Here is a 56453-nt window from a genome sequence, read left to right on the forward strand (position 1 = left end):
TGCGCACGAAGCCGCGCCTTTGGGCGCTGACCCGCGCGCTGGGCTTTCCGCTGCTGGGCTATGAAACCGCCGTCGAGATGACCCGCGCCCTTCAGGCGCGCAGCGCTGATGACGTGTTCGCGTGGGCGCAGGACTATCTGCGCCTGAATGTGCAGGTGCAGGGTCTGGACCACGTACCGTCCACCGGTCCGGTGATGATCGCCGCCAACCATCCCGGCGGCGTGCCCGACGGGGTGGCGGTGTGGCAGGCTTTGATCACGCGCCGGCCGGACATGGTCTTCTTCGCCAATCGCGATGCGCTGCGCGTGGCACCGGGCCTGGCCCCGCGCCTGATCCCGGTGGAGTGGCGTACGAAGGAGCGCGACCGGTCGAGCGCGCGCGACACGCTGCGCACCGCCATGGAGGCGCTCAATGCCGGGCGCTGCGTGGTGGTGTTTCCCGCCGGGCGCATGGCGCACTGGAACTGGGGCGCGCGCGCCCTGGCCGAGCCGGACTGGGCACCGGCCTTCGTGTCGCTGGCGCGCCGGTTTGATGCGCCGGTCGTGCCGCTGGGCGTGCGCCAGCGCATGCCGTTTCTGTACTACGCGTTGTCGCAGATCAGCATTGAATTGCGCGACATGACGGTGTTTCACGCCTTCCTGGCCCAGCGCGGCAAGCGCTATCGCCTGAATTTCGGGGCCCCGCTGGCGTCGCGCGCCCTGCCCGGAAGCGACAGCGCAGCGGCCGCCCATATGCGCACAATCACCGAGGCACTGGCCTGGGGGCACCCGCCCGCCGCACCTGTCCCTGACAGCCCGGCCTAGAACTCGCGCACAATGCTGAAATCGGCCCGGCTTTCGGACGGGCTGAAGCCCGGTTCGGGATCGAACAGATACCGGTAGCGGTAGCGCAGCTCCAAAGACCACACCGCCCCGAGCGCCGTAGCCAGGGACAGGGTCTGGTCGGCCTGCGCCCCATCGGTGAGCAACACATTGGTGTTCGCCGTCAGGCGCAGGCTGTCGGTAGGGCTGGCTTCCACATCAGAGGCGAGATCGAGCGCGCCGAACATGTTCGTGTCACCGCTGACCAGACGGCTGCGGCGCACGCCCGGTGCCGCGCGCAGGGTCCATGACAGCTCATCGCGCGCATAGACCCGGTAGCCAAAGCCCCCGCCCATAAAGGCCTTCCATTCGAAACCGGACAGCCGGTCACGCTCATAGCGGGCGTTCAGGAAATTGGTCCAGCGATCCCCGCGTTCGCGCTCGCCGCGCGCCCGGGTGATCAGCTCGTCGCGGCCTGTGCGGCCATTCACTTCAGACACATTGTAGTCGATCGCGCCCTCAAACCCCCAGCCGGCCAGGGCGCGCGTGACCTCGAGGCCCAGGCTGTAATCGTGACGCTCCACATTCCCGGAATCCTGGCGCAAGCCCACCCGCACCCGGCCGCTCCAGTTCTCCAACCGGCCATTGGCGAGAAATGCCAGCGCCTGTTCGGGCATGGAGGCCGGTCCGGCCTCCTCTTCGGACCGGGGCGCGTCTTCCGGCGCTGTGTCAGCCGGCGCCTCGGCTGCCATCAGCTCCAGCCCCAGCGCCGCACGCGCCCGGGCGCCGCTGCCGTCTGACAGGGTCTGCGCGGCGGCCGCGACAATCGCGCCATCATGAGTGAGGGAGATCAGGCGCACCGCCTGCTCAAACACCTCCGGATCGCCGGTCTCGTAGGCCGCAGCAAGCAGGGCCGACAGGCTGTCGGGCAGGCGGGTATCATCGGCCAGCGCCGCCGCCGACATGGCGCAGACGAGGGCGAAGGCGGCAAATGACGCAGGCATAACAGTCACCGTCGGTGGTTTTCAGTTTTTCAAGGCTGTTAAAACCTCCTAGCCTTTATGAGCCATGAACGTAACCGGGAGCCTGAACTTGACCGACCGCTACGCCGAAACCGAACCGCTCATCCCCGACTGGGCCGGACCGGCCTATCTGATCGTCTCGGTGATCACGTCGGTAATCTATTTCGGGCTCGACAATCTCACCGCCTCCTCCTCCGGCCTCCTGGTCATCGCCAAAACGCTCTCCATCGTGCTGCTGGCAGCCTATGCCGGGTTTTCGCGCGCACCGCTGCTGACCCTGGCCCTCCTGGCCTCGGCGGGTGGCGATTTTGCGCTGGCCTTGAGCCCGCCCGAGCGGGAGGCGGGCATCGCCTTCTTCGCTGCGGCCCACATCGTCTATGCAGCGATCTTCGCGCTCGCCATCTGGCGCAATGGCTGGCAGCGCGCAGGGCTGGCGGTCGCCGCGGGGCTGGCGGTGTTCGGTATAGCGATGCTGGTCTGGCTGCGCCCCGGCATGGGCGAGCTGGCCGGCCCGGCCAGCGCCTATATCGGGATCATCCTGGCCATGGCCATCCTGGCAGGCTTCGTGAAAGGCCCGCGCCTGATCGCCGTGGGTGCCATCGTCTTCATCGCTTCGGACGCCATCATCGCCGCGCGCTGGTTCGGCGGGACGCTGCAGCCCGGCGGCTTTGACTGGCCCGCCGCTCTGATCTGGATCCTGTATTACGGCGCACAGGTCGCGCTGGCAGTAGGGATTGTGCGGATGAAGCGGGCGCGGGCCAAGGCCTAAGCCGGCATCAGCCCGCGCTCTTCGGCCAGGCGCTTCATCTCGGTCTGGAGCTTTTCGAACGCGCGCACTTCGATCTGGCGGATGCGTTCGCGGCTGACCTTGTAGACATCCGCCAGCTCTTCCAGCGTCCTGGGCTCTTCGGTCAGGCGGCGCTCCTGGATGATGTGGCGCTCGCGCTCGTTCAGCCCGCCCATGGCTTCCTGCAGAAGCGTCATGCGGGTGTCGAACTCGTCGCTCTCGACCAGATCGTCTTCGGCGTTGTCGGCATTGTCGTCGGCCAGCCAGTCCTGCCACTGGCTCTCGCCATCGGCGCGCATGGGCGCGTTGAGCGAGGCGTCGGGGCCGGACAGGCGCCGGTTCATGGAGATCACCTCGGCATCGGTCACGCCCAGCTTGGTGGCGATGTGCTCGACCTGTTCGGGTTTCAGATCGCCCTCTTCCAGCGCCTGCATCTGGCTTTTCATGCGGCGCAGATTGAAGAACAGCTTCTTCTGGGCGGCGGTGGTGCCCATTTTCACCAGCGACCAGGAGCGCAGGATGTATTCCTGTATCGCCGCACGCACCCACCACATGGCGTAGGTGGACAGGCGGAAGCCCTTGTCCGGATCGAATTTCTTGACCGCCTGCATCAGGCCCACATTGCCCTCCGAGATCACCTCTGCGATCGGCAGGCCATAGCCGCGATAGCCCATGGCGATCTTGGCCACCAGGCGCAGATGGGAGGTGACCATGCGGTGGGCCGCTTCGGTGTCCTGATGCTCCTGCCAGCGCTTGGCCAGCATGAACTCCTCGTCCTTTTCCAGCATGGGAAACTTGCGTATCTCCGCGAGATAGCGCGACAGCCCGCCTTCGGGCGTAATGGCGATCATGGAAGCATTGGCCATGGCTGGTCTCCCCGGTCTCTAAAGGCGCGTCAGGCTGGCTGGACCGGCGCGCGAGCCTGCATGTAGGGAGCCCGCTTGTGCGATGCGAGAGCCTCACAGTGCATCTCAACCGTGTGCGGTCATGTGCGTTCCCAATGCAACACACAATCACGCCGGAATTAAGGGCAGGGATGGACATTCTCTCTTGCCTGTCTGGCATCCCCGGACTATCGCCGCGTGCATGAGCGTTTCCATTCGCAAATCTGTCCCCGGGGACGAAGCCGCGCTGGCGCTGGTCGGTGCCGCGACCTTTCTGGAGACCTATGCCGGCGTGGTGGACGGCGCGGCCATTGTGCGCCATTGCGCCCAGCGCCAGACCGAGGCCGTCTACGCCGCCGCGCTGGCCGATCCTGAACAGGCGCTGTGGCTCGCTGAAGCCGCGCCGGGCGCGGCCCCCGTCGGCTATCTCCACCTCGCCCTGCCCGGCCTGCCGGTGGAGACGGGACCCGGTGATATCGAGATGAAGCGCATCTATGTCCTGTCGAAACTGCACCGTTCAGGTCTCGGGCTGATGCTGCTGCAGGCCGGGCTCGCCCACGCCCGCGCCAAAGGGCGCAAGCGCATGCTGCTGGGTGTGTACAAGAACAATGCCCGCGCCATCGGTTTCTACGAGGCGCACGGCTTCCACAGCGTGGGCGAGCGCCAGTTCGATGTGGGCGGCGCGGTTTATTGCGACTGGGTGATGGCGCGCGATCTCTAGCGCGGCGGGGCACCAAAGCCCTCGGGCAGAACGATGTCCCGCTCCAGCGCCACCGGGCCGGCCAGGTGCACATGGCCGTCTTCAGTCCAGCGCACGGGCAGATCGCCGCCATCGGCCCGGATCACCGCCTCGCGCCCGCTCCGCCCCTGACGGCACGCAGCCACCAGCGCGGCCGCCGCGCCCGTGCCGCAGGCCTTGGTCAGCCCCGCCCCGCGCTCCCAGACCCGCAAGCGGATCAGGCCCGGTTCCAGCACCCGGGCAAAGCCCGCATTCACGCGCTCGGGAAACAGGGAATCGTGCTCCACGCCCGGCCCGATCACGTCGAGTGGCAGGGCGTCAGGATCATCCACGAAGAACACCACATGGGGATTGCCCATGGAGACCGCCCCCGGCCCGGTCAGACGCCCGGCGCCCGGCAGATCGACCGCATACTCCATCCGCACCGTATCCATGACGCGCGCCAGCGGAATCTCCCGCCAGTCCAGGCGCGCCGGACCCAAATCCACCTCTGCCCCGCCATCACCGAGGCGGCGCGCATTCAGGCGGCCCCCCGGCGAGCTCATCGTCAACGCATCGCGGGCACCATCCTCAAACATCAGCCAGGCGGCGGCGCGGGCGCCATTGCCGCAGGCACCGACCTCGCCGCCATCGCGGTTCCAGACCCGCAGCCGCGCATCGGCTTCCCGGTCCGCCTCGAGCGCCAGCAACTGGTCGAAGGGATGGGCGCGCGCCAGCGCCAGGATCGCGCCGGGTGCCAGCGCCAGCGGCGCATTGTGATTGCGCGCGTCGATCAGGATGAAGGCGTTGCCCGCCCCGTTCATTGCCCAGGCTTTCATGGGGCGAGGCTTTACGCCCTCGGGCCATCGCGCGCAATCGGGCGGGAGCCTTATGAGAATTTAATGCGGACGGCTTTGACGCGGGACGCCGGGCGCTGTTGAATGCGCCGCTTGCAACACGAGGGAGACTGCCTGATGCGCCGCTGGGGATATAGCCTGACCGCTGCTGCACTTGCCGCGCTGGCGGCGTGTTCGCCCAATTCAGACAATGGACAAGTGATGGATATCGCCACCCCCACCGACGAGGCCGAGCACAGCGTCTCCGCCCTCAACCAGGCGATCCAGGCGGGCGAGGAAAATCTGGAATGGCTCGAAGAGGTCGAGGGCGAGGACGCGCTGGGTTTTGCGCGCCTGCAGAACGAGCGCTCGCTGGGCCTGTTGCAGTCCGATCCGCGCTATCAGACGCTCTATGATCAGGCGATTGAAGTGCTCGAAAGCACCGACCGCATTCCTTATGTCGCCGTGCGCGGCGGGGAGCTGTGGAATTTCTGGCGCGATGCGCAGAACATTCACGGCCTGTGGCGCAAGACCAGCGTGGAGAGCTACGCCACCGGCGCGCCGGAATGGGATGTGGTGTTGAATGTCGACGAGCTCGCCAGTGCCGAAGACAAGAACTGGGTGTGGGGCGGGTCGAGCTGTCTGGGCCCTGACTATCGCCATTGCATGCTGACCCTGTCGGATGGCGGCTCCGATGCGGCGGTGCGGCGCGAGTTTGATGCGCAGACCCGCAGCTTTGTCGAAGACGGATTTGTCATCCCGCAGACCAAAGGTTCGACGGCCTGGATCGATGAGAACACGCTGCTGATCGCGACCGCGCTTGAAACGGACGAAACCACCAGTTCGGGCTATCCCTTCGTGGTCAAGCGCTGGACGCGCGGCACGCCCATCGAGGATGCGCAGGTCGTGTTCACCGGTGCCCGCAGTGATGTGGGTGTGTGGCCCGCGCGCTTCGAGCAGGCCGATGGCACGGCCTATTTCATGGCCATTCAGCGCGAGAGCTTCTTTGAAGGTGTCTACTGGCTGCTGCCCGAGGGCGCGGCTGGCGAGCCCATCGCCCTGCCCCTGCCGCGCAAATCGACCCCGCAGGCCCTGTTTGGCGGCCAGCTGATCTTCACCACGGAAGAAGACTGGACGCCCGCTGAAGGCGGGCCGACTTTCCCGGCCGGTGCCGCCCTGTCCATCGACATGGCCGCGCTGGCTGAATCGGGCGAGCTACCCGAGGTGAAGACCGTGTTCGTGCCCGATTCCCGCCAGTCAGTGGGATCGGTGGCAGCCACCGCCAATAACCTCCTGATGGTCATCAGCGACAATGTCGTGAGCCGCCTGGAGGCGTTTACCTATCAAGGCGGCGCGTGGACCAGCCAGCCCATCGAGGCACCGGAGAACGCCACCATCTCCATCGTTACCGCCGATGACCAGAGCGATCTGGCCTATGTGAACGTGTCCGGCTTCCTCAATCCTGAAGCGCTCTACCGGGTGACGCCGGACCTGGCACTGGAACCGGCCATGTCGGCACCGGCCTGGTTCGACACTGACGGCATGGTCGTCGAGCAGCGCCAGGCGCGCAGCTCCGACGGCACGATGATCCCGTATTTCATCGTCCGGCGCGACGATGTCACCGGGCCCCAGCCCACCCTGCTCTACGCCTATGGCGGGTTCCAGGTGTCGCTGTCGCCGTCCTATTCGGGCGTGCGCGGCCGGCTCTGGCTGGAAAATGGCGGCACTTATGTGCTGGCCAATATCCGTGGCGGCGGCGAGTTCGGCCCGGCCTGGCACCAGGCAGGCCTGCGCACCAACCGCCAGCGCATCTTTGATGATCTGATCGCGGTGGCCGAGGACCTGATTGCCACCGGCGAGACCACAGCGCCGCAGCTGGGTGTGATGGGCGGGTCCAATGGCGGGCTGCTGACCGGGGTGATGTATACCCAGCGGCCCGATCTTTGGGGCGCGGTAATCAGCCAGGTGCCGCTGCTGGACATGATGCGCTTCCATCTGCTGCTGGCCGGTGCCAGCTGGCAGGACGAGTATGGCTTCCCCGACGAGAACGAGGAGGAGCGCGCCTTCCTTCGGGGTATATCCCCGGTGCACAATGTGGACGAGGACGGCGATTATCCGCCGATCTTCATCCTCACCTCCACCAAGGATGACCGGGTCCATCCCGGCCATGCGCGCAAGCTGGCCTTCCTGCTCGATCAGCTGGGCCATGAAATGCTGTATTACGAGAACATTGAAGGCGGCCATTCGGCGGCGGCCAATCTGCGCGAAGCGGCCAACCGCCAGGCGCTGGAATACGTGTTCCTGATGCAGACCCTGATGGACGGCGCGTCCGCGCCGTAAGACGCCGGAGCCCTGCCCGTCCCGTATGCGCCGCTGGCGCTCAACGGACGGGCAGGGTCATTAACCCTGTTGCAAGCCGGCCCCCCGATAGTCCGCGACTGACCGCCGCCACCAAGGGCCGCCCGCATGTTTGACTCCGCCCCTCCGCCCACACCGGCCCCCGGTGCCGAATTCGCAGACGCGACGGCGCTGCGCGATTACCTGCGCGCCCATCCCGAGCTGATCACCCGCGATCCCGAATTGCTGGCGCGCGTCAACGAGGCCATCACCCAGTCCGGCGTCATCGACATCGCCGCCCACGCAAGGCGCAAGCTGGAAGCCGAGCTTGCCCGCGTGCGCGCCACCAACGCCGCGCTGATTGCGCTGGCGAAAGCCAATCTCGCCGCCCAGGCCCAGACCCACGCCGCCATTCTGGCGGTGATGGAGGCGGACAGCCTGGACGCGCTCGATCACAAGCTGGCCGGCCGGGCCGCCGGAGCGCTCAGCGTGGATGTGATCCGGATTTTCATTGAGGGCTGCACGCCGCTGCCCGGCGCCAAGGCGATCCGGCCGTGCTCACCCGATCTGGTCGCGGCGCTGCTGGGCGCACAGTCTGAAAAACTCGGTCCCGTGGACGCCCGCTTTGCCGATGCGCTGTATGACGGCCAGGCGCGGGGCCTGCGGTCCGAAGCGCTGGTGCGCCTGGAGCTGGCGCGCAAGCCGGCCGTGCTCTGTCTGGCCGCCCGGGACGGGAAAGCGTTTTCCCCCGATCAGGGTGCGGACCTGCTGCATGTATTTGCGCGTGTGCTGGAGCGGCGGATATCGCCATGGCTGGCGGGCTGACCCACCCCGAACTGCCTGCGCCCGCGGCGATCGCCGCCTGGCTCGATCATCTGTCCGGCGAGCGCCGGCTGGCACCGCGCACTCTGGACGCCTATGCCCGCGATGTCAGCGGCCTGTTCGAGTTCCTGGGCGGGCATCTGGGCGGTCCGGTTACGCTGGGGGCCCTGTCCCGGCTGGAGGCCGCCGACTGGCGCGCCTGGCTGGCGGGACGCCGGCGGGAGGGCTGCGGATCGCGCACGCTGCAGCGGGGCCTGTCCGCCGCGCGCAGCTTCTTCAGCTATGGCCGGCGGCGCTGGGGGCTGGATAATCCGGCGCTGACCCTGGTCGAAGCGCCCAAGGCGCCCCGGCGCATGCCGCGCCCGGTGAGCGAGACGGCCGCGCGCGCCCTGATTGATGCGCCGGGCGAGACCGGCGGGCCGGCCTGGATCGCAGCGCGCGACACCGCCATCCTGTCTCTTCTCTATGGCTGCGGCCTGCGTATTTCCGAGGCGCTGGCCCTGACCGGGGCCGATCACCCGCTGCCGCAAACCTTGCGCGTCACGGGCAAGGGCGGGCGCACACGTATCGTGCCCGTCCTGCCCCAGGTGCGCGAGGCGGTGACCGCCTATATGGCGCTGTGCCCCCATCCGGTCGGGCGCAAGGACGCCCTGTTCCGCGCCGTGCGCGGGGGCGTGCTGGGCCCGCGCGCGGTGCAGGCGGCGATGGAGATGTTGCGCGCGCGTCTCGGCCTGCCGTCCAGTGCCACGCCCCACGCCCTGCGCCACGCGTTTGCGACCCATTTGCTGGCCCATGGCGGCGATCTGAGGTCGATCCAGGACCTGCTCGGCCATGCCTCGCTGTCCACGACGCAGATCTATGCCGATGTGGATTCCGGCGCGCTGGCGCGCCTGCATGCCGCCACCCATCCACGTGCGCGCAAACGGTCCGCCTGACATGAAAAAGCCCGGAGCGATGCGCTCCGGGCTCTGTTCACAGATCAGATCAGGCTGGCGTCAGCGCATTTCCCAGTACGGGCGGCGGCCCGTCAGGCTGAGCGAAAGCGGGTCGGGACGCGAGATATGGCCCGACAGGGCCAGAACCGCGACCGTGGCCGCCATGCCCGCCAGCGCCAGCACGCCCGTGACCTCAGAGGTCAGGAAGCGGGCGGCGAGCGCAGCGAATGCGAGCCAGGCGCCGATCAGAAGGATTGCAGTGAGACGTGGCATGTGACCCTCCAAGGGCTGGCTTTTGATGTCACTAAAATGTCACCTTGGGCCGCGCCTGTCAAGTTTTTTAGCAGTATACGGACTTAACTAGAAGGCTATATTTATAAATTAAACCATATTTTTCAATATCTTTTGCCTGTTTTCGCCTCTGCATACGAGTCAAATATGGCGAAATTCGGCGCGCGCCCGAAACGCCACAAGATGCTGTAAATGCACTGTATACTGCACAATATATTGGGCCTGAATGGCCCGCTTCGGCGCCTCAGCGTGCGCCCTGCACCTGCGCCATGACATCGACGCGGTCGGTGATGATGCCATCCGCGCCCAGATCGAGCAGCGCGGCCATGTCGGCAGGATCATTGATGGTCCACACCTGCACGGCGAGGCCGCGGGCCTGCGCCGCCGCAATCAGGCGCGGATGGGCAACGTCCAGCCCGGCGGCGCGCGGCGGAATCTGCAGGGCGTGGGCGCGGGTGGGATGCCATTTGGCCAGGCCCAGCCGGGCCGCGAGATAGAACGTCAGCGCCTCGTTGGATGCCATACCAGTGGCGACCTCCGGACAGGCGTCGCGGAACTGGCCCAGGGCGCTGTCATGGAAAGAGCCAACCATGACGCGCTGCGTCATCCCGGCGTCGCGGATCGTCCCGCACATGGCCAGCGCGGACTCCCGGGTGTCCGGCTTGATCTCCACGATCCAGCGCATGTCCGGGTAGGCGGCCAGCGCCCCGGCAAGGCTGGGGATGCGCACGCCCTGACCTGCGAACCGGTCCGGCACATTCCCGTCATAGCCAAACGCGGCGTCGAGGCGCGCAATCTCTTCCAGCGTCAGGGCATCCACTCGGCCGGTGCTGTTGGTGGTGCGGTCCACCGTGTCGTCATGGATCAGCACCAGCACGCCATCGGCGGTCATCTGCGCGTCCACCTCCAGCACATCCGCACCGTCCTCCACCGCCCGGGCGAGAGCTTCCAGCGTATTGGCCGGCGCGCGCCCGAGCCCGGCCCCATGGGCAATCCGGTCGGCGCGGGCCTCCGCCTTCGCGTCCAGCCAGGCATGGCTCACCGGCACCGGTCCCGGCCACAGCGCCGCCCCGGTCCAGACCAGGGCGATGATAGCGATCACGATCAGGACAAGGCGCATGCGGGCCCCCTTAGCGGCGTCTGCGGGGCGCAGCCCCGGGATGGCCGGCAGACTGGACCGGCTTGTTGACGCGCTGATGACAGGGCAGTCTGGCGGCGCGTGCACGAGGACGCGAGGATGCGCACAGGACCCTTGATGCTGGCGGGGGCGGCTCTGGCCGTGCTGGCCGTACTTGCCCTTGGCGCGCTGATGCTCGGCCGGACACTGTTCAACGAGCCCGGCGTGGCGCGGCTTGCCTCCGTCACCGCAACACTCGGCGAGGCCGGCGTGTTGTTCGTTTTTGCCCATCCTGATGACGAGATCACCGCCAATGCGCTGATGGCTCGCATCGTCGCCGAGGGCGTGCCCGTGCACCTGTTTACCGCCACGCGCGGCGAGGCGGGGACCCAGTATCCGCCCGTGGTCGATCAGCCCCATCTGGGCGTGGTGCGCGAGGCCGAGGCGCGCAAGCATGGCTTTGCACTGGGCGTCGCGAGCCATGATGTGCTTGATCTGGGCGACGGCCAGCTGGAATACCACCCGCTGGACGATCTGACCGGGCTGGTGACTCATGCCATCGCGCGCACGCAGCCTTCAGCCGTCGTCAGCTTTCATCCAGAAAGCGGCGTGTCGCTGCATCCCGACCACATGATGATCGGCGCAGCGGCCCAGGCGGCGGTGGCCGCGCGGGGCCCGGACGCGCCGGTTCTGATTTTCGTGCTCGCCCCGCGCCCGGCCCTGCGCCGGTTTGGCGGCGCGCGCGGCCAGCATGTGGCGGCGCTGCAGCCGGAGCCTGACTTTTCCGTACCCGCCCCGGCACGCGCCAAGATCCGCGCTTGGGGCATCCATCACAGCCAGTCGCGCTATCTGCAGGCCGCCTACGGCCTGCCGCCCGGCGTGCTGCACCGGCTCTGGACGCAGGAATACTACGCCATAGCACCAGCGCCGGCAGGGGACGAAACAGGGCTTGCGCACCCTCAGTGAACGGCGTTCAATATCGCGCCATGAACGACCTCTTCACCCTGGCCGCAGTGCTTGTGGGCTCAGCCCTCGCCGTCGGGCTCGTCATCGGGCTGAACGCCGTGCTGGGCGGGTGGTCGCCGGCGAGGATCGACAGCGCCGAGGCCGCCGCCGCGACGCTTGAGCTCGACGTGCTGGGCTTTCGCGCCGGAAACGACGCTGTCGCGGCGGCTGACGGGCGCGCCGCCCTGGTGATGGAGGCGGACGGGGCCCGCCTGGGGCTGACGCTGAGCCGGGGCGACATTATCGTGTCGCGGGCGCTGAGGCCGGGCGAGGTGCGCGGCGCGCAGGCGCAGGGTCCGCGCCTTGTGATAACCATGGACGACTTCACCCTGCCGCGCGCGCATCTGACGCTGGCGGACGAGACTGAGGCCCGGCTCTGGGCGGACCGCGTGACCGGTTTCGCCAACGGCCAGCAGCAAGAGACCTGACGCGATGGACGCCCCCGAGCTGCCCGATCCCATCCTGTTCGCGATCCCGGCCTTCGTGGCGCTGATCGTGGCCGAGATGATCTACGCGCGCATGACAGGCCGGGCAAAGTTCGAGCCGCGCGACAGCGCCGCCAGCCTGGTCATGGGTCTGGGCAATACGGTATCGGGCATCCTGCTGGGCGTGGTGGCACTGACCTGGTTCGTGTTCGTGTCGCAGTATGCGCTACTGGATATCGGCTGGGCGTGGTGGGCGTTCGCGCTGTGCTTCGTGCTCGATGACTTTGTGTATTACTGGGCCCATCGCTTCGCCCACACCGTGCGCTGGTGGTGGGCCGACCATGTGGTTCACCATTCCAGCCAGCACTACAATCTGACCACGGCCCTGCGGCAGCCCTGGTTGAGCCCGCTGACCCTGAAATTCATCTTCTTCGGAAGCTGGCTGGTGCTGATCGGCTTCCCGGTGGCCATGGTCGCCTTCGTGGGCGCGCTCAATCTGGTCTACCAGTTCTGGATCCATACCGAGACGGTCCGCCGCCTGCCTGCGCCGATCGAATACATCTTCAACACCCCGTCCCATCACCGGGTCCATCACGCGATCAATCCGCGCTATCTCGACCGCAATTATGCCGGCGTGTTCATCATCTGGGACCGGATGTTCGGCACGTTCGAGCCCGAACGCGATGACGAACCCTGCCGCTATGGCATTGTGCGCCAGCTGGGCACGTATAATCCGCTGAAAATCTGCCTGCATGAATGGATCGGCATCGTGAAGGATGTGCGCTCGGCGCGCTCTGTCCGCGAGGTGCTGGGCTATTGGCTCGGCCCGCCGGGCTGGTCGCCCGATGGCAGCCGCGACTGCTCGAAGACCCTCAAGCAGCGCTGGATAGAGCAGCGACGCGCGGCGGACGAGGCCCGGGCCGGAAGCGAGCCCGCAGAGCAGATCCGGGCGGCGGAATAACTCTGCGCTGGACACGCGTTGTGTCCTGCCTCATGGTGTCCATAAAGTGAACGCTGTTCACACCTGCGTCAGACAGGGGGCGTTCGCAAGTTGGGCCGGACCGCCTGGCCATTCCCGGCGCGACGGACGGCCCGCCTGATCCTCGGGAGGACGCCCATGACCGCGCTACGTGACCTTTACCCCATGCCCGGCATTGATGCGCACTGGCATGTGCCCAATGCATTCGAAGCCGTGTTCGACTGGCGCTTCGACGAGGGGCGCACCACGCTCATGCACCTCTACCAGAAGGGCAAGGACATGCAGTGGGATGCGGTCAACCGCATTGACTGGACCCTGGACCTCGATCCCGAAAATCCGATGCAGATGCCTGACGAGGCCGTGGCTATCTATGGTTCGGATATCTGGAACCGGATGACGGCGAAAGAAAAGATCGAGCTGCGCCGCCACACCCAGTCCTGGAACGTGTCGCAGTTTTTGCAAGGCGAGCAGGCCGCGCTTCTGGCCGCGTCCAAGATCGTCCAGTCCGTGCCCGACCTCGACGCCAAATTCTACGCCGCGACCCAGGTGATGGACGAAGCCCGCCATGTAGAGGCCTACCGCAAGCTGGTGGGCAAGTTCGGCGTCGCCTATCCGATGACCGATCCGCTCATGGTGCTGGTCAATCAGGCGCTGTCAGACAGCCGCTGGGACGTGACCTATCTGGCCATGCAGGTCGTGATCGAGGGTCTGGCGCTGGCCGCCTTCGGCACGATCCGCGATCTGGCACAGAACCCGCTAGCGCGCATGGTCAACGCTTATGTCATGGAGGACGAGGCGCGCCATGTGGCGTTCGGCCGGATATCCCTGCGCGACTATTATCCCCAGCTCACCCAGGCCGAGCGCGACGAGCGCGAGGAGTTTCTGGTGGAGGCCTGCTATCTCATGCGTGACCGCATGACCCAGAGCCGCGAGCTTTACGACGTGCTCGGCCTGCCCGCGGAGGAGTGCAAGACCTTTGTCGAAAACTCCGAGATCGTGAAGCTGTACCGCACCATGCTGTTCCAGCGCATCGTGCCGATCGTGAAGGATATCGGCCTGTGGGGGCCGCGCATCCAGAAGGCCTATACCGATATGGGCGTGATGCACTACGCCGATCTCGACCCGCAGGCGCTGCAGGACGATGACGAGCGCGTGGCGCGCGAGCTGGAAGAGAGCCTCGATCCAGGCAAGGCCCGGCGGGAGTATATCGAGGCGGTGGCCGCCCACGGCGCGGCCGGTCACGCCGAATAGGCCGGTATTTTCCGCGCCGCTTCCCTCGTGGCCGCCGGAAAACACCCTGCCGCCCTGTCCCCTCGCAGGGCGGCATTTTCTTTTGCAATCGGGCAAAGCGAAAACGCCCGCCGGAGACCGGCGGGCGCTTCAAACTTCAGACGCTGAAAGAATCAGGCCGTGGCGGTCTGGGTCTTTTTCAGTTCGCGCTTGATCTTCTGCGCACCAGCCGACAGGTCCGCATCGCGGGCCTTCAGCAGGAAGGCATCGAACCCGCCCGCGTGGTCAACGCTGCGCAGCGCCTTGGCGGCGACGCGCAGACGAAACGTGCGGCCGAGGGATTCCGACGCCAGCGTCACCCGCACCAGATTGGGCAGGAAGCGGCGCCGGGTCTTGTTGTTCGCGTGGGACACGTTATTGCCCGACATCGGGCCCGTGCCCGTAAGTTCGCAGCGGCGCGACATGGCTTCCACCTTGAGCTGACAGATTAATCCGGACGCGCCGCCGCAGGCCCCGTTTGAAAAGAGGCGTCTTGCGGCGCAAGAGCGGGCGATTTAACCGAGGCCAGCAGCGGCGTCAAGGCGCAGGCGCCCTCCAGCGGCATTCATCTTGCAGCCATATTGATGCTGATTTCATGTTAGGGACGCATTTCACAAGCTCCCCACCCGACAAGGCTGATCTCCATGACCCTGCGCCCGATGCTCGCTGCACTCGCCTCCGCCGCCGCTGTTTTCGGTGCGCCCGCGGGCGCTGCAGCCCTGCCTGACCAGATCCATGTGGAATATACCGGCTCGGTCCTGGTAGCGGTGCCCGTGGCCAATATCACCATTTCGGCCTGGCTGCATGAGGAGACCTATGCCGGCGCGGCCAATTTCCGCGCCGGAGGCCTGCTGCGCTGGTTTGACGATACCGACATCGTGGCCAGCACCACCGGCTACCGCAACAACCCCGGACGCGCGCTCAGCCCCTGGCGCTACGAGCACATCAATCACGCCAGCGGCACCAACCGCGTTGTGGGCATTGATTTTGCCGACGGCATGGCTGTGCCGGACGTGAACCCGCCATTCGGCTCCATGGGCGAACCGCCCGCCAGCGATGCCGAGCGCCAGGGTGCCTATGATCCTGTGACGGTGCTGCTGAACCTCATGCTGTCCCAGCCCCAGGGCGAGCGTCCGTGCGAAGGCCGCCTGCCGGTGTTTGACGGCAAGGCGCGCTATGATCTGCGCTTCGAGGCCGGGTCCACCGAGCGCGTGGCCACGCGCGGCTATCGCGGCAACGCACTGCACTGCCGCGCCTATCTCGAACCGGTCAGCGGCTATGACGAGGGCAAGCGCCCCACGCCCGAAGATATTGCCCGCCCGATCCATATCTGGCTGGCCAATATGGAAGGGGCCTGGGTGCCCGTGCGCTTCCGCGCCCGCACCCGCATCGGCGATATCAACATCATGGCGAGCCGCGTCTATGCCGGCCCGATGGTGCAATAACGCCGCTTGCAGCGCCGCGCTGCGTCCGGCCCCTTATTGAAGTGGGCGCAGCATCCTAGATTAGGCGTCAGGGACGGCAGCCTCGGAGCGCGTCATGACCGCCCGCCATGCAAGGCCCGCCCCCGTCACTGCGGTGCTGGGGCCGACCAATACCGGCAAGACCCATCTGGCGCTGGAGCGCATGATGGCGCGTGCGTCAGGCGTTATGGGCCTGCCCCTGCGCCTGCTTGCCCGCGAACTCTACGACCGGGTGGTCAAGGCCAAGGGCGTCCACGCCGCTGCCCTGATCACGGGCGAGGAAAAAATTGTCCCGCCGCACGCGCGCTATTTCCTGTGCACGGTGGAAGCCATGCCGCTGGATATGCGCCCGGCCTTTCTGGCGGTGGATGAGATCCAGCTCGCGGCCGACCCGGAACGCGGCCACATCTTCACCGACCGGCTGCTGCATGCGCGCGGCACTGAAGAGACCATGCTGCTGGGTGCCGCTTCCATGCGCCCGATCCTGCGCCGGCTGATCCCCGAGGCCGTGATCGAGACGCGCGAACGCTTCTCCACACTGAGCTATGCGGGCACGAAAAAGCTCACCAAGCTGCCGCGACGGTCCGCTGTCGTCGCCTTCAGCGCCGAGGATGTCTACGCCATGGCCGAGCTGGTGCGCCGCCAGCGCGGCGGGGCGGCGGTGGTGATGGGGGCGCTGTCGCCGCGCACACGCAACGCCCAGGTCGCCCTCTATCAGTCGGGCGAGGTGGACTTCCTCATCGCCACGGACGCCATCGGCATGGGCCTGAACATGGATGTCGGCCATGTCGCCTTCGCCAGCTACACCAAGTTTGACGGGCGCAAGCGCCGGCGCCTGCATGCCCACGAGATCGGCCAGATCGCCGGGCGGGCCGGGCGCTTTCGCACTGACGGCACGTTTGGCGAAACCGGCGAGGCGCGCGCGCTGGACCCGGAACTCATCGAGCAGGTGGAGAACCACGAATTCGAGCCGGTGACGCGCCTGGTCTGGCGCAACAGCGATCTGGACCTGACCGATCTGCAGAGCCTGCGGGTATCCCTGGGCGCGCCTGCGCCCCATCCGGCGCTGGAGCGGGTGCGCGCAGCGGTGGATGAGGCGGTGCTCGACATTCTCACGCGCGATCCCGAGGTGCGCGAGCGCACGGCCAGACGCGGCGGCGCGGCACGGTTGTGGGATGTGTGCGGCACGCCGCAATTTCGCAAAGGCACGCTGGACGAGCACGCGCGGCTGGTCCGCTCGCTCTTCCTGCACCTGTCTGACGGCGATGCGCGCCTGCCTGACGCCTGGCTGGACGCCCAGATCGCGCGCCTGGCCAGGACGGCGGGCGATGTGGATACGCTGGCCCAGCGCCTGACCCAGGTGCGCACCTGGTCCTATGCCGCCCACCGGCCCTCCTGGACCGGCGATCCGGCCTACTGGCAGGCGCGCACCCGCGAGGTCGAGGATGCACTGTCCGATGCCCTGCACGAACAGCTCACCGCGCGCTTCATCGACCGGCGCACCAGCGCCCTTATGAAGGGCCTGCGCGAGAATATCGATCTGCAGGCCGGGCTCGACGGCACGGGCGAGGTCACAGTGGAGGGCCATTTCGTCGGACGGCTCGACGGGCTGAGCTTCCGTGCCGATGCCGCCGGGGGTCCGCTGGCGCGCCGGGCGGTGGCCAATGCCGCCCTGAAGGCTGTGCGCCCCGAAATCAACCGCCGCCTGGGCCAGCTGGCGCGCGCCGCGGACGACATGCTGGCGCTGGACGAGGAGGGGCGTGTGCTCTGGCAGGGCGAGCCGGTGGCGCGCCTGACCCCCGGCCCCGACCCGTTCACGCCGGGCGCCGCGCTGATTGGCGGCGAGCTGGGCGCGGCGGAAGCCGGGGCCCGTGCCGAACGCCGCCTGGAGGCCTTTGCCGCAGACCAGGCGCGCATGGCTCTGGGTCCGCTTCTGAAGCTGCGTGAGGCTGTGGGGGCCCGGACGGGCGGTCTGGACGGGCTGGCGCGCGGGATCGCCTACCGGCTGGTGGAGGGCCATGGCGCGGCACCGCGTCAGGTGCTGGCCGCCGACCTCGCCTCCCTGTCCACCCAGGAGCGCCGCCAGCTGCGCGCCGCCGGCGTCCGGCTGGGCGAGCATGGCGTGTTCATGCCGGCGCTTCTCAAACCTCGCGCTGCGCGCCTCAACGCCCTGCTCCATGCCGTCCACTCCGGTGACGCCGCGCGCGCCTTCCGCCCGCCGCCCGGACGCACGAGTGTGATGCCGGACCCGTCTCTGGACGCAGCGTCTCACGCCTGCGCCGGGTATCAGCTGTGCGGGCCGCTGGCGGTGCGCCTGGATATGCTGGAGCGGCTCGCCGATCTGATCCGCGACGCCCGCCAGGCTGACAAGGCGCGGCGCTTCACGCCCGCGCCGGCCATGATGAATCTGCTGGGATGCGATGAAGAGGCATTGTGCGGCGTGCTGCGGGCATTGGGCTATCGCCGCGTCCGAAAGGCCGAGGGTGACAGCCCGGAATGGTGGACCAGTCGGGCCAGGCGCGAGCCTGACCGCGAGCCGGGCACGGTGCCGCCGCCGGCCGACACGCCCTTTGCTGCCCTTGCGGCACTCAGCATCAGCCCGGCTGCCAAGCCTGCCGCCGCCCGCCCCGCCAGGGCGCGGCGGTCCCGGCCGCGCCGCCCCGCCAGGGACACGCGCGCGTGACCGTGCCCGCAGAGTTGGAGAGCCAGCGCTGCGATATCTGGCTGTTTCGCGCCCGCCTGTTCAAATCACGCGCGATGGCCGCTGACGCCATCACGGCCGGCCGGGTGCGCATTGACCGCTTCGGTCAGGTCCAGCGCCTGACGCGCGCGGCGGCGCCGGTGCGCGCCGGCGACCGGCTGGTGTTCACGCGCGGCGGCGAGCTGGTGCGCATCTGCGTGCTGGCGCTGGCGCAGCGGCGCGGTCCGCCGGCCGAGGCGCGCGGATTGTACGAGGCCGAGAGCGGCGCTGGCTGAGCGCTGGACAAGCGGCGCGATTGACAAACCGGCGCGCGGACGCCAAATCCGGCTCACACCTGTCTCCGGTTTGATCATCAAAGGTATAGCGCTTCCTCGATGACCTACATCGTCACTGACGCCTGCATCCGTTGCAAATTCACCGACTGTGTCGAGGTCTGCCCCGTAGACTGTTTCTACGAGGGCGAGAACATGCTCGTCATCCATCCCGACGAATGCATTGACTGTGGCGTCTGCGAACCCGAATGCCCGGTGGAGGCCATCAAGCCGGACACTGAAGATGACTCGGACGGCAAGTGGCTGGCGATCAATTCCAAATATGCGGCTGCCTGGCCGAACATAACTGTCAAGAAAGATGCGCCTGCTGACGCAGCGGATTTTGAAACAGTGACGGGAAAGTTGGAGAAATATTTCTCCGAGAAACCCGGGTCCGGAGAATAGCTGCGCTGCGGCCCCGGTTAAGCTTTGGTTAACTCATGTCCGTATGCGGTACGTCTTCGCGCGCGCAGCACGTTGAGTTTTGGCCATTTTTGTGTTATCTCTCTGACATATCGGATAGCGCGCCTGCTGGCGGCCTGAGGATTTCTGTCTTGAACTGATCGGTTTTTGAGAAACGCCCCCGTCGGACCTGTCGCCGGTCCGCACGTGGACTTTCTTTATGTTCAGTTCAACCTGGCCGGGCCCGCAAGCCCGCTCGCCAGATAGCGCGTGTGAAGTCGGGACTGTCACCATGGCTGGCGCAGCCCGCAACCCGGGACGCCAGCCCAAAAAGGACACGGGAGCCTCCATGACAAAGAAAACCGCCAACGATAACAAGTCCTTCAAAAAGGGCGATTATATCGTCTATCCCGCCCACGGGGTGGGCCGGGTCACCGGCGTCGAGAAGGAAACCGTCGCCGGGTATGATATCGAGGTCTATGTGGTCTCGTTCGAGCAGGACAAGATGACCCTGCGCGTCCCCACCGCGAAAGCGACAACATCGGGCATGCGGCCGCTGGCCAGCGAACAGGTGCTGAAAGACGCGATCGGCACGCTGAAAGGCAAGCCGCGCATCAAGCGCACCATGTGGAGCCGCCGCGCCCAGGAATACGAAGCCAAGATCAATTCGGGCGATCTCATTTCCATCGCCGAAGTGGTGCGCGATCTGCACCGTCAGGAAGACCAGCCCGAGCCGTCCTATTCAGAGCGCCAGCTCTATGAATCCGCCCTCGACCGTATGGTGCGCGAAGTTGCCGCCGTGGAAAAGGTTGACCGCGACAAGGCGCTGGAACTGCTGACCGAGACCCTGACCAGGAAAGCCGCCTGAGCCTCAGCTGGCTTGGAGCGCAGACAAAAACGCCCCGCTGATGACAGCGGGGCGTTTTCTGTTCGGGCCGGGACGGGCCATCTAGGGCCAGATCGCCTCGGGCGGCATGGATGAGAGAATGCTCTCGATATTGCCGCCGGTCTCCAGACCGAATTTCGTGCCGCGGTCATAGAGCAGGTTGAACTCGGCATAGCGTCCGCGCCGGATCAGCTGTTCGCGCCGGTCCGCCTGCGTCCAGGGCGTGCCCATGCGGGTGCGCACGATGGCCGGATACGCCTCGAGAAAGGCCTTGCCCACGTCCTGGGTGAAGATGAAGTCGGCCTCGTGATCACCGGTATCAAGATGGTCGTAGAAAATCCCGCCCGTGCCGCGCGGCTCGGCGCGGTGCTTGAGCCAGAAATACTCCTCGCACCAGGCCTTGTAGCGGGGATGGTATTCCGGGTTGGCCCGGTCGCAGGCCGCCTTGGCCGCCGCGTGGAACAGCACCGTGTCCTCGAAATCGTCGCGGCGCTGATAGTCCTGGGTCGGGTTAAGATCCATGCCGCCGCCAAACCAGCTCAGCTGGGTGGAGATGAAGCGGGTATTCATGTGCACGGCGGGCACATGGGGATTGCGCATATGCGCAATCAGCGAAATACCCGTGGCGGCGAAGCGCGGATCCTCCGCGGCACCGCGCACCTGACCGGCAAATTGCGGCGAGAACTGCCCGTAGACGGTGGACACGTGCACGCCGACTTTTTCAAACAGGCGCCCGCGCATCAGGCCCATCACGCCGCCGCCCAGGTCCTGGGACCCGTCGCCGCGCTGCCAGGGCGTCAGATCGAAGCGGCCCGGCTCGCCCGGATAGAGCGCCGGATCGGCCGCGTCTTCCAGCGCCTCGAACGCGGCACAGATCTGGTCGCGCAGGGATTCAAACCAGGCGCGCGCGGCCACGGCGCGCGGTTGGCGGGCAAGCTCGGCAGGTTCAGTCATCAGCATTCTCCCCATGTGTCATCCGGGTCATGGCCCAAACGGCCCATGCCTTGCAAGTGCTTGTGGCGAGGCAGGGTGGCGCATGCGGCAGTGCGCGGCTAGTTTGCCCGCCCGTCCCGTCGGCCGTCCCGCCCTGATTTCAGCCCCCATCCTGGTTTGCACCCGCCATGACCGATCCCGTCGCCCGCCTCCAGGCCGCCATTCAGGCCGAGAACCTTCTGGAAATGTCACGCGCCGCCCGCGCCACGCTGGCTGCGGAGGTACAGCTGGGCGCAGACTGGGCGAGTGTGGCCGGGGCCTTGCTGCAGGCCGGGGATGATTTTGCAGCGCTTCAAGCGGCGGGGCGCGTGGCCGAAGCCTCGCCCGATCATCTGGAATCCTGGCTGTGGGTGGCGGCGGTCTATACGGCGATGGGCGATCACGCCAATGCGCTGAGAGTCTTCGAAACCCAGATCCGGCGCTTTCCCGAAGATGTGGTCCTGCGCCGGCGCGCCGGGCGCGCCCTGCTGGAGCTGGGCCGCGCCAAAGAGGCCGAAGCCCATTTCCGCGAAGCGGTGGCGCTGAGCGGTGGCGATGCGATTTCCTATGAGGGCCTGGCGCAGGCGCGCACCTTCACCCCCGGTGATGACGTGCTGGCACACATGGAGCAGACCCGGATCAACTTGCCCGAAACCGCTCTGGCCGAGCAGCGCGGCGTGCTCGCCTACGCTATCGCCAAGGCCTACGAGGATGTGGGCGAGTACGACATCTCCGCCCGCCGGGTGACCGAGGGGGCAGCATTCTACCGTGAGACGGCCCCGTTCGATATCGACCGGCATGAGCAGGCCATTGACCATCTGCTGAGCGTCTATGACCCCCGCTTCGCCCGGAGCCAGAATGATGCCGGCTTGCTGGATGCGCGGCCGGTCTTCATCGTTGCCCCGCCCGCCGCCGGTGCCAGCTGGCTGGCCCGGGCGCTGGCCGCAGGCGACAGGGTTGCGCGCCTGGAGCGCTATAATAGCCTGTTCTGGATGGCCGCCTCGCCACTGGGGGACCAGCGGCCGGAAGACATCGAGCACGCGCTGAGTGAAGCGGGCGACCGGTCGGTGCTGGCCGAGGTGGGCCGCGCCTATCTGCGCTATGCCGAAGAGCGTACCGGCAAGGTGGACCGCATCATTGATCCGTCCAGCCTCAACGAAATGTCGGTGGGTGCAGCCGGGCTGGCCCTGCCGGCGGCGCGCTTCATCATCGTGACCCGTGAGCCCAAAGACCTGGCCTGGGCGATCTTCAAGCGGCGCTTCCGCAAGGGCCGTTACTGGTCCTATCATCTGGATGATATCGCCCGGGTGACCACCCGGACCAACCAGCTGTGCGAGCGCTGGAGCACCCTGTTCGGCGACCGGGTGATGACCGTGTCCTATGAGGCGCTGGCCGCCGATCCGGGCGCTGAGGTCTCGAAGCTCGCGACATTCGCGGGCGTCGACGCAGAGGCCGCCGCCTCTGAAGCCTGGCTGCGCGCCGATCTGTTCAAGGCCGATCCTGTCGGGGTGCACGAACGCGCCGCCTCGCGGCTTCCCGCCCTGATCGCAGCGCTGGAGCGCGCAGGTTTCAAAGAGAATTAAGGCGGGCGTCGAGGGCCTGCCTCACGCCCGGCCATTCTGCGCGCAGGATGGAAAACATCACCGTGTCACGCCGCTGTCCGGTCCAGGTGGCGTAATGACTGCGCAGCACGCCCTCGCGCACCGCGCCCAGCCGGGCAATGGCGTTCTGGCTGCGCAAGTTCAGGTGATGGGTCTTGAGCTCCACCCGCTGCGCCCCGCAATCGAAGGCGTGAGCCAGCAAAAGCCGCTTGCAGGCCGGGTTCACCGCGCCGCCCCGGACGCCGGCCCCGTACCATGTCCAGCCGATCTCCGCCCGGGCATGGCTGGCGCTGATTTCCAGAAAGGCGGTATGGCCCACACAGCTGCCGGACGCCGCGTCGATCACCGCATGGCTGATTTGGCCGGGCCCGGCGCTGGCGCTGAGCATCTTGTCAAACCAAGCGTCAAAATGCGCGCCGTCGCCACGCTGGGTCATGAAGGCCCAGATATCGGGATCATCGGCCGGGGCGCGCAGCGCCTCCCGGTGCCCCTCGATCAGGGGTTCAAGGCACACATGGGCGTCTTCCAGGATCGCCGTCACCAGCTGCATACGCCCCTCACACCATCTCCGCTGCGCCCATGACCAGATAAACCAGGCCGATGCCCGTGACCACGCGCTTCGTCCACCGGCGGAACACCGCCTCGCTCATGCGCGCCAGCACCCGCGCGCCCAGCGTCGTGCCCGCGATGGAGAACGGCACAGCCAGCGCAATGAGCCAGAGCAATCCGGCATCACTGACCGCCAGCGCCGGGCCCGTGTAATAGGCGATCTTGACGCCATGGGCGGCCACCTGGCTGGCGGCCTTGGTGGCGACAATGGCGCGCCGGTCAATGCCGGTATTCTGGAAAAACACGTCCAGCAAGGGCCCCGAAACCCCGGCGATCACATTCAGCCCGGTGACCAGAAATCCTGCCGCCACGCCATGGACGGGCCGCGCCGCATCCAGCGACCAGCGCCCGGCCGGCAGCCAGACCAGCATCGGTACGCAGCCCAGAGCGATCAGCAGCCAGGCCCGGTCCAGCGTGAGCTGCACCGCCAGCAATCCCAGCCCCGCCAGCGCCGATCCGATGAGGTAGAACCCCAGCGCCTTCCACAGGATGAAGCGGCGCAGCAGCACGGCGCGCCAGCCATTGGACACGCTCTGCACCACGCCATGGGTCACCATGGCCGCAGGCACCGGCAGGACCAGCGCCAGCACCCCCATCAGCACCAGCCCGCCGGCCATGCCGAGCATGGCCGACACGATGGCGCTGAGAAAAACTGTGATCAGGATGACAAGCGTGGTCATGTCGCGGGTGGAATTCTGCGCCAGATGGTTATGATTGGCCCCAGATACAGACCGCCGGGATGACCGGCGCGGGAGGAGCATAAGATGAACTTTGAATATTCCGACGTGTGCAAGGACTACCTCAAGCGCCTGCGCGCCTTCATGGACAGCCACGTCTACCCCAATGAGCACACCTATCACGAACAGCTCAAAGGCTTTGGCGAGAACCGCTGGCAGGTGCTGCCGATCATCGAAGAGCTGAAAGCCAAGGCCAAAGAGGCCGGACTTTGGAATCTCTTCCTGCCCGATTCCGATCAGGGCGCGGGCCTGTCCAATGCCGACTACGCCCCGCTGGCCGAGGAAATGGGCCGGGTGCCCTGGTCCTCGGAGGTGTTCAACTGCGCCGCGCCGGACACCGGCAATATGGAAGTTCTGGTGCGCTACGGCACGAAAGCCCAGCAGGACCAGTGGCTGACGCCGCTGCTGAAGGGCGAGATCCGCTCGGCCTTCCTGATGACCGAACCGGCGGTGGCGTCTTCGGATGCGACCAATATCGAATGCTCGATCCGGCGTGATGGCGATGACTATGTGATCAACGGCGTGAAATGGTGGAGCTCGGGCGCCGGCGATCCGCGCTGCAAGGTCTTTATCCTGATGGGCAAGACCGATCCGGACGCCGAGACTTACCGCCAGCAATCCATGATCCTGGTGCCCGCCGACGCGCCGGGCGTAACCATCCTGCGCCACCTGCCGGTGTTCGGCTATGACGACGCGCCCCACGGCCATATGGAAGTGAAGCTGGAGAATGTGCGCGTGCCGGCCAGCAACATGCTGCTGGGCGAAGGCCGGGGCTTTGAAATTGCGCAAGGCCGGCTCGGGCCGGGGCGCATCCACCACTGCATGCGCACGATCGGCGCGGCGGAGCGGGCGCTGGAGCTGATGGTGCGCCGCGCCATGAGCCGGGAAGCCTTCGGCAAGCGCGTGATCCAGCATTCCATCTGGGAGCACCGCATCGCCAAGGCCCGCATCGATATCGAATGCACGCGCCTGCTGACCCTGAAAGCTGCCTGGATGATGGACACGGTGGGCAACAAGGCGGCCCGCGGCGAGATCGCCATGATCAAGGTCGCCGCCCCGCGCGTCGCCCTGCAGGTCATTGACGACGCCATCCAGGTCCATGGCGGCGGCGGGGTCAGCGATGACTTCCCGCTGGCGGCGGCCTATGCCGGCATCCGCACCCTGCGCATCGCCGACGGCCCGGACGAGGTGCACGAGCGCACCATCGCCCGGCTGGAAGCCAAGCGCTGGCTCAACGAGGCCTGATCGCGGCCACTGAACAGTGCGCGCCGTCCCGCCGGATCAGCGGGGCGGCGCGTGTTCGGGCCTGTGGGTAATTTACGTTTCGGTCACACTTTGATGGTGTGGCAACAAGGCAGCCTTGCAGCTGAACATGCCGGAGCCAGTCCGTCCTTGTGCGGGCATTGTGTGTCTTTCAGCGCTCGCGGGCTGCCTCACCTTTGACAGGTTCGAGCGCCTCGCGCCCTAGCCGCCGGCCAGAGCGGCGCTCACCTCGGCTTCGATATTCGCCCACATGCCGCCATTGCCCACGCCCAGCGCGGATATGCCGACAATGACCGCCAGAGCAATCAGGCCGGCGATCAGGGCGTATTCAATGGCGGTGGTGCCAGCGCAGTCGCTCAGGACGCCTTCACGCCCTCCAGCCGGTCGCGCAGCTCGGCGGCCAGCGGCCGGTCCGCGGGCAAGAGCGGATAATCGCTCAGCCGCTCCGGGCGCACCCAGGCGATCTCCTGGCCTTCCTTCGGGTCGACGAACCCGTCCCAGCGCCGGCACACAAACAGCGGCATCACAAGCCAGCGCTGCCCGCCCTCGACCGGGCAGGATGCGAAAGCGAAGGGTTGCAGGCACTGTTCGCATGGCTCAACTCCCAGCTCTTCGCGCAGCTCGCGCACGACGGCCTGTTCGGGACTCTCTCCCGGCTCCAGCTTGCCGCCTGGAAACTCCCAGGACCCGGCGAACGCCTTGCCTTGCGGCCGGCGCGCGATCAGCACGCGCCCGCCTGAATCCACCAGCGCACAGGCTGCGACCAGCAGGATGGACGCCGGACTTGTGACCATCATGACCTCGTTGGCGTTAAGGGCGGGTATGCCGGGACGGTTAGCGCGAGCCTAACGCCGGCCGGGGGCCGGATCGTTCCCGGTGCCGTCATCCGCTTCAGCGGCACCGTCATCCCCCTCTGCCCCGTCGGCCTGCTCGGGCACGGGGCGGCGCAGCTCGGCGGGCGCGCGCGCTGCAGTGATGGTGACGGGATAGCGCTGACGTATGGTTTCGAGCAGCGAGTCGATGCGCTGCATGGTCAGGAAGCGCACGATGCTGGGCCGCATCGTATCGAGCGACGGGCGCGGCTGGGCGCGCCGGTCGATCACGGTGAGCACATGCCAGCCCGCTTCGGTCTGGAATGGCGCACTGATCTCGCCGCGCGGGGTGGCGAACGCCACACGGGCAAATTCGGGCAGGATGCCGGCAGCGGTGAAATAGCCGATATCGCCGCCTTCGAGACGCGTGGCAGGGTCCAGGCTGACCTGGCGGGCCAGGGCCGCGAAATCGGCACCGTCCTCCAGCTGGCGCAGCACTTCGCGTGCCTCATCGCGTGAGGCCACCAGGATATGGCGCGCACGCACCTCGTCCTGGGGCGGGACCAGACGGCTCTGCTCCTCATAAACCCGGCGCACGGCGTCATCCGACACAGCGTCGGCGACCTCGGTCTCCATCAGCACATTGCCCAGAATGCGCTCTTCGGCATCGGCCAGGCGCTCGCGCGCCTGCGGGGTTTCATGCAGGCGCAGGCGCACCGCCTCCAGCGCCAGCAGGCGCTGATCGATCAGCGCCTCCAGCGCCTCGCGGAACACCGGATTGCCCGGCTCCAGCGCATCGGGATCATCGCTGAGATCGCGCGCGCGCGCCTCGCGGCGCACATCCTCCACCGTGATCACGGCATTGCCCACACGGGCCGCAGGCGTTCCGGCACCGGAGCGGTCTTCCATGAAGCGCAGATGGTCTGCACCGGAGCGGCCGGCCGTGGCGGTTTCACCCTCGTCAGACCCGCTGCAGGCGGCCAGACAGGCCCCCGCCAGGGCGGCCATGGACAGGGCATACAGCAGGCTGAGCGGGCGGGCTTGATTGACAGTCAAACGGGGCCTCCTTAAGTCACCGTGCACCTGGGTCAGTCCGCACCGCCCTGCCGCTGGCGCGCTTTCGGGCGCTGCGGCGAGGCGGGTCGGGTCAGACAGACCCTCAGACAGACCCGTTGTCCGCGCCCGCGCAAAGGCTGATACGTCATGCTCAACTTCACCCGCAAGCTTTTCGGATCGTCCAATGACCGCGTGGTCAAACGGATGCGCCCGCTGGTGGAGAAGATCAACGCGCTCGAGCCTGACTTTGTGGCGCTGGATGATGACCAGCTCAAGGCGAAAACTGCCGAGTTCCGGACCCGTCACGAGGCGGGCGAGAGCCTGGACAAGCTGCTTCCCGAAGCCTTCGCGGCCGTGCGCGAAGCCGCCCGCCGGGCGCTGGGCGAGCGTCATTATGATGTGCAGCTCATGGGCGGCATCACGCTGCATGAAGGCTCGATCGCCGAGATGAAGACCGGCGAGGGCAAGACCCTGGTCTCCACGCTGGCCGCCTATCTCAACGCCCTGCCGGGCAAGGGCGTGCACATTGTCACGGTGAACGACTATCTGGCCAAGCGCGACTCCGAATGGATGGGCCAGGTCTATGCCAGGCTGGGCATGACCACGGGCGTGATCGTCCATGGCATCTATGACGAGGAACGCCGCGCGGCCTATGCCTGCGACATCACCTACGGCACCAATAACGAGCTCGGCTTCGACTATCTGCGCGACAATATGAAATACTCGCTGGGCGACATGGTGCAGTTCGGCGGCCGGCCGATTGAAAAGGCCACCCACCACTACGCCATCGTGGACGAGGTGGACTCCATCCTGATCGACGAGGCGCGCACGCCGCTGATCATTTCGGGCCGCACCGACGACCGCACCGATTTCTACAAGACCATCGACACGATCATCCCGTTGCTCGACGACGAGGACTTCGCGATCGACGAGAAGGCCCGCTCGTGCACCTTCACCGAAGAGGGCAATGAGCATATCGAGGACTTGCTGCGTGAGCGCGGCCTGCTGGAGACCGGCGATCTCTACGATATCGAGAACGTCACCACGGTTCACCACGTGAACCAGGCGCTCAAAGCCCACAAGCTGTTCCGCAAGGACAAGGACTACATCGTGCGCGATGGCGATGTGATCCTGATCGACGAGTTCACCGGACGCATGATGCCGGGCCGGCGCCTGTCGGAGGGCCTGCACCAGGCGATCGAGGCCAAGGAGCAGGTGGAGATCCAGCCGGAAAACCAGACGCTCGCCTCGATCACCTTCCAGAATTACTTCCGCCTCTACGACAAGCTGGCGGGCATGACCGGCACGGCAGCTACCGAGGCCGACGAGTTTGCGGCCATCTACAAGCTCGGCGTAATGGAAATCCCGACCAATCGTCCGATCCAGCGGATCGACGAGGAAGACGAGCTTTACCGCACCGCGCGCGAGAAGAACGAAGCCATCCTCACCGCCATCGAGGCGGCGCACAAGAACGACCAGCCGGTTCTCGTGGGCACCGTGTCCATCGAGAAATCGGAATCGCTGTCGGCTTTCCTCACGGAAAAGAACATCACCCACAAAGTGCTCAATGCGCGCTATCACGAGCAGGAGGCGAGCATTATCGCCCAGGCCGGTGTGCCGGGCGCCGTGACCATCGCCACCAACATGGCCGGGCGCGGCACCGACATCAAGCTGGGCGGCAATGTGGAGTCCCGCCTGGAGGCCTGGGAGGCCGCAGAGGCGGAGGCCGGCCGCGCGCCGTCCGATGAGGCGATTGCCGCCAAGAGGGCCGAGATCGCCGCTGACGTTGAGGCCAAGAAGCAAAAGGCGCTGGAGGCCGGCGGCCTGTTCGTAATCGGCACCGAGCGCCATGAGAGCCGCCGCATCGACAATCAGCTGCGCGGCCGTTCGGGCCGTCAGGGCGACCCGGGGCGCACCGCCTTCTATCTGTCAGTGGAAGACGATCTGCTGCGTATTTTCGCGCCGGAACGCCTGGACACCATCATGCGCACGCTGGGCCTGAAGGATGGCGAGGCGATCCAGCATCCGTGGATGACCAAAGCGGTGGAGACCTCGCAGAAGAAGGTCGAGCAGCGCAATTTCGACATCCGCAAGAATATCCTGAAATACGACGACGTGATGAACGACCAGCGCAAGGCGATCTTCGAGCAGCGCATCGAGTTCATGACCGCTGCCAACGTGTCCGACGTGATCAAGGACATGCGCGCCCAGTGCGCCGAGGATCTGGTCAAGCGCCACATTCCACCCAAGGCCTATGCCGACCAGTGGGACGTGGCGGGCCTCAACGAGGCGGTGACCAAGTATTTCAACCTTGAACTCCCGGTCACCGAATGGGCCGCCGAAGAGGGCATTGCGGATGAGGAAATTCTCGACCGCCTGTCCAATGCCGTGGATGAGGCCTATGCCGAGCGCGCCGCCGATATCGGCCCGGAGCTGATGCGCCGCATCGAAAAGCAGATCCTCCTGCAGACCATCGACCAGAACTGGCGCGAGCACTTGCAGCAGCTCGACGCCCTGCGCTCGGTGATCGGCCTGCGCGGCTACGCCCAGCGTGACCCGCTCAACGAGTACAAGACCGAGGCCTTCTCCCTGTTCGAGGGGCTGCTGGACGAGCTGCGCTTTGAAACCACGCGCATGCTGTTCAATCTGCGCCTGGTGCCGTCCGCCCCGCTGCCGGCCCCGCGCCCGCCGGAAAATCTGGAAGTGCGCCACGCCGACCCGGCGACCGGCCGCAACACTATCGGCGACGAGAGTGAGCCCGGTACCGCCGGTACCGGTGCCCGCGCGCCGCTGTCCTCGCGCGTTGCCGCCACCGCGATTGACCCTGACGACCCTGCCACCTGGGGCCGGGTCCAGCGCAACGCCCTGTGCCCGTGCGGGTCCGGCAAGAAATACAAGCACTGCCACGGCAAGGTGGACGCGTCCTGATCGAATCGGCCTTGTCCATACACACGCAATGAGGGAATAGTCTTCTGCCCGGTTTGATGCGGCGGAAGGATAGCTCATGAAGCGGCTGGTCGTGTGTTGTGACGGTACCTGGCAGCGTGTGGGCCAACCCTGTCCCACGAATGTGGTCAAGATCGCCCGCGCCATCCTGCCCGAGGCGCGGGGCGCTGACGGCGCGCCGGTCCAGCAGATCGTCTATCATGACACAGGCGTTGGCGTGCCCTTTGATTTCGCCAATGCCAACTGGTTCGAGCGTCAGGGTGCCAATATCCAGCGCGCCCTGGGGGGCCTGTTCGGGTCCGGGCTGGAGCAGAAGATCAGCGCGGCCTATCAGTTCCTCGCCTTCAATTACGCGCCCGGTGACGAGATTTATCTGTTCGGGTTTTCGCGCGGTGCCTTCACTGTGCGCTCGCTGGCCGGGATGATCTATTGCTCGGGGCTGTTGAGCCGGATGTCGATCCACAAGCTGGACGAGGCCTTCGAGCTGTATCGCAAGCCGGATGTAAAGCCCTCCTCGCCCGAGGCCGTGGCCTTCCGCGCGGCCCATGGCGCCGTGGCACCCATCCGGTTTCTGGGATGCTGGGACACGGTGGGCATGCGCGGCATTCCCGAAACCCGCATCCCCGGGCTGGGGGCGGTCGCCCGCCGGACGAACAAGGATTACCGGTTTCACGACTGCTTTCTCAACCGCTCCATCGCCCATGCGCGTCATGCCTGCGCCATTGACGAGGACCGCAAGGCGTTCGCGCCCACCGAGATGATCGCCTCGCCCAATGCCGCGCCGGATCAGGTCAGACAGGTCTGGTTCGCCGGCGGCCATGGCGGCGTTGGCGGCGGCGAGGAGGCGAGCGAGCCCCTGTCTGATGTGGCGCTCGACTGGATGGCGCACGAGGCGGCGGCGCTGGGGCTTGGCGTGGACCTGACCCGCCATCCGGACACATGGTTCCGTCCCGATCCGCTGCATCCGGTCCCGGAGCGCAGCTGCGGCCTTCTGGACAAGCTCGGGCACGAGCCGCGCCAGATCCCGGCGCCCGTACGGGCCGCCCTCCACCCGTCCGTCCTGGAGCGCTATGCCGGTGCGGCACCGCCCTATCGCCCCGCCGCGCTTAAACCGCATGACGCTGAACTGGGCTGAGATCGCGCTTCCTTGCGAGCCGGACTCAGGCTTGACTGCGCGCCGGCGGGTGCGCGGCTGGGCGCGCGCGCGTTTGTGCGGAGATCTGTCATGTACGAGACCATTCTGACCCCTCTTCTGGTCCTCATCGCCTGGACGCTGGTGATGTGGCTGTGGATGTACGCCACGCGCATCCCTGCCATGCAGAAGGCCGGCATCAACGCCGCCAGAATGCGCGAAAAGTCGGAGATGGACGTGCTGCCACGCGCGGTGCGCCAGGTCGCCGATAACCATAACCACCTGCACGAACAGCCCATGCTGTTCTATGCGCTGGTCTTCTATATCCACCTGACCGGCGGCACCGCCGACACCGTGTTCATCGGCCTGGCCTGGGGCTATGTGGCCTTGCGCATCGTTCACAGCCTGTTTCAGGCGACCGTCAATTTCATTCCGGTGCGCTTCGCCCTGTACACGCTGGCGACCGTGTTCCTGATCGTCATGGCCGTGCGCTGCGTGCTCGCGCTGGTGTGAGACTGAGCCATGGCGACAACCCTTTACGGCCTGAAAACCTGCGATACCTGCCGCAAGGCCCTCAGAGCGCTGGAGGCGGCGGGACGCAGTATCACCGTCGTGGATATCCGCAGCGATCCCGGCCTCGGCGCGCGGCTGCCCGGCTGGATCGCGGCTGTGGGCGTTGATCAGCTGGCCAATACCCGCTCCACCACCTGGCGCGGCTTGGATGAAGGCCAGCGGGCGCGTCTGGCAGCCGATCCGGCCGGCCTGCTCGCCGACCACCCCACCCTCATCAAGCGCCCGGTGATCGAGGCGGGCGGCGCATTTCATGTGGGCTGGACACCGCCCGTGCGGGCGGCGCTGGGGCTCGACTGAGCCCGCGCGAGCACGGCGCGCGCTTCGCCCGCGCGCAACCGGTGGGGGCCGCCGCCTCTTGATGCACAGGGCACGCGCGCTGTCTCTGGTCAGCTTGCAGGGTTGCGCGCGGCGCGCTTGTCTGGCCAATAGCGGGCGGGGCCGGACCCGTGCGCCACCCTGCACGCCAATGGAATGGTGATCATGACGCCAGACGCCCTGCAGCCTGCCGCGCGCGGACCGCGCCGTCTGCTCGGGCGGATCCGCGACCTGATGGCGGTGCAGGAGGATGCGCAAAAGCGCCTCGACCGGCTCACCGACATCATCTCGGAAGAAACCGCGTCGGAAGTGTGCTCGATCTATCTGGTGCGCTCGTCCGGCGCACTGGAGCTGTCCGCCACCCACGGCCTGAAGCCTGACGCGGTGCACCGCACGCGGCTGAAGGCCGGCGAGGGGCTGGTGGGTCTGGTGGCGCGGCGCGCGCGGCCATTCTCCGTCGAGGACGCGCCAAGCCATCCCAGCTTCTCCTTCCGGCCCGAAACCGGCGAGGAGCCGTTCAAGAGCTTTGTCGGCGTGCCGATCCTGCGTGGCGGCCGCCTGGTGGGCGTGCTGACCGCCCAGACCCGCGCCGTGCGTCCGATCACGGAAGAAGAGATCGAGACCCTGCAGACCGTCGCCATGCTGCTGGCCGAGATTGTCGTCTCGGGCGATCTGGTGGGGGCCGAGGCCTTTTCCGGGCTGGAACTGCGCCTGTCGCGGCCCGAGCGCTTTCAGGGTCTGGCTCTGTCGGGCGGGCTGGCGCGCGGGGTCGCGGTCAAGCACGAGCCCCATGTGCGCCCCGCCCGCATGGTGGCCGAGGATGCCGAGGCCGAGGAAACCCGGCTGGAGGAGGCCATCAAGAGGCTTCGCCGCTCTGTGGACCTGCTGCTCGATTCCGGCCGCGCACCCATGGGCACGCCGTCGCGCGAAGTGCTTGAGGCCTACCGCATGTTCGCCCATGACCGCGGCTGGCTGGACCAGCTGCGCGAGGCGGTGCGCGCGGGCCTGACCGCCGAAGCCGCCGTGGAGCGCGTGCGCAACGAGCATCGCGCCCGTCTGATGCAGGCGCGCGATCCGTATTTCCGCGAACGCCTGCATGATCTGGAAGACCTCGCCAACCGCCTGTTACGGCATCTGGAGCGCAATGGCGCGGAAGCGGCGGCCCAGCTGCCCGAAGGCGCGGTCCTGATCGCGCGCAGCATCGGGCCGGCCGAGCTTCTGGAGCTGGACCGGCGCAACCTGGTCGGCGTGGCGGTGGAAGAGGGCTCCCAGACCAGCCATGCCGCCATCGTGGCCAAGGCCCTGGGCATTCCCATGGTGGGCCAGATCGAAGGCGCGCTGGACCGGGTCGAAGACGGCGATGCGGTGATCGTCGATGGCGAGTTCGGCCTGTTGCACGCGCGCCCGTCCGATGAGGTGCGCGACGCCTATGACGAACGGATCGCGGGCCTGGCCGAACGCCGCCGGGTCTATGCCGGCCTGCGCGGCGCGCCGGCCATGACCAAGGACGGCACGCGCATCGTCCTGTCAGCCAATGCCGGTCTGCTGGTGGAGCTGATGCGGCTGGAGGAGAGCGGGGCGGAAGGCATCGGCCTGTTCCGCACCGAGTTCCAGTTCATGGTCTCCGACACCCTGCCGCGCCTGCAGGCCCAGATCGATCTTTACGCCGCCGCCCTGGACGCCGCCGGCGACCGGCCGGTGGTGTTCCGGACACTGGATCTGGGCGGTGACAAGGTCGCGCCCTATACACGGGCGACGCGCGAAGCCAACCCGGCGCTGGGCTGGCGGGGCCTCCGCATGGGCCTCGACCGGCCGGGCCTCACCCGCTACCAGCTGCGTGCGCTGGTGCACGCGGCCTCGGGCCGGGCGCTGAATGTGCTGTTCCCGCTGATCACCGACCCGCGCGAGTTCACCGAGGCCAGCGACATGCTGCAACAGGAGCTGCGCCACGCTGAGCGCCACGGCCATGTGCCGCCATCCAGCGTGCGCATCGGCTTCATGCTGGAGACCCCGGCCATCGCGTTTGCACCGCAGGCGTGCCTGGCCATGGCGGATTTCGTATCGGTCGGCGCCAATGATCTGATGCAGTATTTCTTCGCGGCCGACCGCCAGAACCCGCGCGTGGCCGGGCGCTATGACCCGATCAGCACGCCCGCCCTGGCGCTCTTCAAATCGGTGCGCGAGGCGTGTGACGCCGCCGGCAAGCCGGTCAATGTCTGCGGCGAGCTGGCCGGACGTCCGCTGGAGGCGTGCGTGCTCGCCGGGCTGGGCTACCGGTCCCTGTCCATGGCCGGCGGCATGATCGGCCCGGTCAAGCGCGCCCTGGCCGGGCTGGACGGCGCGCGTCTGGGCGCCTGGCTGGATGAGGCGATCGCCGGAGGTCGGCCGGATTTGCGCCGCGCATTGCTGGCGGCGGGAGAAAATGCGGGTCTGCCGCGAGAACTTGTTGATGAATTGACAAGCATTTGATTGAATGGTGTTGCAGTGCGGCAGGCAAGCCACACTCGCGAGGGGGCGCCCGGCACGGCGCGTGACATGATCAAGGCCTCAATGGGCAAGCTCGACACCACAGTGGCGGATAGCGCCTATATCCCTGTCGATGCTGTGTTTTCCCAGCCCGGAAGGCGCGCTGACGACACCGATTTGACCCTCGGCGAACGCCTCAGGACGGCCCGAATCAACGCGGAACTGACGCTGGATTCAGCCTCGGATCGCACGCGTATCAAGCGCGATTATCTCGAAGCGCTGGAATCCATGGACCCGCGGGGCCTGCCCTCGCGCGCCTATGCGGTGGGATATCTGCGCACGTATGCCAATTTTCTTGGACTCGACGCAGCCGGATGCGTGGAGCAGTTCAAGACCGAGGTCGAATGCGATACCGGCCGCTCCCAGCCGACCGCCCCCCAGGAAAAGCGCGAGATCAAGCTGCCCCGCGGCATACTGGGCACGATCGCGCTCCTGTGCGCCGTGATCGCCATGGCCGGCTGGTATGGCCATTACATTTCCCAGCGCGATACCGCCAGCGCCGCCGGCCAGCCCATCCTGGCCATGATGAGCGCTGAAACCACGGCACCATCGCCTGCCGCCGCCCAGCCCATGCGCCAGCCCGAGGATATCTGGGCCGGCCTGCCCGGTCCGCGCAGCACGGGCGCCGTGGTGCTGGAAGCAGGCGGGCTGGTGCATCTGGAAGTGCGCGACGCCTCGGGCCGCATTCTGGTGTCGCGCCAGATGGAAGCGGGCGATATCTACCGCGCCCCTGACGAGCCGGGCCTGACGATCTCGGCCAGCGACGCGGGCCTTGTGCTGGTGCGCGCGGCCGGACGCCCGATCGGTGCCCTGGGCGAGCGTGGCGAGGCGATGGACAACACGCCGGTCTCGGAATTCCTGCTCAGCGCCATGAGCGCCGCCGGCGGGCGGTGATCGCGCCGCGGGCTGCAGAGAATGCTGTTACGCGCAGATGTGCCGCGGCAGCCCCCCTCGCACATAGCCGCCGGTCGGGGTATATCAGAGCTGCAAGCATGAAGCGGGACCGCTATGGCCGTTGAAGCCCACACCAAAGTGCGCCCCTGGCGCATGATTGACCGGCGCGAGAGCCGGCAGATCATGGTCGGCCCGGTGGCGGTCGGCGGCGGCGCGCCGATCAGCGTGCAGTCCATGACCAACACGCCCACCACCGATGCGCGCGCCACGCTCAACCAGATCGCCCAGCTGGAAGAGGCCGGTGCCGACATTGTTCGTGTGTCCTGCCCCGACCCGGAAAGCACGGCGGCCTTCCGCACTATTGCGCGCGAGTCCCGCGTGCCGCTGGTGGCCGACATCCATTTTCATTACAAGCGCGGCATCGAGGCGGCCGAGGCGGGCGCGGCCTGCCTGCGCATCAATCCGGGCAATATCGGGTCCATGGACCGGGTGCGCGATGTGGTCTCGGCCGCGCGCAATAATGGCTGCTCCATCCGCATCGGCGTAAACGCCGGCTCGCTGGAGCGCCATTTGCTGGAAAAATACGGCGAGCCCTGTCCCGAAGCCATGGTGGAAAGCGCGCTGGACCATGCGCGCATCCTGGAAGACCTCGATTTCCGCGAATACAAGATCTCGGTCAAAGCGTCTGACGTCTTCCTGACCGTGGCCGCCTATCAGATGCTGTCTGAGGCCACCGACGCGCCGCTGCACCTGGGCGTGACGGAAGCGGGCGGGCTGCGCACCGGCGGCATCAAGAGCGCCATCGGGCTGGGCAATCTCCTCTGGGCCGGGATTGGCGACACGATCCGGGTCTCGCTCAGCGCCGATCCGGTGCAGGAGATCAAGGTTGGCTTTGATATCCTCAAATCCCTGGGTCTGCGCACGCGCGGGGTGAACATCATCTCCTGCCCGTCCTGCGCCCGGCAGGGCTTTGACGTGATCAAGACGGTGGAGGCGCTGGAAGAGCGCCTGGAGCACATCGCCGAGCCGATCTCGCTGTCCATCATCGGCTGCGTGGTCAATGGCCCGGGCGAGGCGGCCTACACCGATCTCGGCTTCACCGGCGGTGGCAAGGGTGCCGGCATGCTCTATTTCGCCGGCCAGCAGACCGAAAAAGTCTCCAATGAAGAAATGATCGAGCGCATCGTCGCCGCGGTGGAAGACCAGGCGGAGAAGCTGCGCGCCAGCCGCGAGGCGGCGGAAGCGGCGGCGGAGTAGGCTTCAGGTTCCGCCTTCGGTGGGGATGAGGCTGATCAATGAGCTGTCGTCCCCTCATGACAGGGCCATGCATGTCATGCGCGGCCTTCCCACCTGACCGGGGCCGGGTTTCGCGCTCACAGCTTCATTTGCGACCCCATCTCGCCGTCGCTCCTTGCTGAGCCATTTTCGCAAGCGTCGCAGTCTGTCAAGGACGACCGAGCTTTGCTCGGTCGCCGCATGACGGCGGCCCGAAGGGCCGTCCTTGACTGCCTGCGATCGCCTTGCGTGATCTTCCAGCATGGAACGATGGGGAGGATTGGCCCCCGGAACCGGCCACGGGCATCGCCCCGCTCAAACCTCATACGCCCCCACCGGCCACGCCCTCCAGAAACCGGCTAATGCTCGCTTTCAGCTCATCAAAGGCCGGGCGCTCCAGCGGCAGGTGCGCCCCGTTGCTCAGCTCCACGAATTCTTTGGGCCCCTCGATCCGCTCGTAAACCCGCAGGCTCAATTCAGTGGGCGTCCAGGCATCCGCGCCGGGATGGACCAGCAGGAGCGGGCAGCCGGGCGACAGGCGTTTCGCCTTGCGCGCGTGCAGGGTGCGGAAGAAGCGCAGCCGCACCCAGAGCCGCCCCAGCAGCGGGTCGCGCGCAAAATAGTCATTCATATGCGCGTCGCTCGACATGGCCCGCATCGGCGTCGCCAGCCACAGAGGCAGCCAGAGCCGGTCGATCAGCCACGGCATGAGCGCGAAGCCCAGCAGCGACAGAGCGCCCAGCCACCGCCAGCGCGCGGCGCGCATCAGCATGGCCGGGTCGCCCGCGTCGAGCAGCGTGGTCACGATGACCCCGTCCACCTTCCGGGCCCCCTCGGCGGCGAACATCGCTGTCATCCCGCCCGCCGACAGGCCCATGAGCACCACTGGACCGTCAGTCTCATTGGCCAGCTGCGCCACGATGGCCGGCCACTCGGCATACTCGCCGCGATAGCCCGGCGCGGGCCGGGTCAGGCCATAGCCGGGCAGGTCGGGCGCCAGCACCCGCCAGCCGAGGCCGGCGGCGGCGTCCGCCAGAGGGGCGAGCACGCGGCCATTGCCACCCCCGCCATGGACCAGGATCATCGTGCCTTTGGCCGCCCCCTCGGGCGCCCAGACATCGATATGAACCTCATGACCGCGCACTGTGCGCCAGATTTCCTCAGGCGTGCGCGCGATCACGATTCCGAAGCGGGTCTTGAGAATGCCGCGGTACTGCGTCCACGACGGTGAGTTTTCGTAGGCGTCCATAACAGGCTTCCATTCTTGCATTCCCAAGGTTATTGAATATTTGCTCAGATTTTGAAACTCGGGTTGGGAGCACGCGCCCTGTCGACCGCCAGACCCCACCAGACCCTTGTCCGCAAACCCAAACAGAGCCGTTCAAGGGCGACGGTCGCGGCCATTATGGAGGCCGGGGCTCGGATTTTGGCTGAACAGGGATGGGCGGGGTTCAACACCAATGCGGTGGCTGCGCGGGCGGGCGTGTCCATCGGCTCGCTCTACGAATATTTCCCCGACAAGCAGGCGCTGGCCGACGAGATCGCCAACGCCCATATCGCTGAAGGCGAGGCTCTGCTGGCCGCAGCGGCGGGCGAAGCCGCCATGACCGGCGGCGCCGGGGCGATTATCGACGCGCTGGTGCAGGGCCTGGTCGACCTTCACAAGGACGATCCGCGCCTCCACCGCGCCCTGTCAACCGAAGTCCCGCTCTCGCCGTCCGTACGCGCGCGGGTCGAGGCGCTGCGGCGCGGCGCGATCCTGTTTCTGGAAGACGCGCTGGCGCCGCACGTGTCCGATCCGGGCGTGGCGGCCCAGCTTCTGGCGGACACGGCCGACGCCGTCATTCACCGCTGGTTCGTTGAAGATGACGGAACGCTGGCCTCGCCGGAACGATTGACGCAGGAGCTGCGCCGGATGCTGCGCGCCTATCTGTCGGCGCCGCCCTCAAACGCATCCCAGGACGCCGGCTGCGCGTAGCGCACGGGGAGGGCGAGGCGCCGGCCCAGCACCGCATCGAGATGTTTCGGGGCGAGGCCATGGCCGGGGCGCACCGAGCGCACATCGCCCTCGCCCACCACATGGCCCGCCGGCAGGTCGCGGGTGAAGTAGAGCGAGCGGCGGAACTGCAGATTGCCCGCCTCGCTGACCTTGGCGCCATAGACTGGCTGGCCCAGCGCCGCATGGGCGTCGCGCACAGATTGGGCGAGGCGTGCAAACTCTTCCGGTTCAAGCGAGAACGCCGCATCCGGCCCGCCATCGGCGCGCGCCAGGGTGAAATGCTTTTCGATCACCACTGCGCCCAGCGCCGTCGCGGCGATGGCGGTGACATCGTCCAGCGTGTGATCCGACAGCCCCGCCGGAACGCCAAAGCGGGTGGTCATGTCGGCGAGCGCCGCCAGATTGTAATCATGGGCCGGCGCCGGATAGCCGCTGACACAGCGCAGAAGCACGATCCCGCCGGCGCCCGCGGACCGGGCGGCCTTCACCGCGTCTGCAATCTCGGCCTCGCTGGCCATGCCTGTGGAGATGATGAGCGGCTTGCCGGTCGCGGCGGCGCAACGGATCAGCGGCAGATCGACAATCTCGAATGACGCAATCTTGTAGGCCGGGGCGTTCAGGCTCTCCAGCAAGGCCACCGCACTGGGGTCGAAGGGCGAGGAGAAGATCGTGATCCCGCGCTGTCTGGCATGCTCGAACAGGGCCGGGTGCCAGTCCCAGGGAGTGGACGCCTCCTGATAGAGATCGTGCAGGGTCCGCCCGTCCCACAGGCCGCCGCGAATGGTGAATTCCGGCGCATCGCTTCTGAGCGTGATGGTGTCGGCGGTATAGGTCTGCAGCTTCACCGCATCGGCGCCGGAATCGGCCGCCGCATCGATCATGGCGAGCGCCCGGGCGAGCTCGCCCTTGTGATTGCCCGACAGCTCCGCGATCAGATAGGGCGGCGCGCCCGGCCCGATGGCGCGTCCGTCAATGATGAAGCCTGCGCTCATGACGCCTCTCCGATATAGCCCAGCTGCGCCAGCACCCCGGCGCGCCGCGCCGCCCAGCTCTGTGATGTGAGGATAAGCTGCACCGCTATCACCGGCCCTTCGGGCGTCTCGCGCGTGATTTCACCGGCGGGCGCGAAGCCGAATCTTTCGTGCAGCGCGATCACCCGGACATTCTCGACCCGGACCTCACAGGCAAGGGTCTCCACCCCCATCGGTCCGAAGGCCAGCTCCAGGGCCAGCGCCTCCATCCGCCGGCCGGCGCCGCGCGGCGCATCCGGCGCCGCATAGAACGCCCAACTCGCATGTTTCGCGCCCAAAGGCCGGGTAAAGCTCACCACGCCGAGCCTGACCCCATCAAGCGCCGCGATGAACATATGGCGGGCCGGATCTGACCCCTGACGGGCCCACCACGACTCATGCTCGGCCGGTGTGATCTCGTGGCGGGTGTACATGGCGGCGCGCACGTCCGGGGCGTTGCGCCAGGCGCGCACCGTTTCACGATCGGTGCTATCCACGCGAAAAAGCGCGCCTAATCCCTCAAGGACGATCTCCGGTTCAGGCCGCATCCAGCGCCTCCGCGACCCGGCTCGCGCCCCGCCCGTCCACCAGCGCCAGCCCCGCCTGCGCCATGGCGATGCGCGGTTCCGGCGGTGCCAGCGCCTCCAGCGCCGGGGCGATCGCCAACGCCCAGCCGGGCGCGCGCACATCCCCGATCAGCCTGGCCGCGCCCGATGCATGCAAGGCGCTCGCGGCCAGCAACTGATTGTCGGCCAGCGTGACAATCAGGGCGGGCAGACCCATGGCCGCACGCTCCAGCCCCATCATGCCGCCTGCGCCGATAGCCAGATCCTGCCGCGCCATCAGCCCGGCCATGTCGGCATGCTGGACCAGCAGCTGTCCGGCGCGCCCTCGCGCCTCCATCTGACCGGCGACACTCACCAGATGGGGCGCGCCCGACCCCAGCACGACGGTCACCCTCAGATCGCTGCGCCCCGCCAGCGCGTCCAGCACCGCGCCGGTGGCGTTTTCCGGGTCGGCGGCCCCCATGGCGACCAGGACGCGGCGCAGCGGGCCGGCCTCCGGCAGCACCGGCCGCCCGACGGCAAAGGCCGGGCGCAGGAGGGCGTAATCCGGTCCGATCAGGCGCAGACAATCCCCCGGTAGCTTGCCGTCATAATCCCCCCCTGCGCGCCCCGGGGTCTGGTCCAGCAACAGCGCGCAGTCATGATCACGGTCGGCCAGATCATCAATCGCCATCACCCGCCAGCCCGGCGGACAGGCATCACCTTCGAAAGCCGCATCCAGCCCATAATGGTCGACGATCAGCCAGCCGGGCAGGCCGGCCTCGAGACAGGCGCGCACGGTTTCAGGGCGCTCATCGGAGATACGGTGCAGACCAAACCCCGCCGCCGTGACGCGGTCCAGCCCGGCGCCCGGCAGATCCCGGCACAGAAACTCTATCCCCCAGCCGCGCGCGCTCAGCGCCTGCGCCAGCGTCAGGCAGCGCATGAGATGCCCGCCGCCCAGCGCCGCGCCGGCATCGCAGCGAAAGGCGGCGCGCGTCATGACTTGTCCAGCCCCAGCGCGCGGAACATCAGCTCGGCGCGCGCCCAGTCGTCGGGCGTATCGATATCCCAGACCCGGCTGGGCGGCAGCACCACAGGGCGCGCGCGCGGCGTGAACACGGGCCGCCGCTCCAGCCAGGCGCCGCGCACGCCCCAATAGAACTGGGCTGCGTCGTGATAGGCCTCTTCCAGATCTTGGCTGCGGGTATGGAACTGGCCGGGATCGAACATCTCGCAGCCGCCATTGTCAGTGACACGGAAGGCGCGCTGGATCGGAAACCCGTACCGCGCCGCCGAAAATACATAGTCCACGCCGTCCGCCGTGATCAGGTCTGCACTGGCGCGCAAATCCTCCGCCTTGAGAAAGGGCGCAGTGGCAAACAGGCAGCACACATGGGCGTGAATCTCGCCCGCCGCCTCCAGCGTCTCGATGGCATGGCCGATGACATCAATGACCGGCGTGCGGTCGTCAGACAGATGATCGGGCCGCACGAAGGGCGTCTGCGCCCCGCATTCGCGCGCCAGGGCTGCCAGATCGGCATCATCGGTAGACACGATGATGCGCTCGAAACAGCCTGAGTCCAGCGCCGCCCGGATCGGCCATGCAATCATGGGCCGGCCGCAGAAATCCGCGCCATTCTTGCGCGGAATGCGCTTGCTGCCGCCTCGCGCGGGGATGACCGCCAACGTCATGAGCTCAACCTGTTCAGATCACCGCCCCTGTCACATCGTGAGTCCCGCCACCAAAGGGTTAACGCGCTGTCTCGGGGTCCCGCGGGCAGGCGTGCGGTGCCCGGGCCTCCAACCGGGACATGAGCGTGACCGGCAGCACATGGCCACCCGGCCAGCCTGTATCCATCCCGGCACCGCGCAGATGGCGCGCCAGCCAGACATTGCACGTGTTGAACAAATGATAGGATGAGCGCGCCTTGAAGAAGGCGCTGCCGCGCGGGTCAAGGCCCGGCGCGGCAACCATCGCGCCGCCGTCCTCATCGCGCTCAAGCTCGACCTCAATCGCCTCCACAAGGCGGGCAAGGCCCGCGCGCGACACCGCGACATCCACATGATCCTGCCGATAGGCCTCACGTGGGTCGCGGGTCAGGCCGGCAATATGCACCAGAGAGCCGGTGGGCCAGGCGATGGCGCTGATCGCGCTCCCAGGCCGCAGCGGACCGGGATAGGCGCGCCCATCCCCCCATCCGATGGCAAACCAGCGCGCCTCGGGAAACTCGATCCGTAACGCGCTGTCCGGCGCAAAGGCACTGGCGGGCAGGTAAAGTCCCCCATGCCAGCCATTGGAGCTGACGCCTATCAGGGCGCAATCGCCCGCCGACGCCGGCGGGGCGAACGGCCGGGACGGTCCGGCGCAGGCCGCCAGGATGACAAGAGCCAACAGCCCGGCCAGCCGGGCGAGGCGGACGAGATGGGCTGCACCAAAGCGTCTGATCATCAGGCGCCTTTCATCTGCGGCGTCTAACCCTTATATTGAGGATGTCCGCTTCGGCGGTCTATGGCGATAAACGCGCGTGTAATAACCAGACCGGACCCGGGTGCGAATCCCGGCGGCTCCACCAAATTCCCGCTCATTGGCGCGGCGCATGGGGCCGACTAGCATCGACGGATGGCTAAAGGCGTAGCTTTCGCCCGAATGGGCTTCGTTACCAGCCCACTCAAAGTAGTTGCCAATGACAACTATGCTGAAGAGGTGGCTCTCGCTGCATAGCAGCGCGGGTATCTCGCACTTAAGTCCTGATCTCTAGCAAGGTCAGGCGGGGTTCGGGGGGCGCCTGGCAACAGAAGCCCCCCACTTTCCTTCCTCACCGCGCCTCCACCTTCAGCCGCATGCCGCCCTTGGGGCGCAGTGTGACCTGCATCACCGGCTCCACCGCGCCGTGGGCGGGGGTGATGCGGGCGCGCGAGACGATCAGGGACAGGATGATCGCCGCCTCCTGAAGCGCGAACTGCGCCCCGATACAGGCGCGCGGGCCGCCGCCGAAGGCGAGGAACTGATACCGGTCGCGCGGTCTGCGCTCCGGGTTCCAGCGGTCCGGGTCAAAGTGATCGGGATGCTCCCACAGCGTCTTGTGCCGGTGCAGGCAGTAGAAGGCGAGCAGCGCGACATCGCCCTTGCGCACCGGATGGCCGCAAATCTCGGTATCAGCCACAGCCCGCCGGGCGAGGATCGGCGCCGGCGGAAACAGCCGCATGGATTCCTCGATAACCTGCCGGGCCAGCGTGAGCCGGGGCACGGCCTCGGCGTCCAGCACGCCCGCGCCGTACACCGTATCGGCTTCGGCGCGCAGGGCGTCCTGACAGGCTTCGTCATGAGAGATCAGATAGAGCGCCCAGCTCATGGCGATGGCGGTGGTTTCGTGACCTGCAGCAATGAAAGTCATCAGCGTGTCGCGAATATCGCGGTCGGACAGGGCCGCACCGGTTTCCTCGTCCCGCGCCGAGAGTAGCAAGCCGAGCAAATCCTTGCCCGGATCCGCCAGCGCGCGGCGGCGGGCTATCTGGCCGTCTGCAGCGGCGCGAAACACGCCGCGGGCCTTGAGCGCGCCTGGACCCATCAGGCGCGGGGTCCATTCCGGCGAGGGGACAAGATCGGAATAGCGCATGCGCCCGATCTCCTCGAGCAGCACCTCGATGGCGGCGCGCACTTCACCGCGGTCAAAGCCTTCCACGTCAGAAAACAGCGCGCGCTCGATCACCGAGAAGGTTGTGTCATTCATGACGGCATGGACATCGACCGGACCATCCGCGCCCAGCAGCGTCTCTGCGGCGTCGCGGCCGGCGCTCGCCATAATGGGGATGAAGCGGTCAATCCGCCGTTTCAGGAAGGCCGGCTGCAACGTCATGCGCTGGCGCCGCCAGCTCTCACCATGGGCGGTGAGGATGGAATCGCCGAGGATTGGCGTCAGCATGCGCAGGATGAGCGGCGACTTGCGCCAGGCATGGAAATTGTCCTGCAGGATCGACTTCATCTCCGCCGCGCCGGACACCTCATGCACCTTGCGCCCCAGATAGGGGCCCGTCAGGCGCGTGGTCTCGAACAGGGCTTCAGGCAGGATGGCCATGGGATTGCGGCGCATCAGCCGGGCGGTCTGCATCAAGCTGATCGGCGCGGTCAGGCCGGGCGCGCGGGCCGGCTCGAACAGCGCTTCAGGCGGGCGAGCCAAGCTTGCGGACGACATCATCGGCAATTTCCTCTGGCTGGCGTACAGCCGGGTTAACACGCACCGGGTCCTGCAACCAAGGCGCGCCATGGTGTGTTGAGGTGCCCGCGCGCAATTGACGCGCGCAGGGACTGAGCTAGGCTCGAGCGTTGAAGAAGCCAGCGGGGCTGGAGAAGGGCGGCAGGGGCGTGAGCAAGGACCTGATGCATTACGACCAGCTGGCGCAGGATGCGCTGCGCGGGGTCGTGCGCAAGGCGCTGGAACGCGCCGCAGGACCCGGCGGCCTGCCGGGCGCGCATCATTTCTATATCACCTTCCGCACTGACGATCCGGCCTGCGATATCGATGAAAGCCTGGTCAAAGCCTATCCTGAAGAAATGACCGTGGTGCTTGAGCATCAGTTCTGGGACCTCTCCAGTGATGATGAAGGCTGGGAAGTGACGCTGCGCTTTTCCGGCGTGCCCAAATACATGCGCGTGCCGTGGCGGGCCGTAACCCGTTTCCATGACCCCAGCGTCGGCTTCCGGCTGCATTTCGATTATGCGGCACCCGGTCCGGGCGAGATTGCGCGCGCGGCCAGCGACACGGCGCCGCCGGGCGGCGAAAGCACGGTGGTCAGCCTGGACAATTTCCGGAAGAAAGAGTGAGCGCCGCGCCGGACCGGGCCGCGCGCTTCATCGCGCTGTTCTCCGACCCCGCCCACATCCCGGCTGTGTCGAAGCATTTCGGTTTTGAGCTGATCGGGCTCGATCCCGAGGCCCACTCGGTGGAGGCCTGGTTCTCCGCCCGCCCTGAATTTCTCAATCCCAACGGTTCTGTTCAGGGCGGTATCGTCACCGGGTTTCTGGACGAAGCGATGAGCGCGGCGGCCTTCATGTCGGCCGACATGAAAGCAGCCGTGCCGACACTGGAGATGAAGACCAGCTTCCTGCGTCCGCTGACCACCCCGCGCGCCCGTGCGCTGGGGCAGGTGGCGCGCCTGGGATCATCCGTGGCCTTCCTGGAAGGCCGGCTGTGGAATGAGGACGGCGTGCTGTGCGCGACAGCCACGGCGACGGCAGCGATCCGCCCGTTCTGAACGCCGCCTCAGGCCGTGACGTCGAGGATTTTGCCCACCATGTCGCTGGCGGCCTGGATGGAGGTGGCGGCAGCCGACGCCTGGTGGTGGGCGCGGATCATTTCAATGCGCGCCGTGATGATGTCGTCGCTCCAGCCATTCTCGCGGGACTTGCCATCTGTGGGGGCCAGACCAGACCGCACAGTCCGGTCAGCCGCAGCGTTCATGCGCGCGGACGCCTGATTGAAGGCCTGAAGACCGGCTGCGAATACGGGTGTCATGGCGCGACCATGGCGGTCGCCGAGGCGCTGCGCATCCCCTGACATGACATGAGGGTTACCGGCTGGTGACCGGCGCGCCCGAGTACGCCGGGGTTTAACGATGTGACAACGATGTTTAACGCAGCCTAGTCTGGTAATCGGTGCGTGCGCTGATTCGCGCGGCGGCGGCGCGACGGAGAAAGACGCTCGGTAATGAAGGCTCGCGTCAGCGATATTCTGGTGGTGGTGACCTACGCCATGGTGGCGGTGGTGGCCGCGCTTGCGTTCCAGCGCTTCGAGCTGATGAGCGCTCAATTGGCGTGGCTGATGGGCGCGGTCGTGTTCCTTATTGCGGGCCAGGTGCACGCTGCGGCTGCCCGGGCCGAGGAACGCGCCCGCTTTGACGCCGAACTGAAATCCCTCCAGCGCGCCAATGCCAGCATGATCAATACGCTCAACGAGGCGCAGGCGCGCCTGGATGCCCTGTCAGGCGGTGCGGGATCGCCTGCGGATCGCACCGACGACGCCGCGGCACCACGCGACGAAACCCTGGTCGCCCAGATACTCGCACGGCTTGACGCCGCGCGCACGGTACCTGAACCCGCGCCGGCGCGGGCCGAAGACGATACCGATATCGCGGCCATGGTGCGCGAGGCACTCGATGCGAACCGGGTCGACCTCTACATGCAGCCGGTAGTCGGCCTTCCCCAGCGCCGCACCAGCTTCTATGAAGGGTTCACACGCCTGAGGACCAGCACGGGCGAGGTGGTGGCCCCCGGCGCGTTCCTGGCCGCCGCCGAGGCCGCGGGCATGATCGCCGAGGTGGACAATCTCCTCCTCCTGCGGTGCGTGCAGATCGTACGCCGCCTGACCAAGTCGGACCGCCGCATCGGCGTGTTCTGCAATGTTTCGATCCGGTCACTGGCCGATGAGGACTTCTTTCCCGGTTTCCTCGATTTTCTGCGCCGCAATGGCGATCTGGCCGGCGCACTCATCTTCGAGATGCCGCGCGCCGCCTTCGAGAGCCGCTCGGCGATTGCAGCGCGCAACATGGCGCGCCTGGCCGATTACGGCTTCCGCTTCTCGCTCGATCAGGTCAACGATCTCAATATCGATCTCAATGAGCTGCAGCGCGCAGGTGTGCGCTTCCTGAAGATTCCCGGCGAGCGCCTGGTGGCTGCGCTGCATGGCGGCGAGCCGGTGGCCGGGCGCGAGCCGGGTGCCCTGCCCCCGGAAGATGTCGCCGGTCTGTTTGCGCGCTATGGCGTGGATCTGGTGGCCGAAAAGATCGAGACAGAAGCCACCGTCGTCGAAGTTCTCGACCTCGACATTGCCTACGCTCAAGGGCATCTGTTCGGGGCCCCGCGCCCTGTCCGCGAGGAGGTGCTGAGCCGGGCTGACCAGGATGTGCGCCGGGCTGGCTAAGCCCGCTGGCCTGCAGCGCGTGCAGGCGCCATATTTGCCCCCATGTCAGCACGCCCGCCTTCCGCCAGCCCCGCCCTCGTACACAAGCTCACCTACGCCCATGCGGCGCTGGGGCTGTGCGCTATCGCCGGTTTCCAGGCGGCTCACGGACCTGAGCGCCTGGTCTTCGCCGGCATCCTCGTCGCCGGGATTGCCGCTCTGATGGTGGCGGGATTTCTGGTGCACGAGGTGGGAGGCCAGCCGCCTTTCTCCGTGGTGCCCGGCTGGCCCGATCGCGTATTGAGACTGGCCGCTTTCCTGTGTGTGATCGCGTTCGGCGTGGTGAGCTATCTCGGGCTGGAATACCGCCCGCCCGCAGCGTGAGCGGGGTGGCCCGTCTGTCAGCGCTGGTGCGCGACTATGATGTCATCCTGTGTGATGTCTGGGGGGTAATCCGCGACGGGCGCGCATTGATCGATGGCGCGCTGGATGCGCTCACACGCTTCCGCGCCTCGGGCGGTAGCGTCATCTTGTTATCCAACTCGCCCCAGCGCAGCGATTGGCTGCTGAGCCATCTGGCGCAGCTGGGCGCGGGCAACGGGCGATGGGACGGGGCCGTCACGTCTGGCGACGCGATTTTCGAAGAGCTGTCCCGGCGCGCGCCGGGGCCGGCATACAAGCTCGGGCCTGATTATGATGACGGGCTCTATGAGGGAACAGGGCTTGCGTTTGCACCCCTTGAAGACGCCGCCTTCATCTCCTGCACCGGCCTGGTCGATTTCGAGACCGAGACGCCCGAGCAGTATCGCGACCTCCTCTCCGAGGCCGCCCTTCGCCGCCTTCCTCTGGTGTGCGCCAACCCTGACATTGTCGTGCAGGTGGGCGGGGCGTTGCGCTATTGCGCCGGGGCGCTGGCTCAGCTGTACGAGGCCCTGGGCGGAACCGTCGTGATGGCCGGCAAACCCCATCCGCCAATCTATGAGCTGGCCTACAGGCGCCTTGAAGCCCTGGGCGTGGACGCTGACCGCAGCCGCATACTCGCCATCGGCGATGGCCCGAAGACCGACATCGCCGGCGCCCAGGGCGAGGGGATCGATGCGCTCTTCATCACCGGCGGCATTACCGGCGAGCGCCTCGCCGGTCCGTTCGACGCGCACGCTGCAACAGGCCTTCTGGCGGAAGACGCTCTGTCAGCCCGCTACGCTGCGCCGGCATTGATCTGGTAGCCCCCAAAGAAAAACCCGGACGCTTGCGCGCCCGGGTTCTCCAGTCTCATGGACAGCGCCCGCCTATTGCACGCGGCGGAACGCCTCGCATTCGAGGCAAGTGGCGTACACGCCGCGCCGGTCAGTCATCATGTTGATGCGCTGCAGCTCGGCACCGGCTTCCACAGCCGCCTGACCGAACAGGCCGCCCGGCAGCAGGCCCGGGCCCTCGAACGCTGTGGCCACAAAGGACAGACCGATCATTTTCAGGAATTCCTCGAAGGGGTCCTGCTTGTCCACGAATTCCATGACGCGGTAATCGCCCTCTTCCAGCCCGGCGCGTTCGGCGGCGGCGGCGATGGCCTCGTCATACCCGCCCAGATGGTCCACCAGGCCCCGCTCATGAGCCTGGGCGCCGGTCCAGATGCGGCCCTGGGCGACCGCGTCGACCTGGTCGCGGGTCATGTTGCGGCCTTCGCCGACAACGGACAGGAACTGCTCATAGCCCGACTCGATGGACTGCTGGAGGATGTCGCTCCAGGTGTCGGTCACCCCGCCGAACGGCGAGGGGAAGCGGGCGGTTTCGGTCAGCGATACGCCATCTTCGAACACGCCGATCTCGGCCATGGTGTTCTCGAATGTCGGGATGAAGCCGAAAATGCCGATGGAGCCGGTAATCGTCGTCGGCTCTGCCCAGATCTCGTGCGCCGGTGCGGCGATCCAGTAACCGCCCGAAGCCGCCACACCGCCCATGGAGGCGATGACGATCTTGCCCTGTTCACGCGCCAGCACGAGTTCTTCACGGATCAGTTCGGACGCAAAGGCCGAACCGCCGCCTGAATCGATGCGCAGGACGATGGCTTTCACATCGTCATCCAGGCGCGCGCGGCGGATCAGGTTGGCGTGCCGGTCGCCGCCGATGACGCCGCCATCGCCGTCACCGTCCAGGATCGTGCCAACAGCATTGATCACAGCGATGACATCGCCCCGGGTCGCCGCCTCGGGACGGCGCGCTTCGACATATTCCAGGAAATTGCTCGACCGGATGCGGTTTTCGTCGGCGTCACGGCCGAACCGCTCTTCCATCATGTTGCGCCATGCGCCGCGGCCGGTCAGCGCGTCGACGAGGCCCGCCTCCTGCGCGACCCGCGCGGTATCGCCATCTACGCGCGCCAGCAGGTCGGGAAAGGTGTCCGCATAGGTCTGCAGCGCGCCCGCCTCGAGACTGCGCGCCGCTTCCACACGGGCCTGATAGGCGTCCCAGATATCACCAAATACATAGCGGGTCGCCTCGGCGGCTTCCGGCGACATGCTGTCATCCAGGAAGGGCTCCAGCGCCGACTTGAACGTACCCACTCGGTAGACGTTCACAGTGACGTTCAACCGGTCCAGCAGAGACCGGAAGAAGGTGCGGTAAATGGCGTAGCCGTTGACCACAGCCCCGCCCATCTCATGCATGTGCACTTCGCTGGCGTGAGAGGCGAGCATATAGCCGCCCATGGAATAGTTGTCGCCATAGGCAATGATCTCCTTGCCCGCCTCGCGGAACGCGATCATCTCCGCGGCAATGGCGTGCATCGCCGCGGGCGTGGCGCCGACCAGGCCGTCGAAATTCACCAGAAGCGCCGTCACCTCGTCATCCTCGGCAGCCAGACGCAGCCCCTCGATCACGTCGCGCAGGAGGATCTGGTTGGGCTGCCCGCCGCCCAGCAAGGCGGCGGTGAAGGCGTCGCCGGGAGAGACCTGGCTCGTCTCCTCAACAATCGCTCCGGTGGGAGAGAAGTTCAGCAAGCCGCCTTCGGCCATCTCGAATTCGTCATCGCCGCCGAACAGGCCCCCGATGAGGACGATCAGGACGATCAGAATCAGGATCAGACCGAAAACGCGCAAGATTCCGTGCTGAATGAGACCGATCCAGCGCCAGATGCTGGCGAATACATTTTCTTTGGCATGTTCAGACATAGCGCCCACTCCCAGCGACCAAGAAGCGTGAACCGTGAACGCTGTTCGCCTGCCTGTCCAGCACTGCAGGCGTTAAATATCGGACAGGCAAACAGCGTGCATCCGCGCGGGGAGGCCTAGCTGATCCGCTGAACCTGCGGCACGGCACCGCCCAGGGACGGGCTGACCCGCCACGCGCTGGCCACCTCGCCGGTGAAGTCACGGCTCAGTATGGTGGACACACGCACATGCTCGGCCACGGCTTCGCCTCGGCGCAAAGTCAGGCGCAGATAGCCCTTGTCGCGCACATTGTTGAGCAGGATTTCCCGATTGCGCTCTTCCATCATGCGCCCGAAATCCACGTCCGGTGCATTGACGGCCTCATAGGGCGAGGGGCTGGTCACCGAAGTGACCCCGAACTCTGTCCCGCGCCGCTCTCCCGAGGCGTCAAACAGATCATTGGTCCACATATTGTGCGTGTCGCCAGTGAGCACAATCATGTCGGCCCCTGCGGCCCGCGCCCGGTCATAGAAGCGCTCGCGGTCCACCGGGAAGCCGTCCCAGCTGTCGAGATTCATCGGCACGCCATGGGCCGTCCGCTGGGCAAACTCCCACTGGAAGCGCGAGGTCAGCCGCATGCCCAGGCGCAGCCAGAGCGGTGTTTCAGTCATGAAATTCGGCGCTTCCAGGCGGCCCATCAGCACCTGATTGGCGATCACGCGCCAGGGCTTGCCCTCGGCGACCGACGCCGACAGCGTCCCGGCGATGAATTCGCCCTGTTCGTCGCCAATCAGGCGGCGCTCGGGATCACCGATCACATTGTCGCGCCAGTTGCGCACCGCTGCCTGGCTGGCCGCGTCATCCGGGTCGGCGCCGACCGGGATCGGGAAGCTTGAGAAGTCCAGCTCCGAGGAGCGCGCAGTCAGGCGGGTCTCGACAAACAGCAAGGTGGCCAGATCGCCGATCTCGGCCTTGCCGTAGCGATTGATGAGGGTCTCGCCTTCGCGTACCGGCAGCCAGTCATGATACGCGCGGATGGCCGCGTCGCGGCGCGCATGCCAGTCACCTTCGGTCTCGGGGTCATGGTTCTGTGCCCCGCCTGACCAGCTGTCATTGGCGGTTTCGTGGTCATCCCAGATCGGCAGCCAGGCGGCGGCGGCCTTGGCGGCCTGGAGATCGGGATCGAGACAATAGAGCGAGTGGCGCCGGGCGTAGTCGTCTTCGGACACAATCTCGCCGACCGGATCAACCACCCGCGACAGGCGCTCGGCGTCTTGCGTGCCATATCCGCCCATGCCGTATTCATAGAGATAATCACCCAGATGGATCATCAGATCCGCCTCGGCGTTCTCCGCGGCGTGACGGTAGGCATTGAAGAATCCGCGCGGATAGTTGGAACAGGAGAAGGCGGCAATGCGATACTCACTGGTGCGGCCCACCGGCAGGGTGCGCGTGCGCCCGGCGGGCGAGACCTGCGTCCCGTAGCGGAAGCGGTAGTGATGCCAGCGGCCCGCCTCCAGCCCGTCGGCGATGATCTTGACCGGCGTGGCACCGTGCACCGTAAGCACGCCGTCGCGCGGCGCAGCCTCGCTGCTCCAGACAATGTCGGAGAAATCTGCGTCCAGAGCCATCTCCACAACAGCGCGACCCGGCACCGCGCCATCATCGGTGGTGATGGCCGTCCAGAGGACGACGCTGTCGGACTTGGGATCGCCGGAGGCGACGCCATGCTTGAACGCGCCTTCACGGCGCGGCAGCGGATCAAACTGCGGCCGCTCTTCGCCACACGCGCTGACCGCCACACCCATGCCGGCAGCGCCCAGAAGCGCGCCCCGGCGCGTCAGCCTGAATTTGGTGTCGGCCATGTCACATCCCTCCCCGGATTTCGCGCCGCCAGATTTGCAGCACCGCAGGCAATTGCAAGCCTTTATGGCCCTAAACGCAAACGGCCGGCTGCGGGCCCCTCTCCCGCGCCAGCCGTCCGCCCCCCTCTAAGCCAATGGCCTAGAAGTACGCTCCGATGCGCACGCCGAAGGTGCGCGGTGCGCCGGCGATGAAGGTCGGCAAGCCGAACGCCGCGCCGGTATTGCCCGCATCGACCAGGTATTCCTCGTCGGCGAGATTGGATCCGAACACTTCGGCGAACCGGCTGCGATCAGCGGTCTCGTAGCGCAGGCGGGCCCGCACGATGCCGTATGCGTCCTGACGCACGCCGACGAACTCGTCATTATCGTTGTCGGTGAAGAAGTGCGACTGCCACGTATAGCTCGGCAGGACGCTCACTTCGCCCCACGATCCTTCGGCCACCACGACGCGCGCGCCCAGAGCGATGGCGTGCTCGGGCGAGTAGCGGAAGCGGTTGCCCGCCAGCGCCTGGGGCTGGCCGTTCGCCGTGTCGTCGAACGTGGCCAGATTATAGGCGTAGGTGAAGAACAGATCAGCGCGGTCACCGAGGCTGAAATCGCCCTGCAGCTCCAGCCCGTACTGGGTGGCATTGCCCGCATTGGTCGGTGCGAACGTGCCCGAGGTGGGGTCAAACACCGAGGACTGGAAGTCCTCGTACTGCGAGCGGAAGATCGAGCCTGACAGCGTTCCGCGGTCCAGGCTCACGAAGGCACCCGCTTCAACCGAGTCGACAATCTCCGCCGGCGCGATCGAGAAGAAGGTCGGCGATCCGGTGTCGAGCGCGATGACGTCGGGACGACGCCCGCGCGCATAGCTGGCCCAGGTGTTGATCCGGTCATTGAGTTCATAGGCGGCCACGAAGCGCCAGGTCCAGGCGTCGAAGCTCGCCGTCTCGCGCACCGCCGCGCCGTTTGGCGTGGCAGGCAGGATCAGGGTCGGGCCGAAGGTAACGCGATTGGGCCCCATGCTGGTTCCGCCATAGCCCGAGGCGATCTTGTCCTCGTCGGTATAGCGCAGGCCCGCCGTCAGGGTCAGCCGGTCGGTCGCCGCAAAAGACACGTCGGCAAACACGTCGACCGATTCGGTGCGGCCCGCATTGGCGGAGTCTTCAGTGTAGTTGGGGCGCAGCGGTACGAAGCCCTGACCCGAAGACAGCGCAGCGATCGAGAAGGGGAAGGGGTTGCGCAGATCGGTGATCGCCGACACCGGCACGCCCAGCGCGGTGGCGATCGTCGCCGGATTGCCGAATGCGCCGGTGGACACGAAGAACGCCTGCGCGACGCCCTCGTTATAAATGCCCGGCACCCGCTGGGTGTTGGCTTCGTAGAAGTAGGTGAAGCCACCAAACGCCGTCAGCGCGCCGCCATTGTCGAAGGTCAGGCGCATTTCATGGCTGGTCTGACGGCCCGTGGCGTCCTCGGCGAAGTTGACGAAATTGAGTCCGGCGCCGATCGGGTCGAAAATCTCCACCGATTCGTAGTCGCGATAGCCGGTGATGGTGGACAGGTTGAGCGAGTCGGTGAGATCCCATTCGGTCAGCACGGTGACGCCGCGCACAATGCGATCCAGGCCCAGCGGCTGATTACCTTCAAAGCCGGGGATCAGGCGCAGATCAGCAGCGGTGTAGGGCGAGGTGTCGAGGCCCGGCGCGGCCAGTACGCCGGACTTGAACGAGGTGCCCGGCCCGGTGTCTTGCTGCCAGTTGGCGATCACGTGGAAGCGGAAATTATCGGTCGGCTCGCCGCTGAATACGAAACGCGCCGCCGCCGTGTGGCGGCCTTGCAGGTCATCGCCGCTGCCGCGGTTCTCGATATAGCCGTCACGCGAGCGCAGCACCCCGGCCAGGCGGAAGGCATAGCCGGCGCCGAGGTCGCGGTTCACATGGCCGCCCATTTCGCGGTGATCGAAATTGCCGTAGCCGGCGAACACGCTCGCCGTGTTCTCCTGGGCCGCCTTGTTCTGGATGATGTTGATCCCGCCGATCAGCGCGCCGCGTCCGAACAGGGTCGGCTGCGGACCCTTGGCCACTTCCAGGCGCTCGATGTCGAACAATTCCACATAGGAGCCGCGCGAGCGGGTGATGGACAGGCCGTCCTGGAACATGGCCACGCGCGCTTCGGCGTTGGCCGCGCCGCTGTCGGTGGTGATCCCGCGCAGCGAGTAGCCGGGATTGTTCGGGCTCTGCTCCTGGACCACCAGGCCCGGAGTGTACAGGGCGAGGTCTTCCAGCGTCCGGATGTCGAGACGGTCAATAAGCTCGGAATCAAACGCCGTGACGTTCACCGGCACGTCAGCCAGCGATTGGGCGCGGAACTGGGTCGTCACAGTGATGACGTCGCGGGGCTCGGCGCGCGGCGCGTCGTCCGCATTGCTCTGGGCGAGCGCCGGCGCAGCGTACACGAGCGCGGCAAGCGCAACGCAGGCGGACAGGCGGGATTTGATGGTCATGGAACTTCCCCTCGAACTGGCTGTACGCGCTACGGATCAGCAGCGCGCATCGCCGGCCTGAGTAGGCGCGGTGCGTGACAGATGCTCAACAAAGGTATGACAGGAATTTGACGCGGCGCAGCAAAGTGTGGGGTGTGGCCTGTTCGACACGCTCCGGGCCGGGTACAAGGCCGATTATGAGCGAACCGGGCCCGGACATCCGCACCCTGACGCCCGAGCCGGAGGCTCTGGGCGAGCGCCTGGACCGCTGGCTGGCGGACCAGTGCCCGGACCTGTCGCGTTCGCGCTGCAAGGCGTTGATCGAAGCGGGCGCGCTGCGTGTGGATGGTGCAGCCCTCAACGAAGCCTCCGCCAAGGTGCGGGACGGCGTCTATGTACTCAACGTACCGGAACCCGAACGCGCCGAGCCGGAACCCGAGGCCATCAAGCTCGACATCCTGTTCGAGGACGCGCACCTGATCGTCGTCAACAAGGCGGCCGGCATGACGGTGCATCCGGCCGCGGGTGCCTGGAGCGGCACGCTGGTCCACGCTCTCCTGCACCATTGCGCCGGGTCACTGTCTGGCATTGGCGGGGTGATGCGCCCCGGGATCGTGCACCGGCTGGACAAGGACACGTCCGGCGTGATGGTGGCAGCCAAGAGCGACGAGGCCCATCAGGGACTGTCAGAACAGTTCGCCGCCCACGATGTGGAGCGCGCCTATATCGCCTTCACACGCGGTGCACCCAAGCCGCGCGCCGGGCGCGTGGAGACCCGGCTGGGCCGGTCAGACCATGACCGCAAGAAGATCGCGGTGCTGCCCGACTACAGCAAGGCCGGCAAGCACGCGATCACCAATTACGAGACGCTCAACGTGTACGGTCAGGTCCCCGGCGCCTCGGTCGGCACGCCGGTGGCCGCGCGGGTGGAGTGCCGTCTCGAAACCGGGCGCACCCACCAGATCCGGGTCCATATGGCCCATATCGCCTGCCCGCTTCTGGGCGATCCACTGTATGGCAAGGGACGCGGCGGCGTGCTGGCCAAGCTGGATGACGGCAAGGTGTTCCGCGGCTTCGGGCGCCAGGCGCTGCACGCAGCGGTGCTGGGCTTTATTCACCCGGTGACCGGCGAACCCCATCGCTTCGAAACCCCGCTTCCGCCCGACATGGCGCAGCTGGAGGGGTTTTTGAAGTCACTTTAAAGGCTTACCGGCCGCGGCCTGCTCGCGCCCGTTTCGCGCCAGCCGGTCCAGCGCGCGGGTCGCGTTCAAACAGACCCGCGAGCTGGTGAGTGATGGCACCGGCCAGCTGGTCAACGTCAACAATGGTCACCGCCTTGCGGTAATAGCGCGTCACATCATGGCCGATACCGATGGCCAGAAGTTCCACGTCCGAGCGGGTCTCGATCATCTCGATCACCTCGCGCAGATGCTTTTCCAGATAGGCCGGTGAATTGGCCGACTGGGTGCCGTCATCCACCGGTGCACCGTCGGAGATCACCATCAGGATGCGCCGCTGCTCGGGACGGGCCAGAAGGCGCGAATGCGCCCACAATACGGCTTCGCCGTCGATATTCTCCTTGAGCAGCCCATCGCGCAGCATCAGGCCCAGATTGGGCCGGGCCCGGCGCCACGGCGCGTCGGCACCCTTGTAGATGATGTGGCGCAGATCGTTGAGCCGGCCGGGATGGGGCGGCTTGCCTTGGGCCAGCCATTCTTCTTTCGCCCGTCCGCCTTTCCAGGCCCGGGTCGTGAACCCCAGAATCTCGGTCTTGACCCCGCAACGCTCCAACGTGCGCGCCAGAATGTCCGCGCAGGCGGC

General features: G+C 66.8%; 55 protein-coding genes and 1 other RNA gene (2 of these 56 running past the window's edge). 32 read left to right on the plus strand and 24 right to left on the minus strand.

Translation table 11 applies throughout. The features are described 5' to 3' along the window. Nucleotides 1-803, plus strand: partial view of a 1-acyl-sn-glycerol-3-phosphate acyltransferase gene (locus tag L2D00_10465; protein ID WBQ12266.1) — the 3' portion only. The gene continues 67 nt to the left of window position 1, outside the view; the window shows 803 of its 870 coding nt (coding positions 68-870); its start codon lies off the left edge, out of view; it ends in the stop codon at nt 801-803. Here the strand turns inward: L2D00_10465 and L2D00_10470 are convergent. After that, nucleotides 800-1804, minus strand: coding sequence for a DUF481 domain-containing protein (locus L2D00_10470; protein ID WBQ12267.1), 1005 nt, complete (start codon nt 1802-1804; stop codon nt 800-802). The two genes, L2D00_10465 and L2D00_10470, sit on opposite strands and share 4 nt — an antisense overlap. Nucleotides 1805-1892: 88 nt before the next feature. Here L2D00_10470 and L2D00_10475 point away from each other — a divergent pair, with 88 nt between their 5' ends. Beyond that, nucleotides 1893-2591 carry a lysoplasmalogenase gene (locus L2D00_10475; protein ID WBQ12268.1) on the plus strand — a complete coding sequence of 233 codons (699 nt, stop codon included), beginning with the start codon at nt 1893-1895 and terminating at the stop codon, nt 2589-2591. Here the strand turns inward: L2D00_10475 and rpoH are convergent. Beyond that, entirely contained in the window at nt 2588-3475 is an 888-nt protein-coding gene (gene rpoH, locus L2D00_10480) for an RNA polymerase sigma factor RpoH (protein ID WBQ12269.1), read from the minus strand. The genes L2D00_10475 and rpoH overlap by 4 nt on opposite strands. Before the next feature lie 220 nt (nt 3476-3695). Here rpoH and L2D00_10485 point away from each other — a divergent pair, with 220 nt between their 5' ends. Continuing rightward, nucleotides 3696-4214: a GNAT family N-acetyltransferase gene (locus L2D00_10485; protein ID WBQ12270.1), complete on the plus strand. Its 519-nt coding sequence runs from the start codon at nt 3696-3698 to the stop codon at nt 4212-4214. On the opposite strand, the gene dapF is transcribed toward L2D00_10485, so the two are convergent. Continuing rightward, nucleotides 4211-5050, minus strand: a complete 840-nt coding sequence (gene dapF / locus L2D00_10490; protein WBQ12271.1) for a diaminopimelate epimerase — start codon at nt 5048-5050, stop codon at nt 4211-4213. The two genes, L2D00_10485 and dapF, sit on opposite strands and share 4 nt — an antisense overlap. Before the next feature lie 135 nt (nt 5051-5185). On the opposite strand from dapF, the gene L2D00_10495 reads away from it, so the two are divergent. The 3 genes from L2D00_10495 to L2D00_10505 all read left to right on the plus strand — a co-directional run bounded on the left by L2D00_10495 (nt 5186) and on the right by L2D00_10505 (nt 9141). Further along, nucleotides 5186-7387, plus strand: a complete 2202-nt coding sequence (locus tag L2D00_10495; GenBank protein ID WBQ12272.1) for a prolyl oligopeptidase family serine peptidase — start codon at nt 5186-5188, stop codon at nt 7385-7387. A gap of 126 nt (nt 7388-7513) precedes the next feature. Then, nucleotides 7514-8209, plus strand: a complete 696-nt coding sequence (locus L2D00_10500) for a DUF484 family protein (GenBank protein WBQ12273.1) — start codon at nt 7514-7516, stop codon at nt 8207-8209. Next, a complete protein-coding gene (locus L2D00_10505; GenBank protein ID WBQ12274.1) occupies nt 8194-9141 on the plus strand; it encodes a tyrosine recombinase XerC in 948 nt (315 codons plus the stop codon). The genes L2D00_10500 and L2D00_10505 overlap by 16 nt, the downstream gene beginning before the upstream one ends. Nucleotides 9142-9201: 60 nt before the next feature. Here the strand turns inward: L2D00_10505 and L2D00_10510 are convergent, their stop codons facing one another. Then, nucleotides 9202-9414, minus strand: a complete 213-nt coding sequence (locus L2D00_10510) for a hypothetical protein (protein ID WBQ12275.1) — start codon at nt 9412-9414, stop codon at nt 9202-9204. A 262-nt stretch (nt 9415-9676) separates the two neighbouring features. After that, nucleotides 9677-10552 carry a glycerophosphodiester phosphodiesterase gene (locus L2D00_10515; GenBank protein ID WBQ12276.1) on the minus strand — a complete coding sequence of 292 codons (876 nt, stop codon included), beginning with the start codon at nt 10550-10552 and terminating at the stop codon, nt 9677-9679. A gap of 117 nt (nt 10553-10669) precedes the next feature. Between L2D00_10515 and L2D00_10520 the strand changes: the two genes are divergently transcribed. The 4 genes from L2D00_10520 (at nt 10670) to L2D00_10535 (ending at nt 14209) form a co-directional block, all read left to right on the plus strand. Continuing rightward, a complete protein-coding gene (locus L2D00_10520; GenBank protein ID WBQ12277.1) occupies nt 10670-11515 on the plus strand; it encodes a PIG-L family deacetylase in 846 nt (281 codons plus the stop codon). Between the two features lie 20 nt (nt 11516-11535). Then, nucleotides 11536-11982, plus strand: a complete 447-nt coding sequence (locus tag L2D00_10525) for a hypothetical protein (protein ID WBQ12278.1) — start codon at nt 11536-11538, stop codon at nt 11980-11982. A gap of 4 nt (nt 11983-11986) precedes the next feature. Continuing rightward, nucleotides 11987-12940 (plus strand): sterol desaturase family protein, encoded by a 954-nt coding sequence (locus L2D00_10530; GenBank protein ID WBQ12279.1) that lies wholly within the window; start codon nt 11987-11989, stop codon nt 12938-12940. 156 nt (nt 12941-13096) lie between these two features. Then, the gene (locus L2D00_10535) at nt 13097-14209 is read left to right on the plus strand and encodes a ferritin-like domain-containing protein (GenBank protein WBQ12280.1); all 1113 of its coding nucleotides are present in this window, start codon (nt 13097-13099) and stop codon (nt 14207-14209) included. A 152-nt stretch (nt 14210-14361) separates the two neighbouring features. Here the strand turns inward: L2D00_10535 and rpmB are convergent, their stop codons facing one another. After that, complete coding sequence (gene rpmB / locus L2D00_10540) at nt 14362-14652, minus strand: 50S ribosomal protein L28 (protein WBQ12281.1); 291 nt, start codon at nt 14650-14652, stop codon at nt 14362-14364. Between the two features lie 219 nt (nt 14653-14871). Here rpmB and L2D00_10545 point away from each other — a divergent pair, with 219 nt between their 5' ends. From L2D00_10545 to L2D00_10565, 5 genes are all read left to right on the plus strand, one after another. After that, on the plus strand, nt 14872-15672 hold the full coding sequence (locus L2D00_10545; GenBank protein ID WBQ12282.1) for a DUF3108 domain-containing protein: 801 nt from the start codon (nt 14872-14874) through the stop codon (nt 15670-15672). A gap of 94 nt (nt 15673-15766) precedes the next feature. Beyond that, nucleotides 15767-18373, plus strand: a complete 2607-nt coding sequence (locus L2D00_10550; protein WBQ12283.1) for a helicase — start codon at nt 15767-15769, stop codon at nt 18371-18373. Next, nucleotides 18370-18666, plus strand: coding sequence for an RNA-binding S4 domain-containing protein (locus L2D00_10555; protein WBQ12284.1), 297 nt, complete (start codon nt 18370-18372; stop codon nt 18664-18666). The genes L2D00_10550 and L2D00_10555 overlap by 4 nt, the downstream gene beginning before the upstream one ends. Before the next feature lie 99 nt (nt 18667-18765). Next, nucleotides 18766-19107, plus strand: coding sequence for a ferredoxin family protein (locus L2D00_10560; GenBank protein WBQ12285.1), 342 nt, complete (start codon nt 18766-18768; stop codon nt 19105-19107). 346 nt (nt 19108-19453) lie between these two features. Beyond that, complete coding sequence (locus tag L2D00_10565) at nt 19454-19972, plus strand: CarD family transcriptional regulator (protein WBQ12286.1); 519 nt, start codon at nt 19454-19456, stop codon at nt 19970-19972. An 81-nt stretch (nt 19973-20053) separates the two neighbouring features. Here the strand turns inward: L2D00_10565 and hemF are convergent, their stop codons facing one another. Further along, a complete protein-coding gene (hemF, locus tag L2D00_10570; GenBank protein ID WBQ12287.1) occupies nt 20054-20944 on the minus strand; it encodes an oxygen-dependent coproporphyrinogen oxidase in 891 nt (296 codons plus the stop codon). Between the two features lie 167 nt (nt 20945-21111). On the opposite strand from hemF, the gene L2D00_10575 reads away from it, so the two are divergent. After that, nucleotides 21112-22545 carry a sulfotransferase gene (locus L2D00_10575; GenBank protein WBQ12288.1) on the plus strand — a complete coding sequence of 478 codons (1434 nt, stop codon included), beginning with the start codon at nt 21112-21114 and terminating at the stop codon, nt 22543-22545. Here L2D00_10575 and L2D00_10580 read toward each other — a convergent pair. Both L2D00_10580 and L2D00_10585 read right to left on the minus strand, forming a co-directional pair. Further along, nucleotides 22532-23113, minus strand: coding sequence for a GNAT family N-acetyltransferase (locus tag L2D00_10580; GenBank protein ID WBQ12289.1), 582 nt, complete (start codon nt 23111-23113; stop codon nt 22532-22534). The genes L2D00_10575 and L2D00_10580 overlap by 14 nt on opposite strands. Nucleotides 23114-23120: 7 nt before the next feature. Further along, nucleotides 23121-23852 (minus strand): sulfite exporter TauE/SafE family protein, encoded by a 732-nt coding sequence (locus tag L2D00_10585; protein WBQ12290.1) that lies wholly within the window; start codon nt 23850-23852, stop codon nt 23121-23123. A gap of 84 nt (nt 23853-23936) precedes the next feature. Here L2D00_10585 and L2D00_10590 point away from each other — a divergent pair, with 84 nt between their 5' ends. After that, entirely contained in the window at nt 23937-25154 is a 1218-nt protein-coding gene (locus L2D00_10590) for an acyl-CoA dehydrogenase family protein (GenBank protein WBQ12291.1), read from the plus strand. A 219-nt stretch (nt 25155-25373) separates the two neighbouring features. Here the strand turns inward: L2D00_10590 and L2D00_10595 are convergent, their stop codons facing one another. Genes L2D00_10595 through L2D00_10605 form a run of 3 tightly spaced genes read right to left on the minus strand, consistent with a single transcriptional unit; the run spans nt 25374 to nt 27040 of the window. Beyond that, nucleotides 25374-25631, minus strand: a complete 258-nt coding sequence (locus L2D00_10595; protein WBQ14506.1) for a Flp family type IVb pilin — start codon at nt 25629-25631, stop codon at nt 25374-25376. After that, complete coding sequence (locus L2D00_10600; GenBank protein WBQ12292.1) at nt 25529-25969, minus strand: (deoxy)nucleoside triphosphate pyrophosphohydrolase; 441 nt, start codon at nt 25967-25969, stop codon at nt 25529-25531. Before L2D00_10600 ends, L2D00_10595 begins: the two co-directional genes overlap by 103 nt. A 48-nt stretch (nt 25970-26017) precedes the next feature. Next, nucleotides 26018-27040 carry a peptidylprolyl isomerase gene (locus L2D00_10605; protein ID WBQ12293.1) on the minus strand — a complete coding sequence of 341 codons (1023 nt, stop codon included), beginning with the start codon at nt 27038-27040 and terminating at the stop codon, nt 26018-26020. Nucleotides 27041-27187: 147 nt separating this feature from the next. Here L2D00_10605 and secA point away from each other — a divergent pair, with 147 nt between their 5' ends. The 7 genes from secA to ispG all read left to right on the plus strand — a co-directional run bounded on the left by secA (nt 27188) and on the right by ispG (nt 36683). Beyond that, nucleotides 27188-29968 carry a preprotein translocase subunit SecA gene (gene secA, locus L2D00_10610; GenBank protein ID WBQ12294.1) on the plus strand — a complete coding sequence of 927 codons (2781 nt, stop codon included), beginning with the start codon at nt 27188-27190 and terminating at the stop codon, nt 29966-29968. Nucleotides 29969-30044: 76 nt separating this feature from the next. Then, nucleotides 30045-31121 carry a DUF2235 domain-containing protein gene (locus L2D00_10615; GenBank protein ID WBQ12295.1) on the plus strand — a complete coding sequence of 359 codons (1077 nt, stop codon included), beginning with the start codon at nt 30045-30047 and terminating at the stop codon, nt 31119-31121. A 90-nt stretch (nt 31122-31211) separates the two neighbouring features. Then, a complete protein-coding gene (locus tag L2D00_10620; GenBank protein WBQ12296.1) occupies nt 31212-31631 on the plus strand; it encodes an MAPEG family protein in 420 nt (139 codons plus the stop codon). 9 nt (nt 31632-31640) lie between these two features. Next, nucleotides 31641-31988, plus strand: a complete 348-nt coding sequence (locus L2D00_10625) for an ArsC family transcriptional regulator (protein WBQ12297.1) — start codon at nt 31641-31643, stop codon at nt 31986-31988. Between the two features lie 183 nt (nt 31989-32171). After that, nucleotides 32172-34475 carry a phosphoenolpyruvate--protein phosphotransferase gene (ptsP, locus tag L2D00_10630; protein WBQ12298.1) on the plus strand — a complete coding sequence of 768 codons (2304 nt, stop codon included), beginning with the start codon at nt 32172-32174 and terminating at the stop codon, nt 34473-34475. A gap of 66 nt (nt 34476-34541) precedes the next feature. Then, the gene (locus L2D00_10635; GenBank protein ID WBQ12299.1) at nt 34542-35426 is read left to right on the plus strand and encodes a DUF4115 domain-containing protein; all 885 of its coding nucleotides are present in this window, start codon (nt 34542-34544) and stop codon (nt 35424-35426) included. 114 nt (nt 35427-35540) lie between these two features. Continuing rightward, nucleotides 35541-36683: a flavodoxin-dependent (E)-4-hydroxy-3-methylbut-2-enyl-diphosphate synthase gene (ispG, locus tag L2D00_10640; protein ID WBQ12300.1), complete on the plus strand. Its 1143-nt coding sequence runs from the start codon at nt 35541-35543 to the stop codon at nt 36681-36683. 340 nt (nt 36684-37023) lie between these two features. Here ispG and L2D00_10645 read toward each other — a convergent pair whose 3' ends face one another. Continuing rightward, complete coding sequence (locus tag L2D00_10645; protein ID WBQ12301.1) at nt 37024-37950, minus strand: alpha/beta hydrolase; 927 nt, start codon at nt 37948-37950, stop codon at nt 37024-37026. A 177-nt stretch (nt 37951-38127) separates the two neighbouring features. Here L2D00_10645 and L2D00_10650 point away from each other — a divergent pair, with 177 nt between their 5' ends. After that, complete coding sequence (locus tag L2D00_10650; protein ID WBQ12302.1) at nt 38128-38679, plus strand: TetR/AcrR family transcriptional regulator; 552 nt, start codon at nt 38128-38130, stop codon at nt 38677-38679. Here L2D00_10650 and pseI read toward each other — a convergent pair. Genes pseI through L2D00_10675 form a run of 5 tightly spaced genes read right to left on the minus strand, consistent with a single transcriptional unit; the run spans nt 38628 to nt 42707 of the window. Further along, nucleotides 38628-39692, minus strand: a complete 1065-nt coding sequence (gene pseI, locus L2D00_10655; protein ID WBQ12303.1) for a pseudaminic acid synthase — start codon at nt 39690-39692, stop codon at nt 38628-38630. The two genes, L2D00_10650 and pseI, sit on opposite strands and share 52 nt — an antisense overlap. After that, complete coding sequence (gene pseH, locus L2D00_10660; protein WBQ12304.1) at nt 39689-40207, minus strand: UDP-4-amino-4,6-dideoxy-N-acetyl-beta-L-altrosamine N-acetyltransferase; 519 nt, start codon at nt 40205-40207, stop codon at nt 39689-39691. The genes pseI and pseH overlap by 4 nt, the downstream gene beginning before the upstream one ends. A 40-nt stretch (nt 40208-40247) precedes the next feature. Next, nucleotides 40248-41258, minus strand: a complete 1011-nt coding sequence (gene pseG, locus L2D00_10665) for a UDP-2,4-diacetamido-2,4,6-trideoxy-beta-L-altropyranose hydrolase (protein WBQ12305.1) — start codon at nt 41256-41258, stop codon at nt 40248-40250. Then, entirely contained in the window at nt 41255-41950 is a 696-nt protein-coding gene (gene pseF / locus L2D00_10670; protein ID WBQ12306.1) for a pseudaminic acid cytidylyltransferase, read from the minus strand. Before pseF ends, pseG begins: the two co-directional genes overlap by 4 nt. A 58-nt stretch (nt 41951-42008) precedes the next feature. Continuing rightward, a complete protein-coding gene (locus L2D00_10675) occupies nt 42009-42707 on the minus strand; it encodes a DUF2459 domain-containing protein (protein ID WBQ12307.1) in 699 nt (232 codons plus the stop codon). Between the two features lie 4 nt (nt 42708-42711). Between L2D00_10675 and ssrA the strand changes: the two genes are divergently transcribed. After that, nucleotides 42712-43066, plus strand: a transfer-messenger RNA (tmRNA) gene (ssrA, locus tag L2D00_10680). A gap of 8 nt (nt 43067-43074) precedes the next feature. Here ssrA and L2D00_10685 read toward each other — a convergent pair. Beyond that, entirely contained in the window at nt 43075-44454 is a 1380-nt protein-coding gene (locus L2D00_10685) for a cytochrome P450 (protein ID WBQ12308.1), read from the minus strand. Nucleotides 44455-44621: 167 nt separating this feature from the next. Between L2D00_10685 and L2D00_10690 the strand changes: the two genes are divergently transcribed. Next, nucleotides 44622-45080, plus strand: a complete 459-nt coding sequence (locus L2D00_10690; GenBank protein ID WBQ12309.1) for a ClpXP protease specificity-enhancing factor SspB — start codon at nt 44622-44624, stop codon at nt 45078-45080. Continuing rightward, entirely contained in the window at nt 45077-45511 is a 435-nt protein-coding gene (locus L2D00_10695) for a PaaI family thioesterase (GenBank protein ID WBQ12310.1), read from the plus strand. Before L2D00_10690 ends, L2D00_10695 begins: the two co-directional genes overlap by 4 nt. A gap of 8 nt (nt 45512-45519) precedes the next feature. Here L2D00_10695 and L2D00_10700 read toward each other — a convergent pair whose 3' ends face one another. Then, nucleotides 45520-45771, minus strand: a complete 252-nt coding sequence (locus tag L2D00_10700; protein WBQ12311.1) for a hypothetical protein — start codon at nt 45769-45771, stop codon at nt 45520-45522. A gap of 192 nt (nt 45772-45963) precedes the next feature. Between L2D00_10700 and L2D00_10705 the strand changes: the two genes are divergently transcribed. Genes L2D00_10705 through L2D00_10715 form a run of 3 tightly spaced genes read left to right on the plus strand, consistent with a single transcriptional unit; the run spans nt 45964 to nt 48380 of the window. Continuing rightward, nucleotides 45964-47175: an EAL domain-containing protein gene (locus tag L2D00_10705; GenBank protein ID WBQ12312.1), complete on the plus strand. Its 1212-nt coding sequence runs from the start codon at nt 45964-45966 to the stop codon at nt 47173-47175. A 42-nt stretch (nt 47176-47217) separates the two neighbouring features. Continuing rightward, nucleotides 47218-47538, plus strand: coding sequence for a hypothetical protein (locus L2D00_10710; protein WBQ12313.1), 321 nt, complete (start codon nt 47218-47220; stop codon nt 47536-47538). Nucleotides 47539-47543: 5 nt separating this feature from the next. After that, the gene (locus L2D00_10715) at nt 47544-48380 is read left to right on the plus strand and encodes a TIGR01459 family HAD-type hydrolase (protein WBQ12314.1); all 837 of its coding nucleotides are present in this window, start codon (nt 47544-47546) and stop codon (nt 48378-48380) included. A 63-nt stretch (nt 48381-48443) separates the two neighbouring features. On the opposite strand, the gene sppA is transcribed toward L2D00_10715, so the two are convergent. The 3 genes from sppA to L2D00_10730 form a co-directional block, all read right to left on the minus strand. Further along, nucleotides 48444-50321, minus strand: a complete 1878-nt coding sequence (gene sppA / locus L2D00_10720) for a signal peptide peptidase SppA (GenBank protein ID WBQ12315.1) — start codon at nt 50319-50321, stop codon at nt 48444-48446. 116 nt (nt 50322-50437) lie between these two features. Then, nucleotides 50438-52165, minus strand: coding sequence for an alkaline phosphatase D family protein (locus L2D00_10725; protein ID WBQ12316.1), 1728 nt, complete (start codon nt 52163-52165; stop codon nt 50438-50440). A 139-nt stretch (nt 52166-52304) separates the two neighbouring features. After that, entirely contained in the window at nt 52305-54653 is a 2349-nt protein-coding gene (locus L2D00_10730; GenBank protein ID WBQ12317.1) for a TonB-dependent receptor, read from the minus strand. A 176-nt stretch (nt 54654-54829) separates the two neighbouring features. Between L2D00_10730 and L2D00_10735 the strand changes: the two genes are divergently transcribed. Continuing rightward, nucleotides 54830-55834, plus strand: coding sequence for an RluA family pseudouridine synthase (locus tag L2D00_10735; GenBank protein ID WBQ12318.1), 1005 nt, complete (start codon nt 54830-54832; stop codon nt 55832-55834). Nucleotides 55835-55838: 4 nt separating this feature from the next. Here the strand turns inward: L2D00_10735 and cobT are convergent, their stop codons facing one another. Continuing rightward, nucleotides 55839-56453, minus strand: partial view of a cobaltochelatase subunit CobT gene (gene cobT / locus L2D00_10740; protein WBQ12319.1) — the final stretch only. The gene runs 1257 nt beyond the window's last position; only the last 615 of its 1872 coding nucleotides appear in the window; its start codon lies off the right edge, out of view; it ends in the stop codon at nt 55839-55841.

This window comes from Hyphomonadaceae bacterium BL14, assembly GCA_027627705.1.
In the GTDB taxonomy this organism is placed as follows: Bacteria; Pseudomonadota; Alphaproteobacteria; order Caulobacterales; family Maricaulaceae; genus Oceanicaulis.

Coding starts and splice junctions, on each gene's coding strand:
- L2D00_10520 (WBQ12277.1), top strand. CDS start 10,670: ATGCGCACAGGACCCTTGATGCTGGCGGGGGCGGCTCTGGCCGTGCTG.
- ptsP (WBQ12298.1), top strand. CDS start 32,172: ATGACGCCAGACGCCCTGCAGCCTGCCGCGCGCGGACCGCGCCGTCTG.
- sppA (WBQ12315.1), bottom strand. CDS start 50,321: ATGTCTGAACATGCCAAAGAAAATGTATTCGCCAGCATCTGGCGCTGG.
- L2D00_10505 (WBQ12274.1), top strand. CDS start 8,194: ATGGCTGGCGGGCTGACCCACCCCGAACTGCCTGCGCCCGCGGCGATC.
- L2D00_10500 (WBQ12273.1), top strand. CDS start 7,514: ATGTTTGACTCCGCCCCTCCGCCCACACCGGCCCCCGGTGCCGAATTC.
- ispG (WBQ12300.1), top strand. CDS start 35,541: ATGGCCGTTGAAGCCCACACCAAAGTGCGCCCCTGGCGCATGATTGAC.
- L2D00_10545 (WBQ12282.1), top strand. CDS start 14,872: ATGACCCTGCGCCCGATGCTCGCTGCACTCGCCTCCGCCGCCGCTGTT.
- L2D00_10685 (WBQ12308.1), bottom strand. CDS start 44,454: ATGATGTCGTCCGCAAGCTTGGCTCGCCCGCCTGAAGCGCTGTTCGAG.
- L2D00_10730 (WBQ12317.1), bottom strand. CDS start 54,653: ATGACCATCAAATCCCGCCTGTCCGCCTGCGTTGCGCTTGCCGCGCTC.
- L2D00_10535 (WBQ12280.1), top strand. CDS start 13,097: ATGACCGCGCTACGTGACCTTTACCCCATGCCCGGCATTGATGCGCAC.
- L2D00_10550 (WBQ12283.1), top strand. CDS start 15,767: ATGACCGCCCGCCATGCAAGGCCCGCCCCCGTCACTGCGGTGCTGGGG.
- L2D00_10575 (WBQ12288.1), top strand. CDS start 21,112: ATGACCGATCCCGTCGCCCGCCTCCAGGCCGCCATTCAGGCCGAGAAC.
- rpoH (WBQ12269.1), bottom strand. CDS start 3,475: ATGGCCAATGCTTCCATGATCGCCATTACGCCCGAAGGCGGGCTGTCG.
- L2D00_10635 (WBQ12299.1), top strand. CDS start 34,542: ATGATCAAGGCCTCAATGGGCAAGCTCGACACCACAGTGGCGGATAGC.
- L2D00_10495 (WBQ12272.1), top strand. CDS start 5,186: ATGCGCCGCTGGGGATATAGCCTGACCGCTGCTGCACTTGCCGCGCTG.
- L2D00_10585 (WBQ12290.1), bottom strand. CDS start 23,852: ATGACCACGCTTGTCATCCTGATCACAGTTTTTCTCAGCGCCATCGTG.
- pseG (WBQ12305.1), bottom strand. CDS start 41,258: ATGACGCGCGCCGCCTTTCGCTGCGATGCCGGCGCGGCGCTGGGCGGC.
- rpmB (WBQ12281.1), bottom strand. CDS start 14,652: ATGTCGCGCCGCTGCGAACTTACGGGCACGGGCCCGATGTCGGGCAAT.
- pseF (WBQ12306.1), bottom strand. CDS start 41,950: ATGACGTTGGCGGTCATCCCCGCGCGAGGCGGCAGCAAGCGCATTCCG.
- L2D00_10600 (WBQ12292.1), bottom strand. CDS start 25,969: ATGATGGTCACAAGTCCGGCGTCCATCCTGCTGGTCGCAGCCTGTGCG.
- L2D00_10705 (WBQ12312.1), top strand. CDS start 45,964: ATGAAGGCTCGCGTCAGCGATATTCTGGTGGTGGTGACCTACGCCATG.
- secA (WBQ12294.1), top strand. CDS start 27,188: ATGCTCAACTTCACCCGCAAGCTTTTCGGATCGTCCAATGACCGCGTG.
- L2D00_10675 (WBQ12307.1), bottom strand. CDS start 42,707: ATGATCAGACGCTTTGGTGCAGCCCATCTCGTCCGCCTCGCCCGGCTG.
- dapF (WBQ12271.1), bottom strand. CDS start 5,050: ATGAAAGCCTGGGCAATGAACGGGGCGGGCAACGCCTTCATCCTGATC.
- L2D00_10625 (WBQ12297.1), top strand. CDS start 31,641: ATGGCGACAACCCTTTACGGCCTGAAAACCTGCGATACCTGCCGCAAG.
- L2D00_10590 (WBQ12291.1), top strand. CDS start 23,937: ATGAACTTTGAATATTCCGACGTGTGCAAGGACTACCTCAAGCGCCTG.
- L2D00_10725 (WBQ12316.1), bottom strand. CDS start 52,165: ATGGCCGACACCAAATTCAGGCTGACGCGCCGGGGCGCGCTTCTGGGC.
- L2D00_10530 (WBQ12279.1), top strand. CDS start 11,987: ATGGACGCCCCCGAGCTGCCCGATCCCATCCTGTTCGCGATCCCGGCC.
- L2D00_10515 (WBQ12276.1), bottom strand. CDS start 10,552: ATGCGCCTTGTCCTGATCGTGATCGCTATCATCGCCCTGGTCTGGACC.
- L2D00_10565 (WBQ12286.1), top strand. CDS start 19,454: ATGACAAAGAAAACCGCCAACGATAACAAGTCCTTCAAAAAGGGCGAT.
- L2D00_10645 (WBQ12301.1), bottom strand. CDS start 37,950: ATGGACGCCTACGAAAACTCACCGTCGTGGACGCAGTACCGCGGCATT.
- L2D00_10560 (WBQ12285.1), top strand. CDS start 18,766: ATGACCTACATCGTCACTGACGCCTGCATCCGTTGCAAATTCACCGAC.
- hemF (WBQ12287.1), bottom strand. CDS start 20,944: ATGACTGAACCTGCCGAGCTTGCCCGCCAACCGCGCGCCGTGGCCGCG.
- L2D00_10615 (WBQ12295.1), top strand. CDS start 30,045: ATGAAGCGGCTGGTCGTGTGTTGTGACGGTACCTGGCAGCGTGTGGGC.
- L2D00_10700 (WBQ12311.1), bottom strand. CDS start 45,771: ATGACACCCGTATTCGCAGCCGGTCTTCAGGCCTTCAATCAGGCGTCC.
- L2D00_10470 (WBQ12267.1), bottom strand. CDS start 1,804: ATGCCTGCGTCATTTGCCGCCTTCGCCCTCGTCTGCGCCATGTCGGCG.
- L2D00_10735 (WBQ12318.1), top strand. CDS start 54,830: ATGAGCGAACCGGGCCCGGACATCCGCACCCTGACGCCCGAGCCGGAG.
- pseI (WBQ12303.1), bottom strand. CDS start 39,692: ATGAGCGCAGGCTTCATCATTGACGGACGCGCCATCGGGCCGGGCGCG.
- L2D00_10510 (WBQ12275.1), bottom strand. CDS start 9,414: ATGCCACGTCTCACTGCAATCCTTCTGATCGGCGCCTGGCTCGCATTC.
- L2D00_10580 (WBQ12289.1), bottom strand. CDS start 23,113: ATGCAGCTGGTGACGGCGATCCTGGAAGACGCCCATGTGTGCCTTGAA.
- L2D00_10485 (WBQ12270.1), top strand. CDS start 3,696: ATGAGCGTTTCCATTCGCAAATCTGTCCCCGGGGACGAAGCCGCGCTG.
- L2D00_10710 (WBQ12313.1), top strand. CDS start 47,218: ATGTCAGCACGCCCGCCTTCCGCCAGCCCCGCCCTCGTACACAAGCTC.
- L2D00_10525 (WBQ12278.1), top strand. CDS start 11,536: ATGAACGACCTCTTCACCCTGGCCGCAGTGCTTGTGGGCTCAGCCCTC.
- L2D00_10620 (WBQ12296.1), top strand. CDS start 31,212: ATGTACGAGACCATTCTGACCCCTCTTCTGGTCCTCATCGCCTGGACG.